Raw genomic sequence first — 53,395 nt, forward strand, 5'->3', positions numbered from 1 at the left:
CCAGCCGCGCCCCGCCTCCGCCCCGTCGCCGGCCGACATGCAGCCGACCACCCCCGCCCAGCCGATCCGCGGCCCCCGCGCCATGCCGCCCGGCCCCCAGCGGGTCGGGGCGGGCGCACCCCAGGGTCCCGGCGCACCGCAAGGTCCCGGCGCACCCCAGGGTCCCGGCGGGCCACAGGGTCCCGGCGGCCCGAACGCTCGCGGCCCCCAGGGTCCGGGCGGCCCCCAGGGCGAACCGGCGGGACCGCAAGGGCCGCAAGGCAATCCGCAGGGACGACCGGCACCCCAGGGTCCGGGCGGCGCGGCGGGCGGCCCCGGCGCACAGGGCCAGGGCAACCCGAGTGGACCGGGAGTGCAAGGCGGGCAACAGGGTTCGGCCGCCGCGCTCGCCGGCGCGGCGGGAGCCGGCGCGGCAGGAGCCGCTCAGCTACACAAGGGCCCGCAGGGACCCGGCGGCCAAGGCGGACCACAGGGACCAGGCGGCGCTCAGGGCGGCCCCGGCAATCAGGGCGGGCCCCAAGCCCCCGGCGGGCAGGGCGGCCAGCAAGGCCAGGGCGCACAGCAGAACGCGGGCGGGCGGCCGGGCCCCGGTGGCCAAGGCGGACCACAGGGTCCCGGTGGCCAAGGCGGGCAGCAAGGCCCCGGCAACCAGGGTGGTCCGCGCGGTCCCCTTGGCGCACAAGGCAATCCGCAGGGACGACCGGGCGGCGGGCAAGGCCCGCAGGGTCCCGGCGGCGCGCAGGCCGGCTCCGGTGGCGCCAACGTGCCGGGTGGACAGCAAAGCGGGGGCGCGCTCGCGGGCGCTGCCGGCGGCGCGCAGTTGCAGAAGGGGCCGCAGGACGGGGGCGGCCAGCCGCAGGGTCCGGGAGGCGCGCCGGGCTTCGGCGGTTCCCAGGACGCTACCCAGGTGTACAAGGTCGCGCAGGATGCCGGACGGGTCGCGCCGCCGCAGCGGATCCCGGGCGGCGGCGAAGTCGCTCCGCCGCAACGGATTCCCGCCGCGAACGCGGACGGCGGCGAGGACAAGGCGTCCGATAAGGCCGGGCCGAACAAGAAGCTGCTGCTCATCGGCGCCGGCGTGATCGTGCTGGTGATCGCCGTGATCGCGGCGGTGATCGGCCTCGGCGGCGGGGGCGACGACTCGCCCGAGGGCAAGGTCAAGCAGGCCATCGGGACCTACACCGACGCGCTGTCCGACGGCGACCTCGATGCCCTGCGCGGCATCACCTGCGGCGCGCAACACGACTTCTACAAGAACATCTCGGCCGAGCAGTTCGCCGGGGTCTACCAGACCTCGAAGGAACAGAAGAGCATCCCCGTCGTCCGCAGCGTCGACGCGATCCGGATCACCGGCGACGCCGCCCTGGCCCAGGCCACGGTCTACACCGAGGCCGACCCGGGCAAACAGTCCGCCCGCACCTTCGACCTCCAGCACACCGACGACGGCTGGAAGGTCTGCGACCCGCCAACCGGCCAGCAGTAACCCCGCCCACAACCGCCGCCCGGCACCCCAGGTGCCGGGCGGCAGTCGTGCCGGGAGGTGTTGCTCGGCGACAGGCCGGGATACCGGGTCGGGACGTCCACGCCACACATCAACCGAGAGCGCGCACACCTAAGCGGCCACCCGCCCCCGGCGGTTCCCTGCCGCGCACGGCACGACATCAGCGGTCTCGACAAGCACTGATACCCGGCAGCATGCGAGGCGTCCGGAGCGGCCACACCGCACAACAACCGGCAGCAGCGGACCGACCCCGGTGGCGGGCCGGAGTTCGGGCGTTCGGGACGTCCACGCCGTGCATCAACCGAGCGCGCACACCTGAGCGGCCCACCGGCACTGACGGTTCCCCGCCGCGCAGCGCACGGCATCTGCAGTCTCGGCGGGCTCCGATCTCCGATACCCGAGGCATCCAGAGCGCCGGCCGACCCCGGCGGTTCACGCGCGGCGCACAACACGGCATCGGCGGTGTCGGCGCGCGCCGACAACCAGGCAGTATGCGGATGTTCCGGGCGTCCACCGCACCTCAATTGAGCGCACACCAAAGCGGGCCACCGGCCCTGGTGGTTCCCCCGCCACGCACAACACGGCGGTCTCGGCGCTCATGGCATCGGCGGTATCGGCGCGCCGATACCCGGGCAACGTGACCGCCGCGTCCGGATCGCACCGCGCCCTGGTTGCCGAACGCGTGTGGGTCGTGGCGACCGGCGCGTACCGGTCGTGGGGCGGCGGTGTCGCATGCTGGGGTATCGGGGTTCACGCAGTTCAGGGGGTGCGGGCTGGGGCGCGGCCGGGGTGGCGTTACAGGGTGGGGGGTTGGGCCGATGTCTTATTCGTGGGGCGGGGGCGTATGAGCGCCGCCACCCGCGACGAACGTCACATACACCTGGTCAGTAGCCCAATAGCCCGGTAGCATCCTTCGGATTGTCTGGGCCAGCCACTACGGCTCTGTCTGCGCCATGGCGGCTCGTACAGCCGTGGTGACGTGCGTGCGCCGAAACGGCCACTGCCCATCAGGTTTCGATATTGCAGGGAGCTGAACACCATGCCGGAGACGGCCGAGGCGACTGTCGCCACCGCCACCGATCTGGTCGGACGGCACTTTCGAGTCCGTGATCACTACGACGTCGGTCGCGAGAAGATCCGCGAGTTCGCGCGTGCCGTCCGCAACGATCACCCCGCCCATCACCACGAGGAGCACGCGAACAAGCTCGGCTACGCGGGGCTGATCGCCTCCCCGACCTTCGCGTCGGTGATCGGCGCGGCCACCACCCGCAGCCTCATCGGCACGGTGCTCACCGAATACGACGTGTCGCAGATCCTGCAGACCGATCAGATCTTCGAGTACCACCGGCCCATCGTGGGCGGCGATCTGCTGTCGGTGGACGTGGCCGTGGAGAACATCCGCATCTTCGGCGACAACGACTTCATCACCATCAAGGTCACGCTGACCGACGCCGACGCCCTGCCGGTCCTGGTCGCGACCACCACGATCGTGGCCCGCTGCGGCGTCGAGATCGATCCGGCCGCCGCCGAGATGGTCTCGGGCCTGGTCATGCACGGCCACGTCACCGACTCGAACGCCGAGGGCTCCCTGGACCCGTCCGGGCTCATCCTGCTGGCCCCGGAAGAAGTCGGCGAACTGCGCACCCCCGCCGCGCCGCTGCCGGTGCACACGGTGCCCACCGCGCAAACCCTCACCGCCGGAACCGAACTGCCGGCCTCGCGCATCCCGCTCACCCGCGGCGACCTGGTCAACTACGCGGGCGTCTCCGGCGACCCGAACCCCATCCACTTCAGCGACGCCGCCGCCGAGCTGGTCGGCCTGCCGACCGTGGTCGCGCACGGCATGCTCACGATGGGCCTGACCGCGAGCTACCTGGTGGACTGGCTCGGCGACCCCGCCGCCCTGGGCAAGTTCAGCGTGCGGTTCTCCGGCTTCGTCGCCGTCCAGCCGACCGCACCCACGTTCGTGGAGTTCACCGGCAAGGTCAAGTCGGTCGACGCCGAAAGCGGTTCGGCCACCGTCGTTCTCGGCGCCACCTCGGAGGGCAAGAAGCTCTTCGGGCGGGCCGTGGCCGAGGTTCGGCTCTCCGGCGCCAACACCGCGCGGGGCTGATCTTCGCGGAGTAGTTCCGCACCGATCCCGACTTGAGCCGGGATTCGGGCGGTCCGATCTTCCGCGACATAAAGCGCAGGGCGGAAAGCACATTCGCGCCTTCCGCCCTTTCGCGTTCCTACCGGCGGTTACTCCACCCGCACGTGCATCAGATACACGTTGTAGTCGTTCCAGGTCGACATGGTGAAATACAGATCGTTAGCCGTCGACCAGGGATGAATGAATCCGCCGTACAGCTCCGGGAACTGCGCGGCGGTCACCGTCACCGCGCTCGGCGACCACACCCCCTGCGGCGAATCCGACTCCCGCACAACCAGAGCCGCTTTGGCGGTGTCCAGATAGCTCATCTGCCAGACCTTGCGGTCCGCGTCGTAGTTAACCGACAGCTCGGCCGCGGGGGCGTCCACGATGGTCGAGGCGGCCTGGTACCCGCCGACCGGCGTCCAGGAGCCGTCCCGCCAGTACTGGTACGCGGTCGTGTTGAGCACCTGATCCTTGGGCACCCGCGCCAGCCCCACCGCCCCGAGGCGGGTGTTGCGGGTGCCGAACATGTAGACGTAGTCGCCTTCGGGCACCATGGCGCTCACCTGGAAGTTGGAGACGCCGAAGATGTTGTCCCACTTGGCGTGCGCGTCCTTGACCCAGGTCTGCCCGTGGTCGTCGGAGTAGGCCAGCCCGCCGTAGTTGGTGAACCACGTGCCCGGGATCGAGTTCCAGGTGCGAATCGACATGTAGCTCATGTACTGCCGGTCCCCGATGGCGAAGCCGGAGGTCGGAATCGTGGTGATCTCGATGTTGTCGAGCTTCTTGCTGGTCAGCAATTCGACAGCGTGACACCGGCTGTCGGTCACGAAGCGGTCGATGGTGACCCCGTCGCCGAGTTCGCGATCGGTGCTGAAGGCCAGCAGATTGCTGCGCCAGTCGTTGCCGAATCCGCCCGGCGGGTGGAAGTCGTCGCCGACCGAGTCGCCGAACGCGATGGCGACCTCGCCCGGCTTGCTCTCCCAGATGATCCCCAGATCGGTGCCCTCGACCTGCCAGCGCTTGTCTGTGCGGTTGATCGAGCTCGCCCCGGTCAGCTTGGCCACCTCGCGGACCTGCGAGACGCGCGGCACGGCGCGGGCCGGGGACTGCGGCGCGGTCTCGCTGATCGGCTGCACGGCCTCGGGCGCGGGCGGCATCGGCGCGGGATCCGGGTCGGGGAAGGCGAAGTGAAAGGGCTGCGGCTTGAGGATCAGCTGCGGTATCCCGAGCTGCTCCTGGAGACTGGGCGCGGCCGCGGGCGCGTCGGTGAGATCCGGGCAGGGGTTCTCGCACGGATCGGCGGGCAGCTCCATCGCGATCCGGGTGGTGTTCTCCTTGGGCGGCCCCGGATCGACGGTGACCACCGGATAGGCGATGGGCATCTCCATCCGGTCGGGCACGAGCGTCTCGTGCACCGGTGCGGGATCGGACTTGCACGGCCCGATGCCGGGAATCCGTTTCTCCGCACCGGATTCCGCCGGATCGGCCAGGGCGTGCGGGGAGTTCGCGGACACCAGCATCCCGGCCCCGACAACCACCGCGCCCACGGCGGCCAGCATGCGCTTGGCCATGCGTCACCCTTCGATAGGACTCACCGGACACATCCGGCGACCGACCCTACCCGCCTTTTCGCGCGACGCACCCGTACTCGCCGGGGAAGATCACCGGCGAGATCGGCGCGCGGAACCACCCGGTGCGCGCGAGGATCCGGCGCGGGCGCCGCTCAGCGCGCGGCGTGGAACACGAAGACCGTGGACCCGATGCGAATCGCGTCGCCGTCGGCGAGCACCACCGAGGTCTCGATGGCCGTCTCGTTGATGTAAACGCCGTTGGCCGAGCCCAGATCCTTGATGAGCAGTCCGGCCCGGCTCGGGGTGATGTGCGCGTGGTACCGGCTCGCCTTGGGATCGTCCAGGATCAGGTCGTTGTCGACCATGCGCCCGATCTTGATGCCGCCGATGCCGATCGGAACGGCCCGCCCGTCCGCGGTCCGCAGCTGCCCCGCCCGGATCGCCCGCGGCATCTCGGTGACCGTCTCGGTCATGGCCTTGGCCTGCGCCTCGATCTCGGCGATGGCTCCGGTGTGCAGCGGCTCCTGGCGCAGCACCCGCTGTTCCAGCGCGGTGATGGCCGGACCCGGATCGATGCCGAGTTCGGCCGAGAGCACCGTGCGCACGCGCCGGCACGCCTCGAGCGCGTCGGCCTGGCGATCGGAGAGGTAGAGCGCGGTGATGAGCTGCGCCCACAGCGGTTCGCGCAGGGGATGCGCGTTGGTCATCGACACCAGCTCACCGATCACCGAACGCGCGTTCCCGCAGGCGATCTCGGCGTCGATGCGCGCGGAGGCGACCAGCAGCCGCTCCTCGTTCATGGCGGTGGCGAAGTCCCCGGCGAAGGACAGCCCGGACAGGTCGTCCAGCGCCCGACCACTCCATTCCTGCAGCGCGCTCGCGTACAACCGGGCCGCGCCCGCGTGATCGCCGATCGCGGCGGCTTCCTTGCCTGCCCGGTGCATGCTCTCGAAACGACCGAGATCGCAATCCGCGTCGGGGATCTCGAGGCGATAGCCGGACGCCTCGGTCCGCAGCACGGCGACCGAGTCGACGCCCGCGTTGCGCAGCGTCTTGCGAATATTGGAGACGAACACCTGCAGGCTGGCCTGGTAGGAATCCGGCGGATCGTCGTTCCAGACGTAGTTCGCCAGCGCCTGCGACGACACCGCGCGCCGCCGGTTCACGGTCAGCGCCGCGAGCAGCGCGCGCGGCTTGGGGCCGCCGACCAGCACTGGACGGCCGCCGACCAGCACCTGCACAGGTCCGAGGACCCGCACATCGAGAGTCATTGCCCTGCACCTCGTATAACAGCGAACGGCCGCGGCAGCACTGGGCAGCCGCGGCACGCTCAGCTCACTGCGCCGGAGTTTTCTCCGGCTTCGTGGCTTACCTTACTTGGCGCTGATGGAACGGCCCGCCGACTTCAGGTCGTGGGCCGCCTCGAAGACGCGCGCGGCCATGGAGGTTTCGGCCTTCTTGAGGTAGCTGCGCGGGTCGTAGACCTTCTTGTTGCCGACCTCACCGTCGATCTTGAGGACGCCGTCGTAGTTGCCGAACATGTGGCCGGCGACCGGACGGGTGAAGGCGTACTGGGTGTCGGTGTCGACGTTCATCTTCACCACGCCGAAGCGCAGCGAATCCTCGATCTCGGACTTCAGCGAGCCCGAACCACCGTGGAACACGAAGTCGAACGGCTGCGCGTCCGCGCCCAGGCCCAGCTTGGCCGCGGCCACACGCTGGCCCTCGGCGAGCACCTCGGGCTTGAGCACGACGTTGCCCGGCTTGTACACACCGTGCACGTTGCCGAAGGTGGCGGCCAGCAGGTACTTGCCGTTCTCGCCCGCGCCCAGCGCGTCGATGGTCTTCTGGAAGTCCTCGGGCGAGGTGTAGAGCTTGTCGTTGATCTCGGCCTCGACGCCGTCCTCTTCGCCGCCGACGACGCCGATCTCGACCTCGAGGATGATGTTCGCGGCATGGCACTGCTTGAGCAGTTCCTTGGCGATCTCGAGGTTCTCGTCGATCGGGATGGCCGAGCCGTCCCACATGTGCGACTGGAACAGCGGGTTCAGGCCGGACTTGACGCGATCGGCGGAAATGGCGATCAGCGGCCGGACGAAGGTGTCCAGCTTGTCCTTCGGGCAGTGGTCGGTGTGCAGCGCGATGGTGATGTCGTACTCGGCGGCCACGACGTGCGCGAACTCCGCGAGCGCCACCGCACCGGTGACCATGCTCTTGACACCCAGACCGGAACCGAATTCGGCGCCACCGGTGGAGAACTGGATGATGCCGTCACTGCCGGCATCGGCGAAACCCTTGATCGCGGCGTTGATCGTCTCGGAAGACGTGCAGTTGATCGCGGGGAACGCGAAGGAGTTCTCCTTGGCCCGAGCAATCATCTCGGCGTAGATCTCCGGAGTCGCGATGGGCACAATGACCTCCACTGTGGTGTGCTGTGTACAACAAATTCTGTCAGGCCACACACTAAGCCAATCCGCTTTTCGCCTGGCAATTGCCTCGGAATAGGTCCCGGACACCTGACAAGTTTGTGAGGTTGCTTCGAGGTTCGGTGTGACATAGCAATCACCGGTAGGGTGGTGGCCGTGACCTTGCTGGCCGTATCCGATGCCGTGACGACCACCGTCGCGATGCCCGAGATTCTCGATCCCATGTATCTCCTCACCGAGACATGGCTGAGCAAAGTTGTGCTCGGCGCGATCCTGGCGATCGTCTTCATCGAGACCGGCCTGCTGTTCCCACTGCTCCCCGGCGACTCGCTGCTGTTCACCGGCGGCATGCTGGCCGCGCAGGATCCCGCGCCCGCCGGTCTCAACATCTGGGTGCTGGTCCCGCTGACCATCCTGGTCGCGTTCCTCGGTGACCAGTCCGGGTACTGGATCGGCCGCGGCATCGGCCCGGCGATCTTCAAGAAGGAAGACAGCCGCTTCTTCAAGAAGAAGTACGTCACCGAGACGCACGAGTTCTTCGAGAAGCACGGTCCCAAGACCATCATCCTGGCCCGCTTCGTGCCCATCGTGCGCACGTTCATGCCGGTGCTGGCCGGTGTGTCCAAGATGGACTACCGCAAGTTCGTCGCCTTCGACATCGTCGGCGCGATCCTGTGGGGCGGCGGCATCACGGTGCTGGGCTACTTCCTCGGCAACGTCGAGTTCATCCGGAAGAACATCGAGGCCATCTTCCTGCTGATCGTGTTCATCTCGATCCTGCCGGGCATCGGCGCGGTGGTCCGGAACCTGCGGAACCGCAATACGACGGACGATTCGAACGCGACCGCCGATACCGATGAGTTCGCGGTCACCATGAACAAGTCGAATCACTGAGCCAAAAGGTGTCCACCCACCCGATGAACGTCGCCATGGGCGGTTTCGGACCGCTCGAAACGGCCGGACCGGTGTTGGTCTGGACAGTCGTACTGACCTTCGTATTCCTCGAGTGCGCACTGATCATCGGGCTCTTCCTGCCCGGTGACTCCATGCTGCTGACGGCCGGCATCGTGCTGGCCGCGCACGGCACCGGCGAGGCGCACGTCTGGGCGCTCTCGGTCGGCGCGATGATCGCGGCCGTCGCGGGCAACCAGGTCGGGTACGTGATCGGGCAGAGAACCGGGGATCACCTGGTGGCTCGAAAGAACGGCAAGTACATCAACACCCGGAACCTGACCCGGGTGGCCGAACTACTGCACCGGCACGGGTTCTTGGCAGTGCTTGTCGCGCGCTGGATTCCGTGGGTGCGCACGCTGTGCCCGCTGGTCGCGGGCGCGGCCGGGATGGACCATCGCCGCTACACCGTCGCCTCGACGATCGGCGCGATCATCTGGGCCCCGGTGCTGCTGCTGGTCGGCTTCTACGCCGGCGGTTTCCTGGAGGGCATGGACTGGCTGATGCCCGCGGTGATCTGCACCCTGATCGTCGGCCTGGTGCTCGGCACCATCGTGGGCGTGCGCCAGTACCGCGTGGAGATGGCCCGTCCCGCCGAGGATTTCGACCTCGAGTGCGATACCGAGCCCATCCCCCAGGTGCACCGCCACACGGCCTGAAACGCACCGTCCGATACCGGTCCGCGCGGTGGATGACCACGACCCGCGCGAATCAGAAGCCCGCCGCGCAGACGACGTGTGCCGCTTCCATCAGTTTCCAGCCCGAAAGCTGTACGGACAGATCGCGTTCGGGAGTGCGCGAGGCCGTGATGGAGCCGCCCTCGAGCATGCCCGCACCGGAGATGCGCGGTAGTCGCGCCGGCTGCCGCCAGTCGGCTCCGAACAGCGGATTCCCGTCCACGTCGAGGCGGTTCTCCCAGGCCGCGACGGCCGAGCGGCACACGATCGCCGCCGCCCCGCGCCGCGCGTTCACCTGCGCCTGCTCCTCCCCCGGCAGCATGAGCGCCATCAGGGCCAGGTAGCGGATCAGGATCCCGTTGAACAGCCCGCCGTCCCCGCCGCCGTCGCCGGCGACCACGCCGCCCGCCACGAGATGTTCCTCGATGGCCGCGAGCAGGCGCACCGCGCGGTCCACGTGCCTGGGTTCGCCGGTGTGCACGGCCAATTCGGTTTCGAGGCCGAGCACCACGCCCTGGCAGTAGCTGTAGGTGGGCGTCTCGATCTCGCCCGAGGGGAGGTGGATCCCGTCCACGATCAGGCCGGAGTCCTTGTCCCGCAGGGTGTGATCGAGCCAGTCGGAGATCTCCTGGGCGCGGGTGTAGCGCCCGAGCCGGGCCATGGCGATGCCGACCGGTCCGTTCGCAGGGGCGTTGAAATAGTCCGACCCGCGCCGCCACGGCACCGCGCCGAACTGCGGTTCGAAGCCGGTGTACAGATCCTTCTCCAGCGCGAGCAGCCCGCCGCGCACCTCGGTGATGCCCTGGGTGCGCTCGGCACGCTCGAGTGCGATGGCCAGCCACGCCATGTCGTCGTAGTAGTTGTTGGTCCACCCCGTGAGATTGCGTGTCCGCATCCCCTGCGCGATGGTCGAGATCCGCCGCCGCCGAATCGGGGTCGGCGCGCGATTGGCCGCGTCGACCGCGCAGTCGATCAGGTGCGCCTGCCACCAGTAGTGCCAGAACATGAAGGCGCGCTCGCGCTTGGTGGCGGGCCAGCCCACCACCCCCAGCGTCGTCCCCGGAATCGCCCACAGCGGGCGCAGATGCCGCGCGACGATCGCCGACTCCGCCAGATCGGCGCGCTCGGCCCACAAAGCAGCGCTCGACTCGGTATTACGCCCGGTCCGCGAAGTCATGGACATATCGTGCCAGCCGGACAGCCCGCCATGTGGCTGATTTGTTACCACTTTCCGGCTCGCGCCCGCTGTTCGGCCGGTGGCAGCGGTCGCGCGGCGGAAAAGTCGGGCCGCGGCGCGGCCGTCGTGGGACAGGACGTGCCGACGCGTGATCCGGCGCGGCTACCAGGCGTCGGTCAGGTCCGCGTGCTGCCGGACCCAGGCGTGCATGGCGATGCCCGCCGCGACGCCGGCGTTGATGCTGCGGGTGGACCCGAACTGGGCGATGGAGACGGTGAGCCGGGCCGCGTGTTTGGCGGCGTCGGTGACGCCGGGACCCTCCTGGCCGAACAGCAGCAGGCAGTCGCGCGGCAGCTCGGCGGTCTCGAGCGGCACCGAGCCCGGGACGTTGTCCACCGCGACGACCGTAAGACCTTGGGCGGCAGCGTATTCGAGCAGCTCCGCGGTATCGGCGTGATGGTGGATGTGCTGGTAGCGGTCGGTCACCATGGCCCCGCGCCGATTCCAGCGCTTGCGGCCGACGATATGGACGGCGGCCGCGCCGAAGGCGTTGGCGGTGCGCACGACCGTGCCGATGTTGGCGTCGTGGCCGAAGTTCTCGATGGCCACGTGGAACCGATGCCGGCGCGTGTCCAGATCGGCGACGATCGCCTCGCGGGTCCAGTACCGGTAGGCGTCGACCACGTTGCGGCGGTCACCGTCGGCGAGCAGCTCGGGGTCCAGGCGCGGGTCGGCCGGCGGTTCGGAGCCGAACTCCGCCCGCCAGGGCCCGACGCCGTGCGGATGCTCGCCCCATTCGGTCGGACCGGGGGCGAGTGGATCGTCGGCTGTCGGGGCGGAACTCACCCGGCCATCGTAGTGACCGCCCGGTGCGCTCCCCCGCGGGTCAGTAGGTGCCGGAGTCGGTGGACAGGACCGCGTACAGGATCACGCCACCGTAGAAGAGAATCAACAGCCCCATGATGCAGGTGGAGATGATTCCGCAGATGTAGCCGACCTGCACGTTGCCGCGCCCGCCGAGCTGGCCGCCGGAGTAGTCGATCTCCTTGCGCGCCCGCGCGCCCATGATCCAGGCGACCGGCCCCAGGAGCTGGCACAGCACCAGACTCAGAATGCCGAGCACCATGATGGTGGTGGCCTGCGGATGGTCCGGCGGTGGACCGTAGTGCGGGTACACGGGATAGCCGTAGGGCGGGTAACTCACCGCACCATCGTATTTCGGCGGCGCGGTGAGCGCGTGCCTAGTTCGTGGTGCCGGCGAAAGCGCCGATCACGACGGCCAGCACGACCACCAGCAGACCCAGCCCGAGCAGGCAGGTGGCCACGATGCCGCAGATGTAGCCCGCGTTCACCATGCCGCGACCGCCGACGGTCCCGTGCGAGGCGTCGATCTCGTCGCGCACCCGCTTGCCCATCACCCAGGCGACCGGCCCGAGCAGCTGGCACAGCACCAGACTCAGGATGCCCAGGATCAGCACGGTGGTGGACTGCGGATGGTCCGGCGGCGGGGCGCCGTAGTACCCGGGCTGCGGCGGAGGCGGGTTGCCCGGCGGCGGATACTCGTAGCTCATGGGCATGATGCTAGGTGGTGGTGCTGTCCACACCCCGCATTTACGGGTCTGCTCCATCGCCCGCACCCACCCCGCGCGACCACGATGATGTGATGAGCGAAACCGCCGCGCTGCCTACCCTGGTACTCGATATGCCCGATTCGACGAACACCCCGCCCGCCGGACCGCCGCCGGACGCCGCCGCCCCGGAACCGCTGTGGCGCACGGTGCTGCTCGCCCCGTTCCGCCTGCGGACCTGGAAGGAACTGTTCTACCTCGTCGTGGTCTTCGTCCTGGACTGCGCCGCGGCCACCTACCTGTTCTTCGGAATGGGTGGCGCGGGCTATCTCTCGATCTTCCTGATCGGCATTCCGCTCCTGGCGGCGGTCATTCTCGGCGGCCGGATCTGGGGGCACGTCTATCGCGGATTGCATCGGGTGCTGCTGGACAACGACCTGCCCGAGCCACCGACCTTCGTGGGCCGGCCGGGCCTGCTGGGCTGGCTGCGCAGCGCGTTCACCGATCAGGTTTCCTGGCGCGCGCTGGCATTCATGCTCGTGCAGGGCGCGCTCGGCGTGGTGGTGGGCTACCTGACGCTGGTCGTGGTGGCGATGACGGTGTTCACCGCGATCTCCCCCATCCCCTGGGCGCTGTTCCATCCGGTCAACGTGGATGCCGATGGGGTGGAACATCATTCGATCCTGCAGATCCGAGATTTCTACTTCGACACCTGGCCGCGCAATCTGGCGCTGTCCGCGGTGGGCATCGTCCTCTGCTTCGCCCTGCCCTGGCTGATTCGCCTGGTCTGCCTGCCGCACCGGCTGTTCGCGCGCTGGCTGCTCACCCCGACCGCCCGGGATCGGCGGATGGCCGAACTCCGGCAGAGCCGCCGCGCCGCCGTGGACGACGCCGCCGCCACCCTGCGCCGCCTCGAGCGCGATCTGCACGACGGCACCCAGGCGCGCCTGGTCAGCATCGCCATGATGCTCGGCCGCGCCGAGGAGCGCCTGGCCACCGGCGGCGAAGCGAGCGAACTCATCGCACAGGCCCGCGCCGGATCCAAGGAGGCGCTGACCGAACTGCGCGAGCTGGTGCGCGGAATCCACCCGCCCGCACTGGAACTCGGGCTGGAGGCGGCGCTGGAGACCCTGGCGGCACGCTCGGCCATCCCGGTGGAACTGCGGGTGCTGCTGCCGCGCCGGCCCAGCCCGGCCATCGAGTCCATCGCGTACTTCTCGGTCGCCGAACTGCTCACGAATGTCGCCAAACACGCTGGCGCGAACCGGATCTGGGTCGCGGTGCTGCCGACCGGAAACGATCGGGTCGCGGTCAGCGTCCGGGACAACGGGGGTGGCGGCGCGCTGCAACCGGTGATCAACGGCGGGGAGCGCACCGTCGGCGGTGGACTGGCCGGGCTGGCCGCGCGCGCCCTGGCGGTGGACGGCACCCTCGCCGTCGACAGTCCGATCGGCGGGCCCACCGTGGTCACCCTGGTCCTGCCGCTCGATGGGCCACAGTGACGCGACGGGCCACGGCGGCACGAGGGCGCGCGGTGATCCGCGGGACCGCACCGAGAGGAGAGAGACCGTGAGCAGCGCGAATTCCCCGGCCCCGGCCGAATTGCGGGTGGTCGTCGCCGAGGACAACGCGATCCTGCGGGACGGGCTCGTCGCCCTGCTCGCCGAGCGCGGCCATCGGGTGGTGGCCGCGGTCGGCGACGGGGCGGCGCTGCGCGCGGCCGTGATCGAGCATCGCCCGGAAGTAGCCGTGGTGGACGTGCGGATGCCGCCGACCTTCACCGACGAGGGTCTGCTCGCCGCCCTGGAGTTGCGCCGCAGCCATCCGGACACCGGGGTACTGGTGTTCTCGCAGTGGATCGAAACCCGCTACGCCACCGAACTTCTCGCCGCGGGCGCGGGCGGGGTCGGCTACCTGCTCAAGGATCGGGTGGCCGATATCGGCGACTTCATCGACGCCCTGCAGCGGGTCGCGACCGGCGGCACCGCGCTCGATCCGGAAGTGGTGAGCCAGCTCATGGGCGCGGCACGGCAACAGGATTCACTGGCCCGGCTCACCCCGCGCGAACGCGAGGTGCTCGAACTGATGGCCCAGGGTCTGTCCAATTCCGCGCTGGCGCACGCCCTCACGGTGACCGAGCGCGCGGTGGAGAAGCACATCGGAAACATCTTCACGAAGCTGGAGCTACCGCCCTCGGATCTGCACCACCGCCGGGTGCTCGCGGTTCTGCGGTTGAAGGGGTGAAACATCGCTGCGCGGTTGCCGGGCGTGGAAGACTGGTCCCATGGTGCGCCCGACTACTACAGCAGCGCTGAAAACGGTTGCGTCCTGGCCTGATCACCTATTGACCCTCGGCGAATGGTCCGCGCTGCCCGAGCTCGAGCGCGGCCGGTGCCGCGAGCTCGTGGACGGCGTGCTGGTGGTGTCACCGCAGCCCCCGCGCCACCAACTGGCCGTGTGGCGGCTGGCCGCCCAGCTGGAACCGGCGCTGCCGCGCTCGGTGGCGGCGCTGGCGCGTATCGAATTGGTGATCGACGACGGCACGCCGCCGACCGTGCGGGTGCCCGACGTGCTGGTGGTGGGCGGTCCGGCCGGGGCCGCGCACGCCGACCGGGTCGCGCCCGCGGATGTGCTGGCGGCCATCGAGATCATCTCCCCCGGCTCCCGGCGCACCGATCGGATCATGAAGATGACCGAGTACGCCGAAAGCGGCATCGCCGAGTACTGGCTGCTCGACATCGACGGCGCGGTGCGCCTGCGCACCCACCGGCTGGAGGGCGGCCGATACGCACAGACCGGCGAGCACACCGGCCGGGTGACGCTCGAACTCGACGGGTTGAGCATTCCGCTGGATCTGGACGCCCTCACCGCGCTGCGCACCGCGCCGTAGGCCGTGCCGGGTCGCAGCGCACCGATACGGCGCGACTCCCACCCGTCATTCGCGAGCCTGATTTCCGCGTGCCGCTACGAGCCGGACCCGAGCACCGAACGGCGGCCGACCCGGTACGGTCCCGAGCCGGGTCCACCGACACAGGCAGCGCCAATTCCCCTGTGGCACTACGGCACTCTGTCGTAGATAACGACCGCGCCGCACTCCGGCGCGCGGCGGCCCGATCCGGCACCGGCGGCGAACACCGGGACTATCCTGGAGTTCCAGCAGCCGTGGTGGAGGTTCCCATGGACCACGCGCGCGTCATACGCACCGTGCTCGGCGTGACCGCCCTGTACCTGATCACCCTCGCCGTCTGGCTCGCGTGGCTGCTGCCCCGCACCCCGCCCGGCACGGTGGCGTTGCAGGTCGTCGCCCTGGTCGGATTGTTCGGCTGTTTCCTCGGCGTGGCGATGTTGCTGGCGCAGCGCCCTTCTCGCGAGGATCGCAAACTGCTGCGGCACGGACTCGAAGGCTGGGCCAACATCGAGGCGGTGCATCCGCTGCGCCGCACCGACCACTGCACCGAGCTGACCCAGATCGACCTGGAGTTGGTGGTGCCGGGTTCGGAGACCTACCGGGGGCGCATCGTGTTCGACGTGGAGCCGATGGTTCGCCCGCTGATCGCGGTGGGCGGCACCCTGTCGATCCGCGTGGATCCCCGCAATCGCGACCGCATAATGCTCTGCCTCTGACGGCCCGGTATGTCGGGAGCTAGCTGACCGTTTTGCCCGCAATGCCCCGTAGCATCACGACCCATGAGTACCGCTACACCGCCCGACCGCCAGGAAGCGCCGCTGCTGCTCGACACCGAGCCGCCGCGCACGCTGAGCTTCAGCGACCAGGCGGCCTTCTGGCTGAATCTCGGCGTCAGCCTGATCGGTTTCAGCGGCGCGGCCTACGTGCTGTTCCCCACCGGCCATCCGCCGTTGCCGATCGCGGGGGCTTTGCTGGCCACCCTGCTCGGCACCGTGGCCGGCATCGCCATGGTCGCCGGCACCGGCATGGTGGGCACCCGGACCGGTGCGCCGGCCATGGCGGTGTTGCGCGGACTGTTCGGGACCAGGCTGTCCTACGTCCCCACGGTGGCCAACATCGTGCAGTGCGTCGGCTGGGGCGTCTACGAACTCACCGTCATCGCGCTGGGCATCGCCGCACTCACCGACGACAAGGTGCCGCACGCCCTGGTGATCTTCGCGGCCGGTGCGCTCTCCACCGTCATGGCCATCTGGCCGCTGCGGGTGCTGCACATCCTGCGCAAGTACGTCTCGGTCGCGGTGGGCATCGCCCTGATCTACTTCACCGTTCAGCTACTGCGGCAACCGATTCCGGAGGTCACCGGATCCAGCTGGAGCGGATTCTTCCCCGCCGTGGACACCACCCTGGCGGTCTCGGTGTCCTTCGTCCCGCTGGCCGCGGACTACACCCGGCACTCGCGCACCGCCCGCACCGCGGGCGCCGCCACCGTCATCGGCTATTCGGTGGCGCAGTTCTGGTGCTACCTGCTCGGCATTCTCGCCATCCTGCAGGCGGGCGGCGATCCGTCCAAGATCTTCGACACCCTGCTCGGGGTGGCGGCGGGCTGGGCCTTCTTCGCGGTGCTGGTGCTGCGCGAGACCGATCAGTCCTTCGCCAACGTGTACTCCACCGCCATGTCCATCCAGAACCTGCTGCCCAAGGTGGACCGCCGCGTTCTCGCCCTGGGCGTCGGCGTCCTGGTCACGCTGCTGGCGCTGCCGGTGCGCGATTTCAGCGGCTACGCGAACTTCCTGTACCTGATCGGCTCGGTCTTCGTCCCGCTCAGCGCGGTGCTGATCGTCGACTACTTCTTCGGCCGCGGCCGCCACACCTGGGACCTCACCCAGCACGCGCCCGCCCGCCCGCTCATGCTGCTGCCGTGGGTGATCGGCTTCGTGGTGTACCAGCTCATCAACCCGGGTTCGATCAGCTGGTGGGTCGGCTTCTGGACCAGGGTGCAGGACGCCACCGGCATTCACGCCACATGGTGGACCTCGGCCTCCGCGTTCGCGTTCCTGTCGGCGGCGGCGGTGACCGGAATCCTCGTGGCGCTGGAACGACGAAGGGCCTGACTCGATGACGGACGACCGCGTCTTCGGCATGGGCTCGGATCCGCTGGTCGCCCCCGACTGGCCGCCGCTGACCTCCCTCGAAGTCGCGGCGGTCCTGTCCCCCGACATCGACCTGGCGCCCGGCGCGGCGCTCGAATGGCACAGTCCCCGGCCGTTGTCCGCGACCGCTCGGGTCCGGACCGCCGACGGCCGCCCACTCATAGTCAAACGCCTGCCCCGGGCCCTGCGCGACGCGACCGCGCTCGCCGAGGAACACGGCTTCATGAACCACCTGCGCGCGCGGGGAATCCCCGTTCCGCGTATCGCGCTCACCCGCGAGCACGGTGAATTCACCTATGAGGTACAGGAACTCGGCGCCGGCGCGGACCTGTACTGCGGAACCTTCTCCTGGACCCCGTATCTCTCGCTCGAACAGGCCACCGCGGCCGGTCGCGCGCTGGCCGAATTGCACCTGGCCGCACGGGGATACGACGCCCCCGCGCGACCGCCGCGCCCGCTACTGGCGAGCTTCACCATCTTCTCCGCGGCCGACCCGATGACGGCGATGGAGCGCTACGCGGCCGACCACCCGGCCCTGGCCGATTTCCTCGCCGCCCGGGACTGGCGCGCCGATGTGGAGCGCCTGCACCTGCCCTTCCACCATCGCCTGCGCACCGTCCTCGAACATCTCTCCCCGCTGTGGACGCACAACGACTGGCACGGCACCAACCTGCTCTGGGAACACGAGAAGCCTTCCACCGTACTGGATTTCGGCCTCTGCGACCGCACGACCGCCGTCCACGACCTGGCGGTGGCGATCGAGCGCTGCGCCGTCGACTGGATCTCCCTGCGCACGGGCGGCCCGGCCCGGCCCCGCCCCGATCAGGTGCGAGCCCTGCTCGACGGCTACACGAGCGTGCGCACCCTGACCGGCTACGAGATGTACGCCCTGCGCGACCTGGTCCCCCTGGTGCACGCCGAATACGAGCTCTCCGAGATCGACTACTTCCTCGGCGTCGTACCCGGCGGCAACCCCGAGAACGCCGAAATCGCCTACACCCACTACTTTCTCGGCCACACCGCCTGGTGGTCGGGCGACGAGGGCAGGACCCTGCTCCACCACCTGCCCTGACGCACCGCTCGATATGAGCCGTGGCCGACTCGATGGACGCGACCTGCCTCGACGCCCGACGGCGTCCGCTGCCGCGGGACTGTTCGCGCCTGTCCGTCCGATCGGGCACAGGCACTTGGACCGCGTCACCCCGCTCGGAAGCTCTTGCCGTCCCGGGGGTTTCGACTCACTACCCGCGCACGTGGGCGCGGGGGTCGGCCAGCAGATATTGCGCCGTGGCGTAGGTGCCGAGGATGACACCCTCGGTCACCCGGCGCGAGCGCGGGGTGCGGGCGAAGATCTTGCGCAGCACGATCAGGCCGTCGGAGACGGTGAACAGCAGCGCGCCGACGCCCAGGCGGGTGCGCGGGTGCGCGCCCGGAATATTCAGGCCCGCAACATTTTTCGCGCCGGGTGCCAGATCCGGATCCGACGCCAGGGTCGCCGCCGTTCCCAGCGTCGCACCGTAGGCGGTGAGCGGAATCGCCACGGCCGGGGCCTTGGCCCGCATGAGCGCGGCCGCGCCGAGCCACGCGCCCAGGCGCTGCCCGGCGATGGCCGCCTTGGGCCGCGCACCGTGCCGCCACCACAGCCACGAGTACCCGGTCTGCATGACGGCGAAAGACGAAGCGCCCGCGATCAATCGGCGGTCGTCGTCGGGTTCGATGAGCAGGACGTCGCCCACGGTCGCGGCGGCCAGCGCGCCGAGCAGCACCGTGCGCTCGACGGCGGGCAGCCCGTCGTCGTTGGTCGCCACGTCCGCCGCCAGCAGCGGCATGAGCAGCGGCTTGGCGATCCACTGCAGCTTGTCCCGGCCGGTGACGGCGCCGAACACCGTCACCGCGGCCGCGCCGACGAAGGCGGCGCGGAAGGGCCTGGGCATCAGAAGGAGGGCTCGGCCGGGGCCGGGGGCAGCACCGCGACCTGGCCGGCGTAGGTCAGGCCCGCGCCGAAACCGAGCAGCAGCGCGAGCTGACCGCCCTTGGCCTTGCCGGTGACCAGCATTTCCTCGATGGCCAGCGGGATCGAGGCCGCCGAGGTGTTGCCGGTGTTCTCGATGTCGTTGGCCATGGGCAGATCGTCGGGCAGGCCGAGGTTCTTGCGCATGAGCTCGTTGATGCGGGCGTTGGCCTGGTGCGGGACGAAGACCTCGATGTCGTCCTTGGACACCCCGGCCGCCTCGACCGCGGAGGACAGCGCGCGCGGCAGCGTGACCGCGGCCCAGCGGAAGACGCGCGGGCCCTCCATGCGCAGCAGCATGCGGCCGACCGGATCGGTCGCGGGATCCTTGTGCTGGAATTCCTCTGCGCGATCCATCATTTCGAGGATGTTGTAGTTCTGGCCGATGGCCGAGGCGTTCTCGCCGTCACTGCCCCAGACCGTCGGGGAGATGCCGTTCTCCTCGCTCGGGCCCACGATGACCGCGCCCGCGCCGTCACCGAAGATGAAGGCGGTGCCGCGGTCCTCGGGGTCGAGCGAGAACGACATGGTCTCGGCACCGATGAGTAGCACGTATTCGGCGGAACCGGCGCGCACCAGATCCGAGGCGACGCCCAGGCCGTAGCCGAAACCGCCGCAGCCCGAGACCAGGTCGAAGGCCGGAATGCCGTTGATGCCCAGATCCGAGGCGACCGTCGGGCCGCCGTGCGGGGTGATCTCGGGCCAGGTCGAGGTGGCCAGGATCAGCGCGCCGATCTTGGAGCGATCGATGCCGCTGTTCTTGATGGCGCGCTCACCCGCGGCGACCGCCATCGAACGCAGCGACTCCTCGCCGCTCACCCAACGGCGATTGCGGATGCCGCTGCGTTCGTAGATCCACTCGTCGGTGGAATCGAGCTTCTCGCACACTTCGTCGTTGCTGACAATGCGGGTGGGTCGATAGGCACCGATGCCGAGCATCGCAACATTCTGATTGCCCTTGTTGATTGCAATGCTCACCACTGGTGACTCACACGACCCTTCGCAACACATTGTTCGACCACGTTGTCGGACAGAAGACCAGTACCCAGGCTAACCCAGAGCACCGGTTCAGCCCAGAGCAAGATCTTGTTTACCCCAGCGCAAGGTCTTTCAGGTCCAGAATGGACCGATACTCCAGCCCCTCGGCCGCGATCACCTGGTCAGCACCGGTTTCCCGATCCACCACGGTAGCCACGCCCACCACGATCGCGCCCGCCTCGCGCAGCGCGCGCACGGCGGTGACCGGGGAGTTGCCGGTGGTCGTGGTGTCTTCCACCACAAGCACCCGCTTACCGACGACGTCCGGGCCCTCGATCTGGCGCTGCATGCCGTGCGCCTTGGCCGCCTTGCGCACCACGAACGCGTTGATGGGCCGGCCGGGCGCGTGCAGCACCGCCGCCGCCACCGGGTCCGCGCCCATGGTGAGTCCGCCGACCGATTCGAAATCCCAGTCCGCGACCAGTTCACGCAGCAGTTTGCCGATCAGCGGCGCCGCCTCGTGATGCAGTGTGGCCCGGCGCAGGTCCACGTAGTAGTCGGCTTCCTTGCCCGAGGACAGGGTGACCTTGCCGTGCACCACCGCGAGGGCGCGCACGAGTTCGGCCAGTCTGTCCCGGTCGGTCGTCGTTACCTGCATTGCTGTGTCTATGTCCTTCCGCGTGCGTTGAACAGGCCCCGATTCAGGCGGGTCACCAGGGACCTCGGGATCAGTCCGGCAACCGCAGCAATCGTTTTGTACTGCGCTCCGGGCACGCTGAGCACCCGGGCTTTCTCCAGATCACGCAACGAGCCGGCTACCACCTCGTCCACGTCGAGCCACAGTGCTCGCGGCAGCGAACGCGTCTGTAACCCGGCTCGCTCGTGGAATTCGGTGTGGACCAGACCCGGGCACAATGCCTGCACCCGGACGCCGGTCCCGGCCAGCCCGCCCGCCAGCCCTTGCGAGAAGGATACGACGTACGCCTTGGAGGCCGAGTAGGTCGAACCCCTCCCGGGTATCAGCCCGGCGATACTGGCCACATTCACCACCGTGCCGTTCGCCGCGTGCAGCATGGGCGGAACGGCCGCGCGGGTCAGCTGCACGACGGCGGTGACGTTCACATCGAGCTGGGACTGCAGGGCTTCGGGGGACAGCGTCCAGAACTCCTCGGAGAACCCGAAACCCGCGTTGTTGACCAGGAATTCGACGCCTTCGGCCAGCCGCGCCGCCACCCTGTCCCGATCCTGCGCGCGGGCCAGATCGGCGGGCAGCACCTGTGCGCGGGCCCCGAAGCGCACCTCCACCTCGTGGGCCAGCGCCGCCAGCCGCTGCTCGTCCCGCGCCACCAGCACCAGGTCGTAGCCGAGCGAAGCGAGCCGGGTGGCGTACGCCTTGCCGATTCCGGAGGTCGGCCCGGTGACCAGGGCCACCGGCCGATGAGCGCCGGGCAGGCGCGAAACGGGAGAACTGTCGGTCATCGATCGCCCATCATCGGTACATCTCGGCGGACACGGTCGGCGATGACCGGTGGTGCGCCACCATTGTGGTGCCTGCCGCGCTCGGGCGCGGGCAGTACACGCGCAAATGGCCGAACCCCGATCTCCCCGGTGTGTCGCGGGCGGGGCTGGGCGCGAAAACACCGTCGTGACCGGGCGAGAACCCGGCGGCGCGCCCGGCCGCGAAAACACCGCTGCCGCCGTGACGAGTCACGACGGCAGCATCGATGCGAGCGGGATCGGTCACCGCGGCGCGGGACCCTGATACGGGCGGAAGCCCGGGTGGAAGGGACCGCCGGGCGGGGCGCTGCGGCCCTGGTCGCGGCGCCAGCCCTCCTCGGGTTCGGCCGGTTCGCGCCGGTCCGCGCTGCCCTGCCAATCGTCGTCGTCCTCGTCCGGGCGGCGGTCGTCGAACTCGTCGTCGTCGAGCCGGCCCGCGGCGGCATCCTCGGCGGCCGGCGGCCAGTTGCGGCGCGGGCGATTGCGCGGATCCGGCACCACTTTCAGTGCGGGACGCCAGGATTCGGCTTCCTCGGCCTCGTTCTCGCCCCCGGCGATGTCGCCGACCAGCGGGCTCGCCTCGCGGGCCGGGCGGGTGCGCTCGGGCTCGTAGTCGCCGTCGGCGTCATAGCCGTCGTAGTCGTCGTCCTCGGGCAGCGGGCGCGAATTGCCGGGCTCGGGCAGTTCGTCGCGACCGCGCTCGGAATTGATGACCGGCGGCAGCACGTGCAGCAGGCCCGAGAGCCGCAGCACCGCGTCGATGGCGGTCTCCCAATCCTTGGCGACCGACCCGACCGGCAGCATGCCCAGGGTCCAATTGCCCTCGCTCCACAGCTGTTGCACGGAGTCGGGCAGCGATTCGATGAACGCCACCATGCGCTGATCCACCGCGTGCCGGGCGATGTCGGGGTTGGTGGCGAACACCACGCGGTCCCCGATCGCGCCGAGCAGTTCGAGATCGTGATCCTTGGGCGGGGGCGCGGTCTTCACGCGCAGGTCGATGTCGATGTCCGAGCCGATCTGCCGGCGCACCGCGACCAGCGTGGCGGCGTCCTCCAGATCGAAGAGCACGAACTTCTCGCCCTTGCGATTGCCGGAGACCACGTCCACCGCGGACAGGTAGCCGAGTTTGGCCAGCGCGCCGCGCCGCCAGGTGGAGGCCAGCGAGGGTTCCACCGAAACATAGGTGTACCCCTGGGTTTTCGCCCAGACCTGGCGCACGTGACCGGTCCGCTGCCGTTGCAGCCGATCGAAATAGAGCAGCACGATCGCACCCACCAGCGCGATCGCCGCCAACCCGAACCATATAGCCGTCATCGCCGCCTACCCTATCCAGCCGGGCGGGAGATTGCCCGGTACGCTCTGCCATTTTCGCCCTGCGCTGCGAGCTTCGAAAACAACCGAAATGGACCTGCTCACCGTGGCCCGCCGGGGAGGGAGGTGCTGATGATGATCGTGGCCTGGATCGAGCCGTCGGCGCCCTTGTCGCCCTGCACCATGACCATCTCACCCACCGGCAGATCCGCCACCTTCGTGCTGCCGAGCGAAATCACCTGTGTCTCTTCGTCGGTGTGCACGGTCACCGTAGTGCCGGCCAGCGTAGTCATGGTGAGGGTGGTGCCGTCATTGGCGGCGATGGTGCCCATATTCGCACCGAGCGAATCGATGTCGCCCAGGCCGGGGATCTGCGGCACGCCGCTGGGCAGCGGTTGCGACGAGGTGTTCGGCTTGCTGGGGAAAACGAAGGTGGGGGCCGCGGTGGTTCCGGCGGCGGTGGGCGACTCGGGCGTGTTCCGGTTGGCCAGGAGCACTCCCACCGCCACGCCGATGACCGCGATGCCCGCGAGGGCGGCCAGTCCGAGCCCGATCCACAGCCCGGTTCTGCGCGGCGGCTCGGGGGCGGGCGGGCGCGGGAATCCGGCGGGCGGATAACCGCCCGGCGCGCCCGGGCCGCCCGGGTAGTTCGGCGGCGGTTGCGGGACGTAGCCGCCCGCGGTGTCGTAGGTGCTCGTCGGCGCGTACCCGGCTCCGGCCTGGTAGGCGGCCGTCGGTTCGTACCCCGCACCTTGTTCGTACCCGCCCCAGCCCGCGTCGTGCGGCGGGATCACGCGGGTGGCCTCCGGACCCGGCGGCACTCCGAAATACTCGGTCGGCCCGTACGCGTCCGCGGGATCGGAAGTGTGCCCGACCTGCCCCGGGGCGGGCGCCATCTTCTCGGTCGGTCCCTCCCCCGGGCTCACGTCGGGCCGCCGCGCCCACGGATCGCTCGGATTCGTCATGACCTCCAGCCTAGGCTGCCGAGCTCTCCGCAGCCGCGAACTCGACCGAGCGGTGTGCTCTTGCACCGCCCGGCCGAGATCCGCGATTACCTGCCCACGATGAGGTGATCGCCGTCCGAACTCACGTTCACCTTGACCGTGTCACCGTCCTTGACCTCGCCGGCCAGCAGCTCCTTGGCGAGGGTGTCGCCGATGGACTGCTGGATGAGCCTGCGCAGCGGGCGCGCGCCGTAGGCCGGATCGTAACCGCGCACGGCCAGCCAGAAACGGGCCGAATCGGACACGTCCAGGTTCAGGCGACGCTGGGCCAGCCGCTTCTGCAACTGCTCCAGCTGGATGTCGACGATGCCCTCGAGCTGTTCCTCGTCCAGCGGATGGAACATCACGACATCGTCGAGCCGGTTCAGGAATTCCGGTTTGAACGCGGCGCGAATCGCGTTCATGACCATCTCCTGCGAACCGCCCGCGCCCAGATTCGAGGTGAGAATCAGGATGGTGTTGCGGAAGTCGACCGTGCGGCCCTGACTGTCGGTGAGCCGCCCTTCGTCCAGCACCTGCAGCAGGATGTCGAACACATCGGGATGCGCCTTCTCGATCTCGTCGAAGAGCACCACGGTGTACGGCCGCCTGCGCACCGCCTCGGTCAGCTGACCGCCCTGGTCGTAGCCGACGTAGCCGGGGGGCGCGCCGACGAGCCGGGCCACCGAGTGCTTCTCGGAGTACTCGCTCATGTCGATGCGCACCATGGCGCGTTCGTCGTCGAACAGGAAGTCCGCCAAGGCTTTCGCGAGCTCGGTCTTGCCGACGCCGGTCGGGCCGACGAACAGGAACGAGCCGGTGGGCCGGTTCGGATCGGCGACCCCGGCGCGCGCCCGGCGCACCGCGTCGGACACCGCCCGCACGGGTTCGCGCTGACCGATGACGCGCCGCTCGAGCTCCTCCTCCATGCGGAGCAGCTTCTGCGTCTCGCCCTCGAGCATGCGGCCGACCGGAATACCGGTCCACGCCGAGACCACCTCGGCGATGTCGTCCGGCCCGACCTCCTCCTTGAGCATGACCTCACCGTCGGCGGCGACACCGGCTTTGGCCTCGGCCGCGTCGAGTTCCTTCTCCAGCGCGGGAATTCGCCCGTAGCGGAGTTCGGCGGCCGTGCCCAGATCACCGTCGCGCTCGGCGCGCTCGGATTCCCCGCGCAGGGTCTCCAACTGCTCCTTGAGCACGCGCACCGAATCGATGGCCTGCTTCTCGTTCTGCCAGCGGGTCATGAGCTGGTTCAGGACCTCGCGGTCGTCGGCGAGTTCGGAACGCAGCTTCTCGAGCCGGGCCTTGGACGCCTCGTCGGTCTCCTTGGCGAGGGCGACCTCCTCGATCTCCAGCCGGCGCACCGCGCGTTCGACCTCGTCGATCTCCACCGGGCGCGAATCGATCTCCATGCGCAGCCGGGAGGCGGCCTCGTCGACCAGGTCGATGGCCTTGTCCGGCAGGAAGCGCGAGGTGATGTACCGATCCGAGAGCGTCGCGGCGGCGACCAGCGCCGAGTCGGTGATGCGCACGCCGTGGTGCACCTCGTACCGCTCGTTGAGCCCGCGCAGGATGCCGACGGTGTCGGCCACCGACGGCTCGCCGACCAGCACCTGCTGGAACCGGCGTTCGAGGGCCGGATCCTTCTCGATGTGCTGGCGGTATTCGTCGAGGGTGGTCGCGCCGACCAGGCGCAGTTCCCCGCGCGCGAGCATCGGCTTGATCATGTTGCCGGCGTCCATGGCGGATTCGCCGGTCGCGCCCGCGCCGACGATCGTGTGCAGCTCGTCGATGAACGTGATGACTTGGCCCGCACTGGATTTGATCTCCTCCAGCACCGCCTTCAACCGCTCCTCGAACTCGCCGCGGTACTTCGCGCCCGCGACCATCGCGCCCAGATCCAGCGACACCAGCTTCTTGCCGCGCAGCGATTCGGGCACGTCCCCGGCGATGATGCGCTGGGCCAGGCCCTCCACGATGGCGGTCTTGCCGACGCCGGGTTCGCCGATGAGCACCGGGTTGTTCTTGGTGCGCCGCGACAGGACCTGCACCACGCGCCGAATCTCGTTGTCGCGCCCGATGACCGGGTCGAGTTTGCCCTCGCGCGCCTGGGCGGTCAGGTCGGTGGAGTACTTCTCCAGCGCCTGGTAGCTGCCCTCGGGATCGGCGGTGGTGACGCGGGCGTTGCCCCGCACGGCGGTGAACGCCTCGCGCAGGGTGTCCGCGGTCGCGCCGTACTTCAGCAGCAGCTGCGAGACGTCCGAGTCACCGGCGGCCAGGCCGACCATGAGGTGTTCGGTGGAGACGTATTCGTCTCCCATCTCGGTGGCCAGCCGCTGGGAGGCGGTGACCGCGGCGAGCGCCTCGCGCCCCAGATTCGGGGTGGTGGTCGCGCCGGAGGCCCGGGGCAAACGGTCGACGATGTCCTGTGCCTCGCCCCGCACCGTCGCGGGGTCGACGCCCACGGCCTTGAGCAGCGGCGCGGCGATGCCATCGGTCTGATCCAGCAGCGCCACGAGCAGGTGCGCGGGCCGGATCTCCGGATTGCCGGCCGCCGAGGCCGCCCCCAGGGCGGCGGTCAGGGCCGCCTGAGTCTTGGTGGTGGGATTGAACGAGTCCACAAGTCCCCTTTCCTACTGATTGCTTTGCCGGTTTCAACGCAGTAGAAGTTGAGTCTGTTCCGCTCAAGTTCAATATTTTCAGGCCCCGCCGCACTGCCCCCTCACGCTACTCGCCGCGCGGCGGGCCGATTGGCCCGAATCACGGTGCACACGGGGCATATCGGCCTACGATGAGGCCGTTCGTCGACGCATCACCCGCTCGTCCCATGCTCGGCTCGGAATACACCCCGAACGAATGGAGCAGCAATGCGCGCGATCGTGGTTCGTGAGTTCGGCGGCAGGGCCGAGGTCACCGAGATGCCGACCCCCGAGGCCGGGCCCGGGACCCTGCAGATCCAGCTCGACGCCGCCGGGGTCAACCCGTTCGACAAGCGCCTCATCGACGGTTTCCTGGACGGCAAGCTGCCGCACGAGTTCCCGATGATCCCCGGCGTGGACGGCGCGGGGGTCATCTCCTCGGTGGGCGCGGGCATCGAGGACTTCGGCGTCGGCGACCGGGTGGTCGGCAAGTTCCTGATTCCGCCGGTGGGGCACGGGACCTTCGCCGAGTACATCGTGGTCCCGGCCACCTCGATCATCGCCAAGGTGCCCGATTCGGTGACCTCCATCCAGGCCGCGGCCCTGCCGACCGCGGGGATCACCGCCCTGGATCTGGTGCACGCCGCGCAGCTCGCCGCCGGGCAGCGGGTGCTGGTGGTCGGCGCGTCCGGCGGGGTGGGGTCCTACCTGGTGCAATTGGCCGCGCTGGCGGGCGCGCACGTCATCGCCACCGCCCGGCCCGACGACACCGATCGGATGATTCGCCTGGGCGCGGCCGAGGTGGTCGACTACGGGCGGATCCCGGTCGGCGATTCGCCCACCCGGGAGCAATCGAGCCCGCTGTCGGTCGCCGATTCCGTGCGAATGAGCACACCCGGCGGGGTCGACGTGCTCTTCGATCTGGTGAGCGATCCGGCCGGATTCGGCGCGAACGCGGCGCTGGTGCGGGACGGCGGCGCGGCCTACACCACCGTCGGGTCCGCCGGGGGCGCCGATCTGAAGGGGCGCGGCATTCGCGGCGGGGATTTCGAATCCTCCGGTGGCGCACCGGAATTGCGGGAGCTGCTGCGGGACGTGGGCAACGGCGATCTGGTGGTGCCGATCGACGCCACCCCGCCGCTGGAGGGAGCACCCGATGTTATCGGCGCCTCCGGTGCGCGTGGTAAGACGGTGCTCGTCATCTGAACCTCGGGTTACACAAATTGGCCTGCTCCGGCTATATCCGTGCGACCACCGTTTTTTCAGGGATACTTGACGCGGAGGGCGCCCTGGAACCGGGTGCGTCCGGGGTACAGCACACGAAAGGAATGTTCGACGTCGTGGATGCGCGTTCGGCAGCGCTGGTCCGCGCAAACTTCCGGACAGTCGTAGAGGCACCGCACGGGCCCGAACGGCTGATCAGCGCGTTCTACGGTCACCTCTTCGCAGAGATTCCCGGCTTGCGGGAACTCTTTCCTTCCGCCATGGACATGCAGCCCAAGCGGCTGATGACGGCCATCCAGTTCGTGCTGGACAATCTCGAGGACTGGGACCGGGCACAGCGCTTCCTGGAGCAACTCGCGCGCGACCACCGCAAGTACGGTGTGGAGGCCGCCCACTACGACATGGCGGGCCGGGCGCTGCTGGCGGCGTTCCGCAGCTACAACGGCACCGGGTATTGGAGCCGCGAGCTGGAGCAGGGGTGGCAGGACATCACCATCCTGATCTCGGCGTCCATGGCGATCGGCGCCAATTCCGATAAGTCCCAGCCCTATTGGGAGGCCACCGTGGTCGGGCACCGCCGGGTGGTGGACGACCTGGCCATCGTGCGGCTGCAGTCGGACACCCCGATCCCGTATCAGGCGGGCCAGTACGTGCCGATCGCCATTCCGCAGCGGCCCAAGATGTGGCGATACTTGTCACCGGCCATTCCGACCAACCCGTACGGGGAGATCGAGTTCCACGTGCGCAAGGTGCGCACCGGCTGGGTGAGTCCCGCCATCGTCAACGAGACCGAGGTGGGCGATCGCTGGATGATCGCGGCGCCACTGGGCGGGCTGCACGTGGATCTGCGCAGCCGCCGCGATGTGCTGATGATCAGTTCCGGCACCGGCATCGCGCCGATCCGGGCGCAGTTGATCGAGATGGGCAGGCGCGGCATCAATCCGCGCGTGCACCTGTTCATGGGCGGGCGCTATCCCTGCGACCTCTACGATGTGGAGAACCTCTGGCAGCTCTCGCAGAGCAACCCGTGGTTGACCGTTATTCCGGTGTGCGAGAACGAAACCAACCCGTGGTGGCATCCCCACGCGCCCGCGGATCCGCCGTTCGGCATGCATCGGCGGCTGATCGGTAACCTGGGCGCGGTGGTGGCGAGTTTCGGCGCCTGGGAGGACCGGCAGATTCAGATCGCCGGGTCGGCGCGCATGATCGCCGACACCAGACGGGCGCTGATGGCGGTCGGCACGCCGGAGCGCAATATCAGCACCGATCCGGTGTAGTCCGGTCACTGCGGGCGAATGCCCTTGCAGGACAGCTGTTTACCAGTTCGGTAGTGGAACGATCAGGAGTGTGCGGTGACCCTCGACCCCGACCAGACCGGTGAGATCCCCCTCGGCCCGGTGACCGAATGGACCGCCACCGTGGTCGGCGTGCACCGCCTGCGCGAGGACACGACGGTGGTCCGCCTGATCGGCGAGTTCGTGCCCTTCGCCCCCGGCCAGTCGGTGGAGGTCCGCACCCCGCAGCACCCGAACATGGTGCGCCGCCTGTATTCCGCGCTTCCGCCGTCCCTGGACGGCAAGCTGGAGTTCCATGTCCGTGCGGTCCCCGGGGGCTGGTGCAGCGGTTCCCTGGTGACCGACACCCGCGCGGGCGACGAGTGGCGGATCACCGCTCCCGCCGGCTGGCTCGCGGTCCACGAGGCCGCCGCGGAACTGATCCTGGTCGCCGACGGTGTAGGCCTGGCTCCCCTGCGCGCCCTCCTCCTGGACCTGACCCGCCGCCCCCACCCGCCCCGCACCCACCTGTTCGTCGGCGCCCGCTACCCCCGCGACCTCTACGCCGCCGACATGCTGGCCCTGCTCGGCAACGAACTCCCTTGGCTGACAATAGTTCCCGTGGTCGACTCCGACACGGACCCCGCTCACCCCGACCCCTGGTACGACCAGTGCCGCGTGGACATAGGCTTCCACCCCGAGGAGCTGGTCCCCGGCCCCCTGGCCGCGGCGGTCTCCCGCTTCGCCCCCCTGAGTCACCAGCAGATCCTGGTCTGCGGCGGAACGACGGCCGTGGAGACGACGGTCGACATCCTGGTCGACACCGGCACTCCGCTGGAAAACATCCGCTACGAGGCTTTCTGACCCCGCGGTCCGCCAAGTCCCCGAAGCTTCTTCGTACTACAGCCTGATCGCCGAGACCGCGCACCGCGGTCACGCGAAACGCGCAGCGATCCATAGCTGAACGCTCTGGTACGCGTGCCCGACGCTTCCACACTTTCACGCGGGCATGCCGAAACCTGACCAGCCGCAGGATATGGTCAACTTTGGATGGGAGAATACCAAGGCGTCACCAGGATCGGGAGACCTCTATAAGGAGGACTTCTTTCGGTATCAAGCCATTAATAAACCCGATGGAGATCATCACTTCCATTACACGGGCTGGGGAGATTGGTGATTCAGCGCGTATCAAGGTTTTGCGGGAGGTCATGGTGACTGAACAAGACAGCGTTTACACGGATCTACATGATAGGCTGCAATCGATTGGTATCGGCATCTGCGGAGAAGCTCCCGTCAAAGCGCCTTCATTGCGAATGATTCGCGAAACCTCCGGATACGAGATCAAGCCAACCGCGACAGTCGAAATTTCCGACCGTAATGCCATGAATCAGCTGGACTCGATATGGAACGATTTTGAAACTTGCAGCCCAGGGCACAAATTTCTCCTGCGCCTACCGCTCCCGGCATTTAGAGAACGTGGTTGGATATTCGTATCGGATTCCATCGGACAAGATCTACCTTCGAGAATTTCTCGTGCATTCGGCGGCCCTGATCTGACGGTTGCATCGACATCCGGCGACAGCATACTCGCCATTATCGAGGACGAGTACAAGTATCTCATAGTGAAACGCACACTAACCGACGAAGACTATCTCCGGGACGAGTCGGCCCATCTAAGTCAGATCGAATTTGAAGCATCTATACGATCCCTGATTGAAAACAAAATCACATTCAGTGACCTGGTCGGATATCTGCGAGATAATGGTGGTCAATCCAGCTTGAAACCAATCGGCTTCATGCGTCTGCTGAATCAGGTCGCGGGGATCAGCGCCAGCAGCACTCGGGACGCGGTGCTATCTGTCGTCGATCATGACTTTGCGGCCGTAATCCCAGACGCGGCACTCGAGGACCGTTGGCTCCGACTGATCAGTGGCGACTGGTGACTGATCGATGGCACAGGGTATCGGATCTGCGCTCCGCGCCTCGACTCCTGCTGCTAGGTGGCGGTACTGCGGCCTAGCTGAGCAGGATCGGAGCCTGAAAGCCCTCATCCACGTCTCTGCCGTGCGGGGCGAAGAACTTCGGGCCGTCCATCGCGAGATAAGGAGCACTTCTCGCACGTGCTGGAGCTGGCCTGGAGAGCAGCCATCGCCGAATCCGACGAGGACGAACTGGCCCGGGTTCTCGACGACTTCCAGGAGGAAGCGGACGCCCTCGAAGCGGACGAATCGAACTTCGACTTCTTTGTTCTGCAGTCCGCGATTTTGGCGGTGAACGCGATTGCGGTGCATGCGCATCCGAGCCCTGCGCAAGCCGAGCTGTCCGGCCAGACCCTGGAACTCAACGAGATCCGAGAGTCGTGCTGGGCGGCTCGCTACGGAATCGCTTCTGCCGCAAGGGCTGTAGCCGAACTTGCCGGGTGGCGGTAGCGCGGACCTCCACAGAGTTGGAATGCAGGAAGTCGAGACCGTTCCCAGAGGAAATTTGGTGAACCCGCGCCGCTGCCAGTCGTACGACAGCGGCGCGGGGGTTTTGGGGGACCCGCGTTAGAACAGGGGATCGTGGCGGATGTTTTTCGTCGAGATCCCGGCTGCCATCAGGCGGAACTTCGTTGTTTGGACCATCGACGGGGCGCCTACTATTTGGACGTCGCGATCTTCCCAGGCGCCGAAACTTGCCACTATCTTTCCTATCTGGCCCACCCGGCGGGGTTCCAGGCCGGGGTACTCCTTCGGCTCCTCCGTCGAGGTGTCGAAGTGCCACCAGGGATTTTCTTCGCTTTCGGTGACGGGGTGGACCGTCAGCCACTTGTTGGCCTGGGCCAGTTGGCTCAGGACCTCGAGGTCGTAGAGGTCGCAGGGGTAGTGGCCGCCTACGAAGATGTCGACCTTCGGGTTCGAGCGGCGCTGGGTCATGGCCATCAGCTGGGCACGTAGGGGAGCTATGCCGGTGCCGCAGCCGACCATCAGCATCTTGCGGCGGGTGTTGCGGGGGACGCCGAGGCCGCCGAGGGGGGAGCCGATCAGCCAGCGTTCGCCGACCTTCGTGTGGCCGACCATCGCGGGGCTCACCCAGCCGCCGGTGACGCCGCGGATGTGGAACTCGATCTCGCCGCTGGGATTCGAGGGAATCGCGGGTGAGAGATAGCGCCACATCCGGGGGCGGGAGGGCACCTGCACGCTCATGTACTGGCCGGCCGCGTACTGCATGGGCTGGTCCAGTTGCAGGCGCACGATGGAGAGATTGCGCAGCACTTCGCGATGCTCGATCACGGTGCCGGTCCACACCGGCGGGGTGCTCTCGGAATCCGCGGCGCCGATCATGGTGTCGGCGATGACGCCGAGCCCGGCATCCCAGGCCTGTTCTACCTCGTCGGTCCACATCTCGGTGCCCGCGTACGCCTGCATCGCGGTCTTCAGCGATTTGGCCACCGCCGCATAGTGTTCGGCGACGACGCCGTACTTGCGATGGTCGCGGCCCAGTTGCGCGAGGAAGGGCAGGAGCTTGTCCGGCTCCTCCAGCCTGTCCACCACGTAGGCGATGGCCTTGACGAGGCGGTCGCGCTGGGCGTCCAGGGCCGCGGGGAAGAAGTCCCGCACCTGTGGGTAATCGGTGAAGAGGATGGCGTAGAAAGATCGAGCGAGTTTTTCGGGGCCGCCGTCCTCCGCAGCAACCGCCTTGAACGTCGTTCTTATCAATGCGACGGTCCGCGAATCCATTTGTGTCACAACCCCATTTCGCACTCGAACACAGGCGAATCCGGCGAGTGCAGTGCTGCGGGACACTCGACAGCAGCCGTTGGTGAGCAAGTGTAGGCGAGGTTTGCCAGCAACGGAACGGGACCTTTCAAACACACCCCTGCAATTCCCTGAAAACCAGGCAAAGGCGAGCAATCTCCCCAGAAAACAGACTGATCAACTAGGAAACGCCGTGCGACACGGGTTTTCACCCATCGACCATGCGTGATCCGTTTTGCAAGACTCAGAAAACGAGCGACCCCACCGCAACCCTGACGGTTCCGAAATCCCCAAGTCGCTCACGACAAATCCAGCAAAATTCACAAATTCCCAACCGACCGGTCTAAATGTATTACTCCGAAACCCCCGGCGCCACCCCGCATCCCCCGCAACACCATTGTTTGCCGCACACAACCAAATTCAGCACATTGCCTGCAACAAACCGCATCAGTGCGAACACCACCCGGCACCCCCGCCCGAAACAAAAGCAGCGCCCCGGAATCCGGGACGCTGCCTGTCGCTGCCGAACCTCCGCTACGGGAGATTCCGTCGATGGCGGGGCTGCCACACCACCAGGGCCGTACTGCGCTGCGGCGGAGTCAGGTCCGGCCGGTAGCCCGCCCGCAACCGCTCCACCTCCGCACCGAGTTCGGCGACCCGCTGCTGTAGCTCTTCCACCTGATTGGTGAGCTCGATGATCCGTTTGATGCCCGCCAGGTTGACGCCCTCGTCCTGGGACAGCCGCTGCACCTCGCGCAGCAGCTGCACATCCCGGTCCGAGTAGCGCCGGCCGCCGCCGGAAGTGCGTTGCGGCGACACCAGACCCAGGCGGTCATAGGTGCGCAGCGTCTGGGCGTGCATGCCCGCCAGCTGCGCCGCCACCGAGATCAGGAAGTACTGCGCCTCGGTGGCCTTCTTCGGATCATGACTCATTACGCACCTGCCCATCCAGCACGCGGATCGAAGCCACTGGTCTTCTCCGCCTCCGCGTAGCGCCGCAGCGCCTCGGTGGCATCATCGTCCAGCTTCTGCGGTATCGCGACCTTGACGGTGACGAGCAGATCGCCGGCGCCGCCGTCGCGCTTGGACACACCGCGCCCGCGCACGCGCAGGGTGCGGCCGTCGGCGGTGCCCGGGGGCACCTTGACGCCGACCCGGCCCTCCAGCGTCGGCACGGAAACCGTTGTCCCCAGCACCAGTTCGCTGTAGCTGACCGGCAGCACCAGGGTCAGATCGTCGCCATTGCGGCCGAAAACCTTGTCCTGGCTGACGTGCACGGTGACGAACAGATCCCCCGGGGGCGCGCCCCGCAGACCCGCTTCGCCCTGGCCCGCCAGCCGAATCCGCTGTCCGTCGCGCACACCCGGGGGGATACGCACCGTGATGGTGCGGGTCCGATTCTGGATGCCCGCGCCCCGGCAGTCGACGCACGGATCGTCGATGATCGACCCGGTGCCCCGGCAGTCGTCGCACGGCTCGCTGAACCCGAACGCACCCTGGTTCCGGCTGACCACGCCGGTTCCGTTGCAGTGCGGGCACACTCGCGGACTGGTGCCGGGCTTGGCGCCACTGCCGTGACAGGTGGTGCACGCGGCCGGGCTGGTCATGCGCAGCGGCACCGTCACGCCCTGGGCGGCCTCGCGGAAGCCCAGCGTCGTCTCGGTTTCCACGTCGCTGCCGCGGCGCGGCCGGGACGAGGTGCGGGTTCCGCCCCGGTTGAACAAACCACCGAGGATGTCGCCCAGTCCGCCGTCGGCGCCACCGGGCTGCGCCCCGCCGAAGATATCGCCGAGATTGAAGTCGCCGGAGAAACCGCCGCCGCCCTGGCTGTAACCACCGCCGGGCGAGAAGCCGCCGCGGCCGAAACCGCCGCTGGCGAAGAGCTTTCGCGCTTCGTCGTACTCCTTGCGCTTATCCGGATCCGACAGCACGGCGTGCGCCTCGCTGACGGTCTTGAACCGCTCCTCGGCCTTCGCGTCACCCGGGTTCTTGTCCGGGTGCAGGTCACGGGCGAGCTTGCGGTACGCCTTCTTGATCTCTTCGGGGGTCGCGCCGGAGGCGATACCCAGCTCCTTGTAGAAGTCCTTCTCGAGCCACTCCCGATTCACCGGGCATCCCCTCCTTTCGATTCGATCGACACCGGAACCGGTGTCCGGACCCCGGTCGGGGTCGCTGTCGTATTACTCGACGCCAGCGGCATCGGGACCGCCGTTCGCCGAGTCCGGCGCGCCGGCGCCGTTCAGATCCGCCACCGAGTCGGTGACACCGACCAGTGCGTGCCGCAGAACGCGATCGCCGAAGCGGTAGCCCTTGCGCATGACCATGCCGAGTACCGGGTCGTGCCCGGAACCTTCGTGCTGCACGGCCTCGTGCAGGGTCGGGTCGAAAGGCTCGCCCTCCGAACCGAAGTCCTGTAGCCCCTGCTTCTGCAGGGCGGTGACCAGCTTGTCGGCCACCGACTTGAGCGGGCCGTTCTCGAGATCGCCGTGCGCGCGCGCCCGGTCGAGATCGTCCAGCACCGGGAGCAATTCGCTCACGATGGTCGCTTTCGCGTTGTCGATGGTGGCCTGACGGTCACGCTCGACGCGGCGGCGGTAGTTGGCGTATTCGGCGGTGAGCCGCTGCAGGTCCGAGGTGCGCTCGGCGAGTTCGGCGCTGATGGCGTCGGCGAGGGAGTCCTCGGCGAGCGCATCTGCGGCCGAAGCCGCGGCGAATTCCTCCGCCGCGGCCTCGCCTACCTCACCCGAGACCGTATTCGGTTCCTGCTCCGGGTTCGGATTCGTCACTTCTTCTCCGGCTCCTCGACGACCTCGGCATCGACGACGGTGTCATCGGCGTCGGGCGCGCCCTGGCCGTTGGCCGAAGCGCCCTGCTCCTGCGCCGAGGCATCGTAGATGGCCTGGCCCAGCGCCTGCGACTCGGTCGCGAGCTTCTCCACCGCGGACTTGATGACCGCGATGTCGGTGCCCTTGAGCGCCTCGTTCGCCTCGGCGATGGCCGCCTCGACCTTGGTCTTGATGTCGGCCGGGACCTTGTCCTCGTTGTCCTTGATGAACTTCTCGGTCTGGTGCACCAGCGACTCGGCCTGGTTGCGGGTCTCGGCCTCTTCGCGACGGGCCTTGTCCTCCGAGGCGTGCGCCTCGGCGTCCTTGACCATGCGATCGATCTCTTCCTTGGACAGACCGGAGCCGTCCTGGATCTTGATCGTGTTTTCCTTGTTGGTGCCCTTGTCACGCGCGGTCACGTGCACGATGCCGTTGGCGTCGATGTCGAAGATGACCTCGATCTGCGGCACGCCACGCGGGGCCGGCGGGATGCCGGTCAGCTCGAAGGAGCCGAGCAGCTTGTTGTGCGAAGCGATTTCGCGCTCACCCTGGAAGACCTGGATCTGCACGGACGGCTGATTGTCGTCGGCCGTGGTGAAGGTCTCGGACCGCTTGGTCGGGATCGTGGTGTTGCGCTCGATGAGCTTGGTCATCACGCCGCCCTTGGTCTCGATGCCCAGCGACAGCGGGGTGACATCGAGCAGCAGGACGTCCTTGACCTCGCCCTTGAGCACGCCGGCCTGCAGGGCGGCGCCGACGGCGACGACCTCGTCCGGGTTCACGCCCTTGTTGGGCTCACGGCCGCCGGTCAGTTCCTTGACCAGCTCCGACACGGCGGGCATACGGGTCGAACCACCAACGAGGACAACGTGATCGATGTCGCCGACGGCGATGCCCGCGTCCTTGATGACGGACTGGAAGGGCTTGCGGGTGCGGTCCAGCAGATCAGCGGTGATCTTCTGGAACTCGGCGCGGGTCAGCTGCTCGTCGAGGAACAGCGGGTTCTTGTCCGCGTCGACCGTGATGTAGGGCAGGTTGATCGAGGTCGACTGCGAGGACGACAGTTCGATCTTGGCCTTCTCCGCGGCCTCACGCAGGCGCTGCAGGGCCATCTTGTCCTTGGTCAGGTCGATGCCCGAGGACGCCTTGAACTTGTCGACCAGCCAGGTCACGACGCGCTCGTCCCAGTCGTCGCCACCGAGGTGGTTGTCGCCGGAGGTCGCGCGGACCTCGACGACGCCCTCGCCGATGTCGAGCAGCGAGACGTCGAACGTGCCGCCACCGAGGTCGAAGACCAGGATGGACTGTTCCTTGTCGCCCTTGTCCAGGCCGTACGCCAGCGCCGCCGCGGTGGGCTCGTTGACGATGCGCAGGACGTTGAGGCCCGCGATCTGGCCGGCTTCCTTGGTCGCCTGGCGCTGCGCGTCCTCGAAGTAGGCGGGGACGGTGATGACCGCGTCGGTGATCTCCTCACCGAGGTACGCCTCGGCGTCGCGCTTCAGCTTCATCAGCGTGCGCGCGGAGATCTCCTGCGGGGTGTACTTCTTGCCGTCGATCTCGACGGTCCAGTCCTCGCCCATGTGGCGCTTGACCGACCGAATCGTGCGATCGACGTTGGTGACCGCCTGGTTCTTCGCGGGCTGACCCACGAGAACCTCGCCGTTCTTGGCGAAGGCGACGATCGACGGGGTGGTGCGCGAACCCTCCGAGTTGGCGACGACTACCGGCTCACCGCCTTCGAGAACGGCGATGACCGAGTTCGTGGTCCCGAGGTCGATACCGACCGCACGAGCCATGGTGTTTCCTCCTAGTTGATTACCTGCGTCCATGCCACTGGACCTCGCTCCCGCGGTACGGCGGGGCATGGTCCACAGCAACACTGAGCGTGGTCAGCTCAATCCTGCATCGATTGTCTATCGGATGCAACTCTAACTTGAGTCGAACTCGCTCAACTTGTGTCTGATCTGCACCAACGAGCGGCTTCGGAGATGTATTCCCGGGCTCGAAAAAAATCCCGGGACGCCGGGCCGAGTGCCATTGTGTGCATACCGAACGGTCTCTAACCAGGGTTCGGGTCCGGATTGTGATCGAAGGACGCGCAACTTTCGACGCGCTCGGGGTGAGCGCGCCCGGGTAGACCGGGGTCCGCGAGCCGGGGCGGACCACCCGGCCGGCGTCATCGGGCTGCGCGCCCCGGGCTCACTTCCCGTCTTCGGGGAACACCTCGCGCGGTTCACCGGAGAAGCCGATGTCCATATGCCCCTGCTGCGTGCCGTCGGTGACGTAGACGGTCACCACCGGGCTCTGATCGGTCGCGCCGGGCGAACGGTGGATAGAGACATGACTGATCGCGCCGCCGGGCACGCGCAGGGTCTGCGGCGCGCCCGCCAGGATCGCGGCGATCGCCCGCACGTCGATATCGGTGAGCTGGAACGATTCGGTACTGCCGCTGCGCGAACCGGTCGAGGAGTTGCCGAAACGGCCGTCGCGGTAGGTCAGGTCCTCGGACCGATTGCCCTCGATCGGCCGGTCCACCCGCACGTAGTCCGGGTACAGCGTCACGTCGTCGACCGGGGAGTCCCCGTACTCGGCCCGGTAGGCGGCGAGGAAGCTGCCGAAGCCCTGACCGGTGGTGCCGTCGGTGCGCGCGGTGCGCGGCGGATCCGGTTCGCTCACCCAGCCGAAGAACGAGCCGAGCAGCGCGGCCACCGCCACCGTGCCCGCGGCCGCGATCCAGCGCCGCCGCGGCAGTCGCCGTTCGGGCCGAATCAGCGGGGCGTCCACCAGGTTTCGCGGAATCTGGAGATCGGAGATGAGCGCGTCGAGATCGCCGAAGGTGCGCGCTCGCATCGCGGCGGCGGTGCGCTGGGTATGTTCGGATTCACTCAATTCGCCTGCGGCACGGGCGGAATCGAGCAGCGAGCAGGCGTCGACCCGATCGGAGTCACGGACCCGCAGGCCGGAATGCTGAGAAACCATCGTCGCCTCGCCTAACCCTTGAAAGGGGATGTCCGCAGGATCGCACCGGCGGGGGTGGCCGTCAGATTGCCGCGCTCCTCGAAGGAGTTGTCCACGTAGACGCTGAGCACCGGTGGGCCGCCGCGCTGCGGCTCGAACCCGATATGGGTGACCGCGCCGTTCTCGACCTTCAGCAGTGCGGGGGCCTCGGCCAGCAGCTTGTCCAGCGCCGCGGTGTCGATCTCGGCCAGATCCGCTGTCGCGGTGGTGGTTTGCCGAACCGCGGGCGCGGTGCTCAATTCGAAGCCGCTGCGATAGGTGTACTTGGCCATCCGATTCGGCTGCGGCGACTGCGTCACCGAGATGTGCGCCTCGAAGAAGGACACCTCGTCCACCAGGGTGGTGCCGAACTTGGCGCGGTAGTCGTCTCGGAACTGCGCGATGCCCGCGCCGGTCGTGAAGTTCGGCGTCCCGATGATCTTCGGCGTGATCGCGCCCAGCTCCACCGCCGGCGGCGGCGCGGGCGGGGTCTCGGGCTGATGCGCCCACACGAACGCGCCGACCGCCGCGACGAGGCTGACCGTCACCATGGCGACCGGAAACAAGTAGCCGCGCACCGACGTCGGCGGCCGGGCATCGGCCGGGGTGCCGACCGGGCGCTGGAGGTCGTCGGTGAGGTCGGCCAGCTCACCCAGGCTCTTGGCCTCGCCGGCGAGTTCGGTGAGCGCGCGGTGATCCGCCGCGCGCAGCTGCCCGTCCCCGAGCGCCGCGTCGAGCAGCGCGCAGGCGGCGGCCCGGTCCTCGTCCCGCGCGCGGGTCCGCGGCGGATACCCGCTGCCGCGCCGGCTCGGCCGCGCGGTGGGCACCCGCGTCTGGGTCGCGCCCGGGGTGGCCTGCAGATCGGCGACGAGCCGGTCGAGTTCGCCCAGTGTTCTTGCATCCCTGGCTCGTTCGGACCGGTCGTGATACTCGGCCGCCCCGAGCTGCCCCTCCTCGTAGGCGGCGTCGAGCCGCGCCCGGACGTTCACGCGGTCCACGTCCCGCGCCCGCATGCGCCCGGTGCCGGCAGAACCCGACGTATCGGCCGATCTCGCACTCACAAGCGGATGGTAGCGGCCCGTGCCCGCCTCGGGCGCGCCGAAGCCCGGCCCGGCCCGTCGAGGCGGGGGCCGCCCCGCCGTAACACGCCCGAATGCTCGCTCACACCACGACGACGGCGATCCCGGGCAGGGCAGCGCATGGAGCGATCGATGTCCGGCACAGCGGCGTGCATCCCGGCGACTGCGTGTCCGGGCGCGGGTGCGCGCGCCCGGCGAACCCGCGTCCGGACGCGGAACCTCCACCCGCGCACGGCAACTGCGCGGGGCGCGGCCGATCGCGGGCGGCCCGCAACGCGACTCGCCCGGGAATCAGACACGCGGAGTGTCCGAAATACCCGGCTTTCGGACGGTCTGGGAAAAGATCTAGCTCAGTTGTCAGCCCAGCTCAGGAGGCCAGATGGGAGTGCGGTTCGGCATCTCTATCCCGCCCGTGGCAACCGCGCTGGCGGATGTACTGGATATGACGAGGGCGGCCGAGGACGAGGGCCTGGATCTGGTGGGCATTCAGGATCATCCGTACGCCCCCGAGCACGGGGACGCCTTCGGGGTCCTGGGACCGGCACTGGCGGCGACCAACCGGATCACGCTGTACTCGGGAATCGCGACCATGCCGCTGCGGCGGCCGTCGATGCTCGCCGAACAGGCGGCCACCCTCGACCTGATCAGCGGCGGGCGCTTCGAACTCGGGGTCGGGACGGGCGCTTTCGAGGAGGGCGCGCTGGCCCTGGGCGGCCCGCGATCACGCGGCGCGGCCGCCCTGAGAGCCCTGTCGGAAGGTATGGAGATCATTCGTTCCGCTTGGAGACCGGGACAGGTGGTCACCGTGCGCGGCACCGAGTACACGGTGGCCGGGCTGCCGGGCGGACCCGCGCCCGCGCACCGGATGGCGCTGTGGCTCGGCGCCATCGGCCCGCGCGCCCTCGATCTCATCGGCCGCGCGGCAGACGGCTGGGTCGCGCCCCTGCCGGCCTGGCTGCCGTGGGAGCAGTGGCGCAACGCGCAGGATCGCATCGACAGCGCCGCGCTGGCGGCGGGCCGCGATCCGCGGGCCATCACCCGCATGGCCGCCCTGCCCGGCGAAATCGGCGACCGCGCCCTGCATCCGAGACCGCGCGGCGCCGATCCGATCCGGGGCTCGGCCGCGGAGTGGGCGGAGATCATCGCGGCCCTGCACCGGAACGCGCGCTTCGACACCTTCATCTTCTGGCCGCCGAGCCTCGACGTGGATCAGGTCCGGCGCTTCGCCCGCGACGTCGTGCCCGCCGTGCGCGAAAGACTCGGCGAAGTGGCCATGGCCGGATAGGGCCGCGCGATTCCGTACACGCGCCGCCGGACATCGGGCAGCTCACCCGGCGCGCGGTCCGAAACCCGCACCGCGCCCGGGGTTCCCGGTGTCCGGACCACCGCCGCGAACCGCTAGCGCAGCAGCGGGAAACCGCCGGATTCCAGGATCGCGGCGATCGCGTCGGCGCGCGCCCGCGGGGCCGCGTAGTCCGGGTGCGCGCCGAGGACAGCGGCGGCGTCGCGCAGGCGGACCATCTGCCGTTCGGCCTCGGCGACGGTGCGCCCGTCCGGGGTGATCGGGTGGGCGGCGAACACGGGCTCGCGCGGATTCACGCGTCCCAGGTGCAGCGCCCGGTCCACCCGGCGCGAACACCGGCAGGGCGCCTGGGGATTCGCGAGCCCGCAGTTCGCGGTGAGGAAGTTGCCGAGTCGTTTCTTGGCGCGCTCCAGGCGTTTTCGATAGGCGGCCGGGGTGACGTCGGCGATCCAGGCGGCCTCGGCGGAGCTCAGTTCGAATATCTCCGAGAGGACGAAGGCGATCCGCTCCTCGCGGGCCAGGCACTGCAGCATGGCCTGGGTGCAGGTGAGCCGCACCTCGTGGGTGAGCAGCACGGCCTCGGGTCCCCGGTAATCCTGTTCGGCGAGGCCGTCCCGCAAGTCGGCCCCGAATTCGTCCAGGCTGACCTGATTCGCCTCCTGTGTGGTCTTGCGCCGCAGATTCAGCAGGTAGTTGACCCCGATGCGGTACGCCCAGGTCAGCAGTTTGGCCTCGCCCCGCCACGTACCCAGGCTGCCCACCACCCGCAGCAGGATCTCCTGCCCGGCGTCCTCGGCGTCGGCCGGCCGCCACACCATGCGCAGCGCCAGCCGATAGATCGGATCGCGCAGCAACCGAACGACGTCCGAGACCGCCGCCCGGTCCCCGGCGACCGCCCGCGCGACCAGATCGCGCTCGGCGGCGTCCGGCCCGCGGTCCGCATCACCCGGCCCACGCTCGGCAGCGGCGCGCCGCCGCTCGACGGCGAGCGACTCCCGATCGAGTGCACCCGCGACCGCATCCGGCTCGCTCGCCCCATCGGGAGCCGAGTCGCGCGCGGGCGGGTGACCGAGCGAACGGCCGTCCGGCGCCGCGGGTTCGGGAGCGCCGGGCTGTATCGACATACCGCCAGCTTGTGCAAGCCGGCCCCCGCGCGCAAGGACCTTCGGCGGAGATCACGGGGCGAAGCTGTGCTCCGGCCCCGTGATCGGCCCTGCCACGGCGATATCAGGCTACCGCCCGCACCGCGGTCAGGGCGTGCCGCTCGATCCACGAGGCCACGGCGGTCCCGATAGCGTCGGGCTGATCCTCCGGGCAGTGATGTCCGGCCGGGCCGATGTTCGCGGTCTCGACGGCGGCGAAAGTCCGCTCCGCCCAGGCGATGGCCTCGGCCGAACCGAGCCCGACGCCGTGTTCCACGCCCATGACCAGCTTGGGCACCTCGGGCGATTCGGCCATCCAGCGGCCGTAGTTCTCGATGATCGCGACCACGTCGGCCGGCTCGCCATCGAGCGGGAACTCGCGGGGCCACACCAGCATCGGCTTGCGCGAGGCCGGGGTGGGGTACGGCTTGCGGTACGCCTCGAGGGCGTCGAGGGACAGGCTGCGAGTGGAGGCGGGGAGGTTGAACTCGATGAACATGTTCTTCTCCAGCACCATCTCCTCCCCTTCCGGAGAACGGAAGCGGCGGAACAGTTCCGCGCCCTGCGGCGGCATCTCCGACCAGCTCATGGGACGCAGGAAGGTCTCCACCACCGCGAGCCCGCGCACCCGCCCGGGATGGCGTGCGGCCCAGTCCATCGCGAGCGCGCCGCCCCAGTCGTGCCCGACCAGCACCACCCGGTCCAGGCCGAGCGCGTCGAACCAGGCGTCGAGGTAGCGGGCGTGGTCGGCGAAGCGGTAGTCGCTCTCGGGCTTGCCGGAGTCGCCCATGCCGATCAGATCCGGTGCCAGCGCGCGGTTTTCGCCGGTGACGTGCGGAATCACGTTGCGCCAGATGTGGGACGAGGTGGGGTTGCCGTGCAGGAACACGACCGGGATCGCACCGCTGCCGGCGTCGGTGTAGGCGAGGTAGGAGTCGAGTACGTCGACGGTTGCCATGGTGTTCGTCCTTCCGAGTGAATTGCCTTCACCCGGTTGGACACTCACCGGCGCCGCCTGTGACAGGACTCGTCAGTGACCCGTGTCACAGTTCTCGGCGGCCGGGCGATCGACCGTCAATCCGGGATGGATGCCGGGGGTCAGCCCGTTGCCGACCGCCGCCCGCTGCAGCAGCGCGACGAGGACCGCCCGCTCGGATTCCGCCAGCGGCGCAAGCAGTTCGGCGTCCAGCTCGGTCGCGATCCGGGCCGATTCCACCAGCAGTTCGATACCCGCCGGCAGCAGATGCACCGCGTGCGCGCGCCGATCCGCCGGATGCCTGCGGCGCTCGACCAGGCCGCGCTTCTCGAGGTCGTCGACCAGGCCGACCATCACGTTGCGGTGGATGCCGAGCGCCTCGCAGAGCTGCTGCTGGGACTGCCCGTCGTTGGCCTGCAGGATCCGCAGCATGCCGTGGTGCTGCGGCTTGATGCCCAGCGGCGCCAGCAGTTCACCGAAACGGCTCGCGCTGTGCGAACCCAGCTGGCCCAGCAGGAACGCCGGATGTGCGGCGAGCGGCGAGAGGTCGGGAGCGGTCACCGCCCCAGCCTACAGGAAGGCACCAATATGGATTGCCCTGTTGCGTGATAATCACTTCATGTGCATAGTTTGAGGAGTCGCCAACACCCCACCGAATCGAAGTGAGCTCGCCGTGGAATCCGACACCGTTCCGACAACCCTCGATCCCCGCCGCTGGATAGCCTTCGCCGTAGTCCTGGCCGCCGGGTTCATGGATCTGCTCGACGTGACGATCGTCAACGTCGCCGTGCCGAGCATTCAGCAGGATCTGCACGCGGAGTACGCGCAGATCGAATGGATCATCGCCGCCTACGTCCTGTCCTTCGCCGCCGTCCTGATCACCGGCGGCAGGCTCGGTGACATCTACGGCCGCAAGCGGCTGTTCCTGCTGGGCATGGCGGGTTTCACCCTCGCCTCCGCGGCCTGCGGGCTCAGCACCGATCCGGCCATGCTCATCGCCTCGCGCTTCGTCCAGGGCGCCATGGCCGGGCTCATGGTGCCGCAGATCCTGGCCATCATCCGGGTCACGTTCCCGAAAGCCGAGCGCACCAAGGCGATTGCCATCTACAGCGCCGTCGGCGGTTCCGCGTCCGCGGTCGGGCTGTCGCTGGGCGGGGTGCTCGTGCAGTGGGATCTGTTCGATCTCGGGTGGCGGCCGATCTTCCTGGTCAACATCCCGGTCGGCATCGCCGCGTTCGCCGCGGCGTCGATCGTCATGCGCGATTCCAAGTCCCCGATCGCGCCGCGCCTGGACATTCCCGGCATGGTGCTGGCCGTCTCGGCGGTCATGCTGCTGGTCTATCCGCTCGCCGAGGGCCGCCGGCTCGAGTGGCCCGCGTGGACCTTCCTCATGATCGGCGCGGCCGCCGCGGTGTTCGCGGTGTTCATCGCCTACGAGCGGCGCCGGGCGCGCACGGTCGGCTCACCGCTGGTCGACCTCGATCTGTTCCGGTCCCGCGCCTTCACCGTCGGGCTCGGCGGCTGGCTGCTGTTCTGGATCGGCTTCGGCGGTTTCTTCCTCATCTGGACGCTGTTCATGCAGGCCGGGCTGGGCTGGTCGCCCATGCGAGCGGGGCTGACCGCCATGTTCTTCGCGGTCGGCGCGGGCATCGGGGCGGGCGTCTCGGTGAGCGTGCTGGCGCCGCGCTTCGGCCGCTGGGTGCTCGTGGGCGGCGGGGTCGTCGTGGCCGCGGGCTTCGCGCTGTACGGGTGGATGGGCGTCGAATATGGTGCCGGATTCGCTTCCTGGCAAATGGTATTGCCGCTGATCGTGACCGGTATCGGCTTCGGATTCGTGGTCGCGCCGACCATCGATATGCTGCTCGGCCAGATTCCGGACCGGGAGGCGGGCGCCGCGTCCGGGCTGCTCAATACCGGTCAGCAATTGGGGCTCGCGCTGGGTGTGGCGCTGGTGGGCATCGTGTTCTTCGGACAGCTCGACAATGCCGTGGTGACGAGCCCCGAGTCCAATGCGGCCAATTTCGCGCACGCCTTCGACTACACCCTGAAATGGGGTATCGGCCTGATGGTCGCGGTGTGCCTGGGATTCTTCGCCCTGCCCCGGGACACGCGGCTGGCGCCGCAGGCCGACCAGGTGCGCGCCGAGGAGCTGACCCCGGCCTGAAAACCGCGAAACAGCCCGCGAATTCCGGCGAAATGCCGAAACCGTGGGCTGTTTTCGCATTATCGGGGCGGTGAGGGAGAACAATTCGAACTGTCCACGAACTTCGACAGGAGTCAGCTGATGCGCGCGGTGACGGTAACCAAGGGCGAGTTCCGGGTGTCGGAATTGCTAACACCCACCCCGGGAGCCGGGCAGGTGCTGGTCGATGTATTGCGCTGTGGCATCTGCGGATCCGACCTGCACGCCAGACTGCACTGTGACGAGCTGGCCGATATGGCCGTCGCCACCGGGTACGAGCATTTCATGCGCTCGGACCAGAGCGTGGTGATGGGACACGAATTCTGCGGCGAGGTGGTCGATTACGGGCCCAAGACGCGCAAGCGCTGGAAGCCCGGCACCCGGGTGGTGTCGCTGCCGATCCTGCGGCACGGCGACCAGCCGCACCTGACCGGGCTCTCGGCCGCGGCGCCCGGCGGGTACGCCGAACAGGTGCTCGTGCAGGAATCGATGACGTTCCCGGTGCCCAACGGGTTGTCCGCCGAGCACGCCGCGCTGACCGAACCGATGGCGGTGGCCTGGCACGCGGTGCGGCGCAGCCGGATCGAGAAGGGGCAGACGGCCTACGTCATCGGCTGCGGGCCGATCGGGTTGGCGGTCATCTCCATGTTGAAGGCGTCCGGGGTGCGGACCGTGGTGGCCAGCGACTTCTCGCCCAGGCGGCGGGAACTGGCCGCGCGCTGTGGGGCCGACGTGGTCGTGGATCCCGGGGTGGATTCCCCGTGGACCTCCGCGCCGCGTAAATCCGGGATCAGCGGCGTCACCGACGTGCTCAACCTCGGTTTCGACGCCATGGAGAAACTGCGGCGGCTGCCGAATGTGCCCTGGTGGTATGTGTTCCGGGCCGCGCACACGTTCAACAAGGGCCCCGCCGGGCCGGTCATCTTCGAATGCGTCGGCGTGCCGGGAATGATCGATCAGCTGTTGACCGCGGCCCCGCCGCTGTCGCGGATCATCGTGGTCGGGGTGTGCATGGAATCGGACGCGATCCATCCGGCCATGGCCATCAACAAGGAGATCGAGCTGCGCTTCGTGCTCGGCTACGACCCGGGCGAGTTCCGCGACACCCTGCACATGATCGCCGAGGGCAAGGTCGATCCCGCGCCGCTCATCACCGGGACGGTCGGGCTGGACGGGGTCGATTCGGCGTATTCGGCACTGGCGTCACCGGAGTCGCACGCGAAGATCCTGATCGATCCGCGCAGCACGGCGATCGCGCCGTGAGCCGGTGGCCCGGGCCCGCGCGCGGGCCTGGCGACCCGGGCCCCGGTACCGGGCTGCGGCCCGAGTCCGGCTGCCCGAGTATCTGACTCGCGTCGCGCGGCGGGGCGGGCGGCGGTTTCGGGTCCGGTCGCCGGGGCGTCGTCGCGCACTCGGGGCGCGGCGTCGTTCGCGCCCGGCAGGAACATCCGGTCGGCGACTCGGGCCCGATCGGCGAGCGCCTGCCCGCGGTCGCGAGAGCGAACGGCGCAGTCCGGCACAGTCTCAGCCGTTGTGGCCCTGAATTCGGGCGAACGGTGTGGTGGGCGGCTCGTGCAGCACGTCGAGCAGGCCCTCGGCGCTGCGGACCGCGGTCAGGCAGGCGTTCGACAGGAACTGGTCGGCGAGCGGATGGCGGGCGCGCGCCCGCCATTTCTGCACCGCCGCCAGCGCCGACGCGCGCTGGGTGGGCAGGTCCGCGTGAGCGGGCAGGTCCAGGCGCAGGTGGGTGGCCACGCCCGCGCCGCCGATGAGCCGGTGCAGTTCGGTGAGATCGGCCGGGGGCAGCGGCAATTCGCCGGTGCGCAGGTGACCGAGCAGGCGGAGTTCGGCGAATCCGTGCACATCCGCCAGCAGGGTGCGCACGCGCGGCAGCAGGGCGTCGGCGGTCACGCCCGGATGCGCGGCGAGAATGCGGGCCAGGCCGGTCAGCGCCGAATGCGCCTTCAATTCCTCTGCGCGCTGGGCGAATTGCACGTCGAGCACGGTGCGCAGCTCGTCGAGTCCGCTGCGCCGGGTGAGTTCGGCGGCGAGGGCGGCGGAATCGCGCACGCCGAGCCGAATGAGGGTGACCGCCAGGCGAATGCCGAAGAGTCCGAAGCGCGCGGCGAGGTGGACGCGGAGCTCCGGGGGCACCGGGAGCGACAGGTCGGGGCGGCCGAAACGGTCGGCCGAGAGCAGCGCGAGGCTGAGATCGTCCACCGGGACGGCGGCCAGCGCCTCGAACGCCGCGAATTCCCGTTGCCGCAGGGTGGCGGCGGCGAAGGCGAGCAGGCCCGCCACCGGAATCACCGACTGGCACAGGCCGGTTCGCTCCAGTTCACCCGCGAAGCGGGCGGCCACGTCCCGGGCCGAGTGCAGTGCGTCGAGGCGGCCCGCGCCGATCTCGTCGGCGCGGGACACCACGCCGATCACGCCGAGCGGTGCTGCCGAGCGGGTGTTGTGCGCGGCGGGCGCGGCAGCCTGCCCGCCGTGCGCGGTGCCGCCGCCGGGCCGGGCGTGCGGCGCGAGCGCGTTCGGCGTGTGCGAGGCATGTGCGCCGGACACGGACGCCCCGTTCCGATCCGATCCCGCGTCCGCGCCGATGCGTTCGAGGAAGTCGATGTCCGCGGAGTCGAGGCGGCGCAGGAGATAGATGACGGCGTCCGCGCTCGGTAGGGGCGCGCTGTCCGCGCCCGGTGTCAGCAGCCGCGAGGTGCGGGCCGACACGTCGCGCGACAGCGACGAGATGCCGGGGGTGTCCACGATCGTGGTGCGCTCGAGTTCGGCCGAGGGCCAGTGCACTTCGAGGTGATCGACCTCGCGCGCGCCCGGCGGATTCCAGCGCGGGGCGTCCAGGTCGAAGGTCAGGCCGTGCGCGCCGGCGAGTCCGTCCACGCCGCGGGAGCGGCGGACCACCACATCGGCGCGCGCGCCGTCACCGGAGTGGGCCGTGACCCTGGGTGCGACGCCGTGGCGATACCAGGTGACCAGGCGCGTGCACTCGGTCGCGTCGGTCGGCGCGATGTCCTGGCCGACCAGCGCGTTCAGCAGCGTCGACTTGCCCGCCTTCAACTGCCCGGCCAGCGCCACCCGCAGTGGTTCGTCCATCCGCCGCGCGCACGCCTCCACCTGGGCGCGGGCGCGCTCGCCCAGACCCCGGCGCGCGGCCGCCAGCAATCCACGGGTCTCGGCCCCCAGCCCGAACCCGCCGCTCACACCGTCCACTCCGCACCTCCACGCATCGCCAACCTGTCGCCCGAACCGGCCTCCCTGTTAGCAACCCCGGCGAACGGGGCGAACGGGGCTGTGGATTCCGCGCATGTCGTGCGCACGCAACCCGCCGGGCCCGGCGCTCGCAGATCGTGCGGCGTCCGCGGACCCGTGCACGAGTGTGCCGCCGACCGCGGTGTGGCGGCGCGATTTCCACGACGTGGCCGCGTCGGGTTGGGTGGCAGGCGGCGACCGGGGGGTTCCGGCGGGCGAGCCGCAAGGTGGGGAACCCCGGCCGCTGCCCCGCTGAGTGAGGCCGCGGTGCATCCGGCGAGCGAGCGTCGACCTACAGCGCGGTCGCCGCCAGGTGCGCGTATGCCTGTGGAACAGGAGCGGCCGCGATGACCGTGTCGTGCGCCCGCTGCCGCCGGTGATCCCGGTGCCGCCCGCCCTCATAGCGGGATGCGATGCGCTGCCGGCCGCGGGACAGATCAGGAGGCGGGTGGCAGCGCCGCGTGGGGTGGGGCGGGGGTGAGCAGGGCGTCGGCGCGGCGGCGCAGGTCGGCGACCGCGTGCAGGCGGCGTTCGAGGGCTGTCGCCCGGGTGGTGCGGGCCGTCGCCTCGAGGGTGGCGGCTTCCTGGGCGGCGCGCAGGGAGTCGTCGAGCGAGCGCAGGGTGCGGTCGGCGACGGCGGTGAAATGGTCGCGCAGCAGGCGGTGGATGCGGTGCAGGCGGTCCTTGGTCTCCTTGGCGGTGTGGAAGGCGACGTCGTCGAGGTAGCGGCGGACGGCGATCTTGGCGTCGGCGCGGCGTTTGAGCAGGCGGGCCTGCTTGTCGTCACGGAAGGCCTTGCCGCCCAATATCAGACCCGCGCCCAGGGACAGCGGATTCACCAGGGACAGGCCGGCGAGGGTGCCGGCCAGGCCGGCCATGACCACGCCGCCGTAGGAGCCGCGCACCCCCACCAGGAGTTTGTGACCCAGGCCCAGATCGGGCTCCAGATCCGAGAGGGTGCAGGCGCCCGAGCGAGAGCCGTTGCCGTCCAGTGTTTCTCGCACGTCCGGCAGATCGACCGCGCCGATCTCGGCGAAATGCTCGGCGACCCGTTCGGCCAGACGCACCGCGCGGGTGCGGGTCCAGAGCAGATTGTCGCCGACGGCGGTGCCGACGGTGCCCGCGAGCCATTCCTCGACGGTGTCCCAGTGCCTGCCCGGATCGTTCTCGTCGATCCAGTCCTCGGCGGTGCGGGCTATGTCGCGCAGGCGATTACGCAGATCGTGGTCGATGTCGCCGACCAGGTCGGTGATGCCGTCGCCCAGGGTCTGCTGCCAGACCGCGGTGCGCCTGCGCAATTGCTCGGCGGCGGTCTTGGCGGCATGCAGTTCGCCGATGGCGGCCGCGCCGCGCTCGGGATCGCGCAGCGCCACGAGTTCACTGCCCAGCGCGAGCGCCAGATGCTCGGTGGCGGAAGCGATGTCGACCGCCGCCGCGCGAGCCAGAGCGGCTTCGTCCCGCGCGACGACCTGCTCGCGCAGGAACTGGAAAACCGGCCCGAAGCCGGACTCGCGCCCGAGCTGTTCGTCCTGCAACCGCAGCGCATGCTCCCGCAACACCGCCGACACCGGCAGGATCGGAACCTCCAGGCCCGCGGCTTCCAGATGCCCCCGGTCTGCTTCGAACACCTGCCGCCAATGCGGATACAGATCGACCTTGCCGAGCACCACCGCTGTCGCCGGGCACAATTCGCGCACCTGCCGCAGCAGTTCCACCTCGGGCTCGGTCAATTCGGTGGAGGCGTCGCTGACCAGCAGCACCGCGTCCGCCGTGGGCGCACACCCGAGCACCGCCGCCGCGCCCCCGCCGCCGTGCGCCCCCAGCCCCGGCGTATCCACCACCACGATCCCGTCGGCCAGCAGCCGATTCGGCGTCTGCACCTCCACCCCCAGCACGATCCGCCCCCGCGCCGCCCCCGATCCGGCGACAACCGCCCCCAACTCACCCACCGCCACCTCGACCCGCCCCGGCTCCTCCCCCTCGGCCCCCGCCACCACCAGCTCCACCCGCTCACGCTCCCCATACGACAGCGTCACCGCGACCACCCCGGTCGAGTCGTCCCCGACCACACACATCTCCGAGTTCATCAACGCGTTGACGAACCGGCTCTTCCCCTGATTCCCCAACCCGCACACCACGATCCGCCGCCGCGGGTCCCGCACCCGCCCCGCCACGGTCCCCAGCCGCCCCACCAGGTCCCCCCGCCCCGCCTCCCGCGCAACCCCCACGGCCTCCCCCAACACCGCCAACAACCCCCGCGCCCCCACCACGTCCGAGCTCACCGCTCCGCCCTTCCCCAACTCCGCTCCCCAACAACAGATCCCCGCCCACTGCTGACATCCGACGTCACCCACGCATCCCGGCCTCGAACGACGACGACCAGCGCAGAGCCGGTCGAACCCGCTCGAACCCCCTGATAGCGGCTATCTTTCACTGCCCACACCTCCCGGCTCCTGTTTCCTGGCGAGCGCACGCCGGGTGCGCATGAACCCGGCGTACCGTGGCCGCGATCAGCGCGGACCGGCACCGAGCGCAATGCCGGTCCCGCGCTTTGTGCTTGCCGCGCGCCTATGTCTCGGCCTGCGAGCCTGCCCGCTCGCGTATTCGGCCCCGGGCCGCCGGTCACAGAGACGCGGACGTTCCGACGGCCACCGACAATCACGGACGCCTGCCCGCCCAGGCAGTCAACAGGCATCCTCCACGTGTTCACGGCAGCAACTTCGCGACGTACCGGCGGGCCCGCGAGGACCGCGGCGCGTGCCCGGCCGCGCCGCTGCGGCGCTGCGGCGAGGGCAATTTGCCGCCGAGCGGAAGACAGGACCCACTCGGTCGGTCCCCCGGAGGCGAAACCGGGAGTGCTGGAATTTCGGCGGTGTGCGGTGGCCGGGAGCGCCTGCCCGGCCCGGCCACCGCGATCCGCAGACCACGAACCCGAGTTCCCGTCGTGATGCGCCCTCCCGAGCAGCGCACCACGACACCTGTTCGCCTGCTGCAACATCCGCGAATCACACCACCTTCGAGAAGCCCGTCGATTTCGTTCGGTCCGAACCATCGGTCACGAATGCAACATGTCCCCGACGATGTCGCCGCCCGCGAAGCTCCCCAGCTCGGTGCCGCCGTCCACCCCGCCGTCCCCGAACAGCCCCGCGTCCAGCCCCGAGGCCCCCTCCCCGAACGCCTGCGAAACATCCAGTCCCGCCCAGGGATTGACCCCACCACCCAACCCCGAATCCGTCACCGCGTCCCCCACCCCGGTCAACCCGGTCTCGAGCCCGCTCCCCACCTGCGCCCCCGCATCCGCCCCGACACCCGCACCCAACCCCGCGTCGACACCCGCACCCAGCCCCAACCCCGCATCGGCGGCCGCACTCAGCCCCGCACCGACGTCCGCGCCCGTGGCCAACCCCGCTCCCAGATCGGCACCCAACCCTGCTCCCGCGTCGGCGGCCGCACCGAGTCCGCCCACCAGTCCCGCCCCGCCGTCCACAGCCGAATCCAGCGCACTGTCGACTCCCGCGCCGACACCGGCAACGGTCCCCACCCCGCCGGAAAGCCCCGTCTCCAAACCGCTCCCGACCTGAGCACCGGCATCGGCCACCGCATCCGCCCCGGCGGCCGCACCGACAGCGGCTTCTACACCGGCGTCGAGACCCGCGCCGACACCGGTCACCGCCCCGACGCCCGCGGAAAGTCCCGTCTCCAAGCCACTTCCGACCTGGGCGACCCCATTGGTGACCGCAGCCGCGCCGGTCGTCACGCCCGCACCGAGCCCAGCAGCGGCTCCGACAGCCGCGTCGGCCCCGGTACCGACCGCCGAACCTGCGTCGGCGATCCCGTCGACACCGGCGGCTACGCCCGCACCGAGTCCGGCTCCGGCGCCGACCGCCGCATCGACGGCCGTGCCGACTCCCGCCGCCACGCCCGCGCCGGTGGAAAGCGCCGCCTCCACACCACTTCCGGCCTGTGCGGCCGCGGCGGCCCCGACATCGGCCCCCGCCCCGACAGCCGCGCCGACACCGGTCGCGAGATCGACGGCCGCATCCACGGCTCCGCCGACACCCGCACCTGCCTGTGCGCCCGCGCCGACAGCCGCATCGGCCCCGGCGGACACGCCGGCCGCCGCCTGCGCACCCGCGCCGACACCACCGACCAGCCCTGCTGCAAGGTCAGCGCCTGCACCCGCGACTGCTCCCAGCCCGGTGGAAAGGCCCGTCTCCAAACCGATTCCAGCCTGTGCCCCAGCGTCGGCGGCCGCCCCGAGACCGGCCGTCAGATCGGTGGCCACGTCCGCAGCCGCGCCCACGCCCGCATCGAGACCCGCGCCAGCCCCGACGCCGACGCCCGCAGCCGTCTGAGTGCCCGCATCCACCACCGCTCCGACGCCCGCGCCGAGACCGGCTCCTACGCTCGTCACCGCATTCACGCCCGCACCGAGATCGGCACCAACGCCGGTCACCGCGTCAACACCCGCACCGAGACCGGCACCAACGCCAGCCACCGCGTCAACACCCGCACCAACGCCAGCCACCGCGTCCACGGCCGTGGCGAGATCGGCACCGACACCGGTCACCGCACCCAATCCGGCGGAAAGGCCGGTCTCCACACCGCTTCCGAGCTGTGCACCGACATTCGTGACCGCACCCACGCCGGTGGCCGCACCCGCTGCCACGTCCACGACGGCATCGAGGGTGGCGCCCGCGCCGACCGCGGCCTGGGCTGCGGCTCCGAGGCCGAGATCCACACCGCTCGCGGCTTGGGTGCCCGCGCCGAGCGCGAGGTCGACGCCCGCCGCCGCCTGGGTGCTCGGACCCGGATCCCGCATGTTCGACCCGGGTCCCGCACGTTCGACCGGGATCAGCCGTTCATCGACGAGGGAGGCTTCGGATGGATCTCGCCGCCGA

The 53,395-nt window shown here is 69.3% G+C and carries 45 protein-coding genes and 1 pseudogene; 18 read left to right on the forward strand and 28 right to left on the reverse strand.

The window, feature by feature from the left end:
* Positions 1 to 427: 427 nt before the first annotated feature.
* Positions 428 to 682: a hypothetical protein gene (locus ABZ319_RS23390; protein WP_354988590.1), complete on the reverse strand. Its 255-nt coding sequence runs from the start codon at positions 680 to 682 to the stop codon at positions 428 to 430.
* 81 nt (positions 683 to 763) lie between these two features.
* On the opposite strand from ABZ319_RS23390, the gene ABZ319_RS23395 reads away from it, so the two are divergent.
* Positions 764 to 1,483, forward strand: coding sequence for a hypothetical protein (locus ABZ319_RS23395; RefSeq protein WP_354988591.1), 720 nt, complete (start codon positions 764 to 766; stop codon positions 1,481 to 1,483).
* A gap of 1,057 nt (positions 1,484 to 2,540) precedes the next feature.
* Entirely contained in the window at positions 2,541 to 3,614 is a 1,074-nt protein-coding gene (locus ABZ319_RS23400; RefSeq protein ID WP_354988592.1) for a fused (3R)-hydroxyacyl-ACP dehydratase subunits HadA/HadB, read from the forward strand.
* A 128-nt stretch (positions 3,615 to 3,742) separates the two neighbouring features.
* Here the strand turns inward: ABZ319_RS23400 and ABZ319_RS23405 are convergent, their stop codons facing one another.
* The 3 genes from ABZ319_RS23405 to fbaA all read right to left on the reverse strand — a co-directional run bounded on the left by ABZ319_RS23405 (position 3,743) and on the right by fbaA (position 7,620).
* Entirely contained in the window at positions 3,743 to 5,209 is a 1,467-nt protein-coding gene (locus ABZ319_RS23405; protein ID WP_354988593.1) for a DUF4185 domain-containing protein, read from the reverse strand.
* 152 nt (positions 5,210 to 5,361) lie between these two features.
* Positions 5,362 to 6,480, reverse strand: a complete 1,119-nt coding sequence (locus ABZ319_RS23410) for a BTAD domain-containing putative transcriptional regulator (protein WP_354988594.1) — start codon at positions 6,478 to 6,480, stop codon at positions 5,362 to 5,364.
* Positions 6,481 to 6,582: 102 nt separating this feature from the next.
* Positions 6,583 to 7,620, reverse strand: coding sequence for a class II fructose-bisphosphate aldolase (gene fbaA / locus ABZ319_RS23415; protein ID WP_354988595.1), 1,038 nt, complete (start codon positions 7,618 to 7,620; stop codon positions 6,583 to 6,585).
* A gap of 216 nt (positions 7,621 to 7,836) precedes the next feature.
* Between fbaA and ABZ319_RS23420 the strand changes: the two genes are divergently transcribed.
* Together ABZ319_RS23420 and ABZ319_RS23425 are read left to right on the forward strand one after the other, a co-directional pair.
* Positions 7,837 to 8,529, forward strand: coding sequence for a VTT domain-containing protein (locus ABZ319_RS23420; RefSeq protein ID WP_354988631.1), 693 nt, complete (start codon positions 7,837 to 7,839; stop codon positions 8,527 to 8,529).
* 23 nt (positions 8,530 to 8,552) lie between these two features.
* The gene (locus ABZ319_RS23425; protein WP_354988632.1) at positions 8,553 to 9,245 is read left to right on the forward strand and encodes a DedA family protein; all 693 of its coding nucleotides are present in this window, start codon (positions 8,553 to 8,555) and stop codon (positions 9,243 to 9,245) included.
* 52 nt (positions 9,246 to 9,297) lie between these two features.
* Here ABZ319_RS23425 and ABZ319_RS23430 read toward each other — a convergent pair whose 3' ends face one another.
* From ABZ319_RS23430 to ABZ319_RS23445, 4 genes are all read right to left on the reverse strand, one after another.
* On the reverse strand, positions 9,298 to 10,440 hold the full coding sequence (locus ABZ319_RS23430; RefSeq protein WP_354988596.1) for a glycoside hydrolase family 76 protein: 1,143 nt from the start codon (positions 10,438 to 10,440) through the stop codon (positions 9,298 to 9,300).
* A 162-nt stretch (positions 10,441 to 10,602) separates the two neighbouring features.
* A complete protein-coding gene (locus ABZ319_RS23435; protein WP_354988597.1) occupies positions 10,603 to 11,286 on the reverse strand; it encodes an RNA methyltransferase in 684 nt (227 codons plus the stop codon).
* Positions 11,287 to 11,326: 40 nt separating this feature from the next.
* Positions 11,327 to 11,644 (reverse strand): DUF4190 domain-containing protein, encoded by a 318-nt coding sequence (locus ABZ319_RS23440; protein ID WP_354988598.1) that lies wholly within the window; start codon positions 11,642 to 11,644, stop codon positions 11,327 to 11,329.
* A gap of 37 nt (positions 11,645 to 11,681) precedes the next feature.
* Positions 11,682 to 12,011: a DUF4190 domain-containing protein gene (locus ABZ319_RS23445; RefSeq protein WP_354988599.1), complete on the reverse strand. Its 330-nt coding sequence runs from the start codon at positions 12,009 to 12,011 to the stop codon at positions 11,682 to 11,684.
* A 92-nt stretch (positions 12,012 to 12,103) separates the two neighbouring features.
* On the opposite strand from ABZ319_RS23445, the gene ABZ319_RS23450 reads away from it, so the two are divergent.
* From ABZ319_RS23450 to ABZ319_RS23475, 6 genes are all read left to right on the forward strand, one after another.
* The gene (locus tag ABZ319_RS23450; protein ID WP_354988600.1) at positions 12,104 to 13,510 is read left to right on the forward strand and encodes a sensor domain-containing protein; all 1,407 of its coding nucleotides are present in this window, start codon (positions 12,104 to 12,106) and stop codon (positions 13,508 to 13,510) included.
* Positions 13,511 to 13,610: 100 nt separating this feature from the next.
* Complete coding sequence (locus ABZ319_RS23455; protein ID WP_354988633.1) at positions 13,611 to 14,252, forward strand: response regulator transcription factor; 642 nt, start codon at positions 13,611 to 13,613, stop codon at positions 14,250 to 14,252.
* A gap of 40 nt (positions 14,253 to 14,292) precedes the next feature.
* A complete protein-coding gene (locus ABZ319_RS23460; RefSeq protein WP_354988601.1) occupies positions 14,293 to 14,898 on the forward strand; it encodes a Uma2 family endonuclease in 606 nt (201 codons plus the stop codon).
* Between the two features lie 287 nt (positions 14,899 to 15,185).
* On the forward strand, positions 15,186 to 15,632 hold the full coding sequence (locus tag ABZ319_RS23465; protein ID WP_354988602.1) for a hypothetical protein: 447 nt from the start codon (positions 15,186 to 15,188) through the stop codon (positions 15,630 to 15,632).
* A gap of 63 nt (positions 15,633 to 15,695) precedes the next feature.
* Positions 15,696 to 17,027, forward strand: a complete 1,332-nt coding sequence (locus ABZ319_RS23470; protein ID WP_354988603.1) for a cytosine permease — start codon at positions 15,696 to 15,698, stop codon at positions 17,025 to 17,027.
* A 4-nt stretch (positions 17,028 to 17,031) separates the two neighbouring features.
* On the forward strand, positions 17,032 to 18,138 hold the full coding sequence (locus tag ABZ319_RS23475) for a phosphotransferase (RefSeq protein WP_354988604.1): 1,107 nt from the start codon (positions 17,032 to 17,034) through the stop codon (positions 18,136 to 18,138).
* A 169-nt stretch (positions 18,139 to 18,307) separates the two neighbouring features.
* Here the strand turns inward: ABZ319_RS23475 and ABZ319_RS23480 are convergent, their stop codons facing one another.
* From ABZ319_RS23480 to clpB, 7 genes are all read right to left on the reverse strand, one after another.
* Positions 18,308 to 19,000: a lysoplasmalogenase gene (locus ABZ319_RS23480; protein ID WP_354988605.1), complete on the reverse strand. Its 693-nt coding sequence runs from the start codon at positions 18,998 to 19,000 to the stop codon at positions 18,308 to 18,310.
* Positions 19,000 to 20,058, reverse strand: a complete 1,059-nt coding sequence (locus tag ABZ319_RS23485) for a beta-ketoacyl-ACP synthase 3 (protein ID WP_354988606.1) — start codon at positions 20,056 to 20,058, stop codon at positions 19,000 to 19,002. The genes ABZ319_RS23480 and ABZ319_RS23485 overlap by 1 nt, the downstream gene beginning before the upstream one ends.
* A gap of 109 nt (positions 20,059 to 20,167) precedes the next feature.
* Positions 20,168 to 20,713: an orotate phosphoribosyltransferase gene (gene pyrE, locus ABZ319_RS23490; protein ID WP_354988607.1), complete on the reverse strand. Its 546-nt coding sequence runs from the start codon at positions 20,711 to 20,713 to the stop codon at positions 20,168 to 20,170.
* An 8-nt stretch (positions 20,714 to 20,721) separates the two neighbouring features.
* Positions 20,722 to 21,534, reverse strand: coding sequence for an SDR family NAD(P)-dependent oxidoreductase (locus ABZ319_RS23495; RefSeq protein WP_354988608.1), 813 nt, complete (start codon positions 21,532 to 21,534; stop codon positions 20,722 to 20,724).
* Positions 21,535 to 21,795: 261 nt separating this feature from the next.
* A complete protein-coding gene (locus tag ABZ319_RS23500) occupies positions 21,796 to 22,860 on the reverse strand; it encodes a hypothetical protein (RefSeq protein ID WP_354988634.1) in 1,065 nt (354 codons plus the stop codon).
* 107 nt (positions 22,861 to 22,967) lie between these two features.
* Positions 22,968 to 23,831: a DUF5666 domain-containing protein gene (locus tag ABZ319_RS23505; RefSeq protein ID WP_354988609.1), complete on the reverse strand. Its 864-nt coding sequence runs from the start codon at positions 23,829 to 23,831 to the stop codon at positions 22,968 to 22,970.
* Between the two features lie 86 nt (positions 23,832 to 23,917).
* Positions 23,918 to 26,473, reverse strand: a complete 2,556-nt coding sequence (clpB, locus tag ABZ319_RS23510) for an ATP-dependent chaperone ClpB (RefSeq protein ID WP_354988610.1) — start codon at positions 26,471 to 26,473, stop codon at positions 23,918 to 23,920.
* A 246-nt stretch (positions 26,474 to 26,719) separates the two neighbouring features.
* Here clpB and ABZ319_RS23515 point away from each other — a divergent pair, with 246 nt between their 5' ends.
* From ABZ319_RS23515 to ABZ319_RS23535, 5 genes are all read left to right on the forward strand, one after another.
* Complete coding sequence (locus tag ABZ319_RS23515; protein WP_354988611.1) at positions 26,720 to 27,697, forward strand: NADP-dependent oxidoreductase; 978 nt, start codon at positions 26,720 to 26,722, stop codon at positions 27,695 to 27,697.
* A gap of 134 nt (positions 27,698 to 27,831) precedes the next feature.
* Positions 27,832 to 28,992, forward strand: coding sequence for an FAD-binding oxidoreductase (locus ABZ319_RS23520; protein ID WP_354988612.1), 1,161 nt, complete (start codon positions 27,832 to 27,834; stop codon positions 28,990 to 28,992).
* A gap of 75 nt (positions 28,993 to 29,067) precedes the next feature.
* Complete coding sequence (locus tag ABZ319_RS23525) at positions 29,068 to 29,853, forward strand: FAD-binding oxidoreductase (RefSeq protein WP_354988613.1); 786 nt, start codon at positions 29,068 to 29,070, stop codon at positions 29,851 to 29,853.
* Between the two features lie 269 nt (positions 29,854 to 30,122).
* Positions 30,123 to 30,932, forward strand: coding sequence for a hypothetical protein (locus tag ABZ319_RS23530; RefSeq protein ID WP_354988614.1), 810 nt, complete (start codon positions 30,123 to 30,125; stop codon positions 30,930 to 30,932).
* A 177-nt stretch (positions 30,933 to 31,109) separates the two neighbouring features.
* Positions 31,110 to 31,418, forward strand: coding sequence for a hypothetical protein (locus ABZ319_RS23535; protein WP_354988615.1), 309 nt, complete (start codon positions 31,110 to 31,112; stop codon positions 31,416 to 31,418).
* Positions 31,419 to 31,535: 117 nt separating this feature from the next.
* Here the strand turns inward: ABZ319_RS23535 and ABZ319_RS23540 are convergent, their stop codons facing one another.
* The 7 genes from ABZ319_RS23540 to ABZ319_RS23570 form a co-directional block, all read right to left on the reverse strand.
* Entirely contained in the window at positions 31,536 to 32,708 is a 1,173-nt protein-coding gene (locus tag ABZ319_RS23540; protein WP_354988616.1) for a globin domain-containing protein, read from the reverse strand.
* Between the two features lie 552 nt (positions 32,709 to 33,260).
* A complete protein-coding gene (locus ABZ319_RS23545) occupies positions 33,261 to 33,659 on the reverse strand; it encodes a helix-turn-helix transcriptional regulator (protein ID WP_354988617.1) in 399 nt (132 codons plus the stop codon).
* Complete coding sequence (gene dnaJ, locus ABZ319_RS23550) at positions 33,659 to 34,834, reverse strand: molecular chaperone DnaJ (RefSeq protein ID WP_354988618.1); 1,176 nt, start codon at positions 34,832 to 34,834, stop codon at positions 33,659 to 33,661. Before dnaJ ends, ABZ319_RS23545 begins: the two co-directional genes overlap by 1 nt.
* Positions 34,835 to 34,906: 72 nt before the next feature.
* Entirely contained in the window at positions 34,907 to 35,512 is a 606-nt protein-coding gene (gene grpE, locus ABZ319_RS23555) for a nucleotide exchange factor GrpE (protein ID WP_354988619.1), read from the reverse strand.
* On the reverse strand, positions 35,509 to 37,347 hold the full coding sequence (gene dnaK, locus ABZ319_RS23560; protein ID WP_354988620.1) for a molecular chaperone DnaK: 1,839 nt from the start codon (positions 37,345 to 37,347) through the stop codon (positions 35,509 to 35,511). The genes grpE and dnaK overlap by 4 nt, the downstream gene beginning before the upstream one ends.
* 403 nt (positions 37,348 to 37,750) lie before the next feature.
* Complete coding sequence (locus tag ABZ319_RS23565) at positions 37,751 to 38,530, reverse strand: DUF1707 domain-containing protein (RefSeq protein WP_354988621.1); 780 nt, start codon at positions 38,528 to 38,530, stop codon at positions 37,751 to 37,753.
* 11 nt (positions 38,531 to 38,541) lie between these two features.
* Positions 38,542 to 39,609: a DUF1707 domain-containing protein gene (locus ABZ319_RS23570; RefSeq protein WP_354988622.1), complete on the reverse strand. Its 1,068-nt coding sequence runs from the start codon at positions 39,607 to 39,609 to the stop codon at positions 38,542 to 38,544.
* Positions 39,610 to 40,006: 397 nt separating this feature from the next.
* On the opposite strand from ABZ319_RS23570, the gene ABZ319_RS23575 reads away from it, so the two are divergent.
* Positions 40,007 to 40,912, forward strand: a complete 906-nt coding sequence (locus ABZ319_RS23575) for an LLM class flavin-dependent oxidoreductase (RefSeq protein WP_354988623.1) — start codon at positions 40,007 to 40,009, stop codon at positions 40,910 to 40,912.
* Positions 40,913 to 41,025: 113 nt separating this feature from the next.
* Here the strand turns inward: ABZ319_RS23575 and ABZ319_RS23580 are convergent, their stop codons facing one another.
* The 3 genes from ABZ319_RS23580 to ABZ319_RS23590 form a co-directional block, all read right to left on the reverse strand.
* Positions 41,026 to 42,054: an RNA polymerase sigma factor gene (locus ABZ319_RS23580; protein ID WP_354988624.1), complete on the reverse strand. Its 1,029-nt coding sequence runs from the start codon at positions 42,052 to 42,054 to the stop codon at positions 41,026 to 41,028.
* A gap of 103 nt (positions 42,055 to 42,157) precedes the next feature.
* Positions 42,158 to 43,030, reverse strand: coding sequence for a haloalkane dehalogenase (locus tag ABZ319_RS23585; RefSeq protein WP_354988625.1), 873 nt, complete (start codon positions 43,028 to 43,030; stop codon positions 42,158 to 42,160).
* A 72-nt stretch (positions 43,031 to 43,102) separates the two neighbouring features.
* Complete coding sequence (locus ABZ319_RS23590) at positions 43,103 to 43,609, reverse strand: MarR family winged helix-turn-helix transcriptional regulator (protein WP_354988626.1); 507 nt, start codon at positions 43,607 to 43,609, stop codon at positions 43,103 to 43,105.
* 112 nt (positions 43,610 to 43,721) lie between these two features.
* Between ABZ319_RS23590 and ABZ319_RS23595 the strand changes: the two genes are divergently transcribed.
* On the forward strand, positions 43,722 to 45,212 hold the full coding sequence (locus ABZ319_RS23595) for an MFS transporter (RefSeq protein ID WP_354988627.1): 1,491 nt from the start codon (positions 43,722 to 43,724) through the stop codon (positions 45,210 to 45,212).
* 120 nt (positions 45,213 to 45,332) lie between these two features.
* A complete protein-coding gene (locus ABZ319_RS23600) occupies positions 45,333 to 46,493 on the forward strand; it encodes a zinc-binding dehydrogenase (protein WP_354988628.1) in 1,161 nt (386 codons plus the stop codon).
* Between the two features lie 261 nt (positions 46,494 to 46,754).
* Here the strand turns inward: ABZ319_RS23600 and ABZ319_RS23605 are convergent, their stop codons facing one another.
* The 3 genes and pseudogenes from ABZ319_RS23605 to ABZ319_RS23615 form a co-directional block, all read right to left on the reverse strand.
* A complete protein-coding gene (locus tag ABZ319_RS23605; RefSeq protein ID WP_354988629.1) occupies positions 46,755 to 48,455 on the reverse strand; it encodes a dynamin family protein in 1,701 nt (566 codons plus the stop codon).
* 476 nt (positions 48,456 to 48,931) lie between these two features.
* Entirely contained in the window at positions 48,932 to 50,776 is a 1,845-nt protein-coding gene (locus tag ABZ319_RS23610) for a dynamin family protein (RefSeq protein ID WP_354988630.1), read from the reverse strand.
* A 773-nt stretch (positions 50,777 to 51,549) separates the two neighbouring features.
* A pseudogene (locus tag ABZ319_RS23615) lies at positions 51,550 to 53,395 on the reverse strand (hypothetical protein); the annotation flags it as partial.

The sequence above is a fragment of the Nocardia sp. NPDC005978 genome (genome assembly GCF_040614455.1).
Classification (GTDB): Bacteria; Actinomycetota; Actinomycetes; order Mycobacteriales; family Mycobacteriaceae; genus Nocardia.

Coding starts and splice junctions, on each gene's coding strand:
- ABZ319_RS23585 (WP_354988625.1), bottom strand. CDS start 43,030: ATGGCAACCGTCGACGTACTCGACTCCTACCTCGCCTACACCGACGCC.
- dnaK (WP_354988620.1), bottom strand. CDS start 37,347: ATGGCTCGTGCGGTCGGTATCGACCTCGGGACCACGAACTCGGTCATC.
- pyrE (WP_354988607.1), bottom strand. CDS start 20,713: ATGCAGGTAACGACGACCGACCGGGACAGACTGGCCGAACTCGTGCGC.
- ABZ319_RS23600 (WP_354988628.1), top strand. CDS start 45,333: ATGCGCGCGGTGACGGTAACCAAGGGCGAGTTCCGGGTGTCGGAATTG.
- ABZ319_RS23465 (WP_354988602.1), top strand. CDS start 15,186: ATGGACCACGCGCGCGTCATACGCACCGTGCTCGGCGTGACCGCCCTG.
- ABZ319_RS23505 (WP_354988609.1), bottom strand. CDS start 23,831: ATGACGAATCCGAGCGATCCGTGGGCGCGGCGGCCCGACGTGAGCCCG.
- ABZ319_RS23400 (WP_354988592.1), top strand. CDS start 2,541: ATGCCGGAGACGGCCGAGGCGACTGTCGCCACCGCCACCGATCTGGTC.
- ABZ319_RS23410 (WP_354988594.1), bottom strand. CDS start 6,480: ATGACTCTCGATGTGCGGGTCCTCGGACCTGTGCAGGTGCTGGTCGGC.
- ABZ319_RS23530 (WP_354988614.1), top strand. CDS start 30,123: ATGGAGATCATCACTTCCATTACACGGGCTGGGGAGATTGGTGATTCA.
- ABZ319_RS23565 (WP_354988621.1), bottom strand. CDS start 38,530: ATGGTTTCTCAGCATTCCGGCCTGCGGGTCCGTGACTCCGATCGGGTC.
- ABZ319_RS23545 (WP_354988617.1), bottom strand. CDS start 33,659: ATGAGTCATGATCCGAAGAAGGCCACCGAGGCGCAGTACTTCCTGATC.
- ABZ319_RS23495 (WP_354988608.1), bottom strand. CDS start 21,534: ATGACCGACAGTTCTCCCGTTTCGCGCCTGCCCGGCGCTCATCGGCCG.
- ABZ319_RS23445 (WP_354988599.1), bottom strand. CDS start 12,011: ATGAGCTACGAGTATCCGCCGCCGGGCAACCCGCCTCCGCCGCAGCCC.
- ABZ319_RS23475 (WP_354988604.1), top strand. CDS start 17,032: ATGACGGACGACCGCGTCTTCGGCATGGGCTCGGATCCGCTGGTCGCC.
- ABZ319_RS23470 (WP_354988603.1), top strand. CDS start 15,696: ATGAGTACCGCTACACCGCCCGACCGCCAGGAAGCGCCGCTGCTGCTC.
- ABZ319_RS23540 (WP_354988616.1), bottom strand. CDS start 32,708: ATGGATTCGCGGACCGTCGCATTGATAAGAACGACGTTCAAGGCGGTT.
- ABZ319_RS23405 (WP_354988593.1), bottom strand. CDS start 5,209: ATGGCCAAGCGCATGCTGGCCGCCGTGGGCGCGGTGGTTGTCGGGGCC.
- ABZ319_RS23580 (WP_354988624.1), bottom strand. CDS start 42,054: ATGTCGATACAGCCCGGCGCTCCCGAACCCGCGGCGCCGGACGGCCGT.
- ABZ319_RS23420 (WP_354988631.1), top strand. CDS start 7,837: ATGCCCGAGATTCTCGATCCCATGTATCTCCTCACCGAGACATGGCTG.
- ABZ319_RS23450 (WP_354988600.1), top strand. CDS start 12,104: ATGAGCGAAACCGCCGCGCTGCCTACCCTGGTACTCGATATGCCCGAT.
- ABZ319_RS23515 (WP_354988611.1), top strand. CDS start 26,720: ATGCGCGCGATCGTGGTTCGTGAGTTCGGCGGCAGGGCCGAGGTCACC.
- ABZ319_RS23480 (WP_354988605.1), bottom strand. CDS start 19,000: ATGCCCAGGCCCTTCCGCGCCGCCTTCGTCGGCGCGGCCGCGGTGACG.
- ABZ319_RS23575 (WP_354988623.1), top strand. CDS start 40,007: ATGGGAGTGCGGTTCGGCATCTCTATCCCGCCCGTGGCAACCGCGCTG.
- ABZ319_RS23430 (WP_354988596.1), bottom strand. CDS start 10,440: ATGACTTCGCGGACCGGGCGTAATACCGAGTCGAGCGCTGCTTTGTGG.
- ABZ319_RS23460 (WP_354988601.1), top strand. CDS start 14,293: ATGGTGCGCCCGACTACTACAGCAGCGCTGAAAACGGTTGCGTCCTGG.
- ABZ319_RS23425 (WP_354988632.1), top strand. CDS start 8,553: ATGAACGTCGCCATGGGCGGTTTCGGACCGCTCGAAACGGCCGGACCG.